The organism is Candidatus Rokuibacteriota bacterium (assembly GCA_030647435.1).
Lineage (GTDB): Bacteria > Methylomirabilota > Methylomirabilia > Rokubacteriales > CSP1-6 > AR37.
The window spans coordinates 1-42,184 of sequence record JAUSJX010000013.1 but is presented as its reverse complement, the minus strand read 5'-3'; the positions used below and the strand labels follow the sequence as shown (position 1 = coordinate 42,184).

Annotated in this window: 42 protein-coding genes; 30 read left to right on the top strand and 12 right to left on the bottom strand. The window is 68.3% G+C overall.

Annotated features, from left to right (window positions below; all coding sequences use genetic code 11):
- Positions 1-349: 349 nt before the first annotated feature.
- The 11 genes from Q7W02_03460 to Q7W02_03410 form a co-directional block, all read right to left on the bottom strand.
- Entirely contained in the window at positions 350-1,429 is a 1,080-nt protein-coding gene (locus Q7W02_03460; GenBank protein MDO8475250.1) for an Ldh family oxidoreductase, read from the bottom strand.
- Between the two features lie 12 nt (positions 1,430-1,441).
- Positions 1,442-2,092: an NADPH-dependent F420 reductase gene (gene npdG, locus Q7W02_03455; protein ID MDO8475249.1), complete on the bottom strand. Its 651-nt coding sequence runs from the start codon at positions 2,090-2,092 to the stop codon at positions 1,442-1,444.
- Positions 2,093-2,102: 10 nt separating this feature from the next.
- On the bottom strand, positions 2,103-2,855 hold the full coding sequence (gene cofE / locus Q7W02_03450; protein MDO8475248.1) for a coenzyme F420-0:L-glutamate ligase: 753 nt from the start codon (positions 2,853-2,855) through the stop codon (positions 2,103-2,105).
- 2 nt (positions 2,856-2,857) lie between these two features.
- Positions 2,858-3,526 carry a 2-phospho-L-lactate guanylyltransferase gene (cofC, locus tag Q7W02_03445; protein MDO8475247.1) on the bottom strand — a complete coding sequence of 223 codons (669 nt, stop codon included), beginning with the start codon at positions 3,524-3,526 and terminating at the stop codon, positions 2,858-2,860.
- Positions 3,523-4,449: a 2-phospho-L-lactate transferase gene (gene cofD, locus Q7W02_03440; GenBank protein MDO8475246.1), complete on the bottom strand. Its 927-nt coding sequence runs from the start codon at positions 4,447-4,449 to the stop codon at positions 3,523-3,525. The genes cofC and cofD overlap by 4 nt, the downstream gene beginning before the upstream one ends.
- A gap of 11 nt (positions 4,450-4,460) precedes the next feature.
- Positions 4,461-4,964, bottom strand: coding sequence for a hypothetical protein (locus Q7W02_03435; GenBank protein MDO8475245.1), 504 nt, complete (start codon positions 4,962-4,964; stop codon positions 4,461-4,463).
- Positions 4,951-5,238, bottom strand: a complete 288-nt coding sequence (locus tag Q7W02_03430) for an HU family DNA-binding protein (protein ID MDO8475244.1) — start codon at positions 5,236-5,238, stop codon at positions 4,951-4,953. The genes Q7W02_03435 and Q7W02_03430 overlap by 14 nt, the downstream gene beginning before the upstream one ends.
- A 139-nt stretch (positions 5,239-5,377) precedes the next feature.
- Positions 5,378-6,628, bottom strand: a complete 1,251-nt coding sequence (gene cofH, locus Q7W02_03425) for a 5-amino-6-(D-ribitylamino)uracil--L-tyrosine 4-hydroxyphenyl transferase CofH (GenBank protein MDO8475243.1) — start codon at positions 6,626-6,628, stop codon at positions 5,378-5,380.
- Positions 6,629-6,666: 38 nt separating this feature from the next.
- The gene (cofG, locus tag Q7W02_03420) at positions 6,667-7,860 is read right to left on the bottom strand and encodes a 7,8-didemethyl-8-hydroxy-5-deazariboflavin synthase CofG (GenBank protein MDO8475242.1); all 1,194 of its coding nucleotides are present in this window, start codon (positions 7,858-7,860) and stop codon (positions 6,667-6,669) included.
- The gene (locus Q7W02_03415) at positions 7,842-8,270 is read right to left on the bottom strand and encodes a TIGR03668 family PPOX class F420-dependent oxidoreductase (GenBank protein MDO8475241.1); all 429 of its coding nucleotides are present in this window, start codon (positions 8,268-8,270) and stop codon (positions 7,842-7,844) included. The genes cofG and Q7W02_03415 overlap by 19 nt, the downstream gene beginning before the upstream one ends.
- A complete protein-coding gene (locus tag Q7W02_03410; GenBank protein ID MDO8475240.1) occupies positions 8,267-9,250 on the bottom strand; it encodes an LLM class F420-dependent oxidoreductase in 984 nt (327 codons plus the stop codon). Before Q7W02_03410 ends, Q7W02_03415 begins: the two co-directional genes overlap by 4 nt.
- A gap of 262 nt (positions 9,251-9,512) precedes the next feature.
- Here Q7W02_03410 and Q7W02_03405 point away from each other — a divergent pair, with 262 nt between their 5' ends.
- The 23 genes from Q7W02_03405 (at position 9,513) to Q7W02_03295 (ending at position 32,850) form a co-directional block, all read left to right on the top strand.
- Entirely contained in the window at positions 9,513-10,949 is a 1,437-nt protein-coding gene (locus Q7W02_03405; protein ID MDO8475239.1) for a HAMP domain-containing sensor histidine kinase, read from the top strand.
- On the top strand, positions 10,946-12,418 hold the full coding sequence (locus Q7W02_03400; GenBank protein ID MDO8475238.1) for a response regulator: 1,473 nt from the start codon (positions 10,946-10,948) through the stop codon (positions 12,416-12,418). The genes Q7W02_03405 and Q7W02_03400 overlap by 4 nt, the downstream gene beginning before the upstream one ends.
- Positions 12,419-12,440: 22 nt before the next feature.
- Entirely contained in the window at positions 12,441-13,796 is a 1,356-nt protein-coding gene (locus tag Q7W02_03395; GenBank protein ID MDO8475237.1) for a sigma-54 dependent transcriptional regulator, read from the top strand.
- A gap of 145 nt (positions 13,797-13,941) precedes the next feature.
- Complete coding sequence (locus Q7W02_03390; GenBank protein MDO8475236.1) at positions 13,942-14,352, top strand: response regulator; 411 nt, start codon at positions 13,942-13,944, stop codon at positions 14,350-14,352.
- A 189-nt stretch (positions 14,353-14,541) separates the two neighbouring features.
- A complete protein-coding gene (locus Q7W02_03385) occupies positions 14,542-14,880 on the top strand; it encodes a P-II family nitrogen regulator (protein MDO8475235.1) in 339 nt (112 codons plus the stop codon).
- A 28-nt stretch (positions 14,881-14,908) separates the two neighbouring features.
- On the top strand, positions 14,909-16,393 hold the full coding sequence (locus Q7W02_03380; protein MDO8475234.1) for an ammonium transporter: 1,485 nt from the start codon (positions 14,909-14,911) through the stop codon (positions 16,391-16,393).
- Between the two features lie 101 nt (positions 16,394-16,494).
- A complete protein-coding gene (gene glnA, locus Q7W02_03375) occupies positions 16,495-17,919 on the top strand; it encodes a type I glutamate--ammonia ligase (GenBank protein ID MDO8475233.1) in 1,425 nt (474 codons plus the stop codon).
- A 211-nt stretch (positions 17,920-18,130) separates the two neighbouring features.
- Positions 18,131-18,733: an ANTAR domain-containing protein gene (locus Q7W02_03370; protein MDO8475232.1), complete on the top strand. Its 603-nt coding sequence runs from the start codon at positions 18,131-18,133 to the stop codon at positions 18,731-18,733.
- Between the two features lie 245 nt (positions 18,734-18,978).
- Positions 18,979-20,277, top strand: a complete 1,299-nt coding sequence (urtA, locus tag Q7W02_03365) for an urea ABC transporter substrate-binding protein (GenBank protein MDO8475231.1) — start codon at positions 18,979-18,981, stop codon at positions 20,275-20,277.
- 8 nt (positions 20,278-20,285) lie between these two features.
- A complete protein-coding gene (gene urtB / locus Q7W02_03360) occupies positions 20,286-21,974 on the top strand; it encodes an urea ABC transporter permease subunit UrtB (protein ID MDO8475230.1) in 1,689 nt (562 codons plus the stop codon).
- A complete protein-coding gene (urtC, locus tag Q7W02_03355; GenBank protein MDO8475229.1) occupies positions 21,961-23,094 on the top strand; it encodes an urea ABC transporter permease subunit UrtC in 1,134 nt (377 codons plus the stop codon). The genes urtB and urtC overlap by 14 nt, the downstream gene beginning before the upstream one ends.
- Positions 23,095-23,152: 58 nt before the next feature.
- Entirely contained in the window at positions 23,153-23,926 is a 774-nt protein-coding gene (urtD, locus tag Q7W02_03350; protein ID MDO8475228.1) for an urea ABC transporter ATP-binding protein UrtD, read from the top strand.
- An 8-nt stretch (positions 23,927-23,934) separates the two neighbouring features.
- On the top strand, positions 23,935-24,645 hold the full coding sequence (gene urtE, locus Q7W02_03345; protein MDO8475227.1) for an urea ABC transporter ATP-binding subunit UrtE: 711 nt from the start codon (positions 23,935-23,937) through the stop codon (positions 24,643-24,645).
- Between the two features lie 17 nt (positions 24,646-24,662).
- A complete protein-coding gene (locus Q7W02_03340) occupies positions 24,663-24,965 on the top strand; it encodes an urease subunit gamma (protein MDO8475226.1) in 303 nt (100 codons plus the stop codon).
- Positions 24,966-24,975: 10 nt separating this feature from the next.
- On the top strand, positions 24,976-25,341 hold the full coding sequence (locus Q7W02_03335) for an urease subunit beta (GenBank protein ID MDO8475225.1): 366 nt from the start codon (positions 24,976-24,978) through the stop codon (positions 25,339-25,341).
- Between the two features lie 4 nt (positions 25,342-25,345).
- Positions 25,346-27,061, top strand: coding sequence for an urease subunit alpha (gene ureC, locus Q7W02_03330; protein MDO8475224.1), 1,716 nt, complete (start codon positions 25,346-25,348; stop codon positions 27,059-27,061).
- Positions 27,062-27,063: 2 nt separating this feature from the next.
- A complete protein-coding gene (locus Q7W02_03325) occupies positions 27,064-27,729 on the top strand; it encodes an urease accessory protein UreE (GenBank protein MDO8475223.1) in 666 nt (221 codons plus the stop codon).
- Positions 27,730-27,841: 112 nt separating this feature from the next.
- Positions 27,842-28,423: an urease accessory UreF family protein gene (locus Q7W02_03320; protein ID MDO8475222.1), complete on the top strand. Its 582-nt coding sequence runs from the start codon at positions 27,842-27,844 to the stop codon at positions 28,421-28,423.
- The gene (gene ureG / locus Q7W02_03315) at positions 28,420-29,046 is read left to right on the top strand and encodes an urease accessory protein UreG (GenBank protein ID MDO8475221.1); all 627 of its coding nucleotides are present in this window, start codon (positions 28,420-28,422) and stop codon (positions 29,044-29,046) included. Before Q7W02_03320 ends, ureG begins: the two co-directional genes overlap by 4 nt.
- Complete coding sequence (locus Q7W02_03310; GenBank protein ID MDO8475220.1) at positions 28,964-29,890, top strand: urease accessory protein UreD; 927 nt, start codon at positions 28,964-28,966, stop codon at positions 29,888-29,890. Before ureG ends, Q7W02_03310 begins: the two co-directional genes overlap by 83 nt.
- A gap of 131 nt (positions 29,891-30,021) precedes the next feature.
- Positions 30,022-30,306: a helix-turn-helix domain-containing protein gene (locus tag Q7W02_03305; protein ID MDO8475219.1), complete on the top strand. Its 285-nt coding sequence runs from the start codon at positions 30,022-30,024 to the stop codon at positions 30,304-30,306.
- A 46-nt stretch (positions 30,307-30,352) separates the two neighbouring features.
- Positions 30,353-31,042, top strand: coding sequence for a response regulator (locus Q7W02_03300; GenBank protein ID MDO8475218.1), 690 nt, complete (start codon positions 30,353-30,355; stop codon positions 31,040-31,042).
- Positions 31,042-32,850: an ATP-binding protein gene (locus Q7W02_03295; GenBank protein ID MDO8475217.1), complete on the top strand. Its 1,809-nt coding sequence runs from the start codon at positions 31,042-31,044 to the stop codon at positions 32,848-32,850. Before Q7W02_03300 ends, Q7W02_03295 begins: the two co-directional genes overlap by 1 nt.
- Before the next feature lie 50 nt (positions 32,851-32,900).
- Here Q7W02_03295 and Q7W02_03290 read toward each other — a convergent pair whose 3' ends face one another.
- Complete coding sequence (locus Q7W02_03290; GenBank protein MDO8475216.1) at positions 32,901-33,995, bottom strand: transglutaminase domain-containing protein; 1,095 nt, start codon at positions 33,993-33,995, stop codon at positions 32,901-32,903.
- 166 nt (positions 33,996-34,161) lie between these two features.
- Between Q7W02_03290 and Q7W02_03285 the strand changes: the two genes are divergently transcribed.
- From Q7W02_03285 to Q7W02_03255, 7 genes are all read left to right on the top strand, one after another.
- Positions 34,162-34,290 (top strand): hypothetical protein, encoded by a 129-nt coding sequence (locus Q7W02_03285; protein ID MDO8475215.1) that lies wholly within the window; start codon positions 34,162-34,164, stop codon positions 34,288-34,290.
- An 80-nt stretch (positions 34,291-34,370) separates the two neighbouring features.
- Positions 34,371-35,348, top strand: a complete 978-nt coding sequence (locus Q7W02_03280; GenBank protein MDO8475214.1) for a phosphate ABC transporter substrate-binding protein PstS family protein — start codon at positions 34,371-34,373, stop codon at positions 35,346-35,348.
- Positions 35,348-37,639: an ABC transporter permease subunit gene (locus tag Q7W02_03275; protein ID MDO8475213.1), complete on the top strand. Its 2,292-nt coding sequence runs from the start codon at positions 35,348-35,350 to the stop codon at positions 37,637-37,639. The genes Q7W02_03280 and Q7W02_03275 overlap by 1 nt, the downstream gene beginning before the upstream one ends.
- Positions 37,640-37,641: 2 nt before the next feature.
- Positions 37,642-39,249: a phosphate ABC transporter permease PstA gene (gene pstA, locus Q7W02_03270; GenBank protein ID MDO8475212.1), complete on the top strand. Its 1,608-nt coding sequence runs from the start codon at positions 37,642-37,644 to the stop codon at positions 39,247-39,249.
- Between the two features lie 82 nt (positions 39,250-39,331).
- Positions 39,332-40,090, top strand: coding sequence for a phosphate ABC transporter ATP-binding protein PstB (gene pstB, locus Q7W02_03265; GenBank protein MDO8475211.1), 759 nt, complete (start codon positions 39,332-39,334; stop codon positions 40,088-40,090).
- Between the two features lie 15 nt (positions 40,091-40,105).
- Positions 40,106-40,762: a phosphate signaling complex protein PhoU gene (gene phoU / locus Q7W02_03260; protein ID MDO8475210.1), complete on the top strand. Its 657-nt coding sequence runs from the start codon at positions 40,106-40,108 to the stop codon at positions 40,760-40,762.
- A gap of 23 nt (positions 40,763-40,785) precedes the next feature.
- Entirely contained in the window at positions 40,786-41,823 is a 1,038-nt protein-coding gene (locus Q7W02_03255) for a TIGR00730 family Rossman fold protein (protein MDO8475209.1), read from the top strand.
- Positions 41,824-42,184 lie beyond the last annotated feature (361 nt).

Below are 42,184 nucleotides of genomic sequence, written 5' to 3'. Positions count from 1 at the left end.
CGTCCTCGTCCAGCAGTGCAACGACATCGCGTCCTCGCTCGGAGTAAAGCCCCTCACGTAAGATTCGCGCGCGGCGGGTCGGGGACGCGGGGCCGGGCGGGGACGCGGCGCGGGGTGCCCTCGTCCGCTCAAACCTCCTCGCCTCGCGCGCCTCCTCGCTCGGGCGCCTCCGCCTGCCCCCCATCCCCCGAGACGGGGGTGCGCTCGCCGCCCCGCTTCGCGGGACGGCTCGCGCGGCGGAGGCGCCCTGCGCTTCGGGGCGCGCTACGGCTCGTCGGATTCGCTCCCGAGGGCACCCCGCGCCGCGTCCCCGCCCGGCCCCGCGTCCCCGACCCGCCGCGCGCGAATCTTACGTGAGGGGCTTTACTCCGAGCGAGGACGCGATGTCGTTGCACTGCTGGACGAGGACGGGCGCGACGGGGATGCCCGTGACGCGGCGGTGGCGCTCCGTCTCCGCCTCGGGCTGGCCCGCCGTGTACACGCGCTCGTGCCCGTCGGCCGTCGGCATGTCTTGAAGCGCGCCCAGCATGTCGTCCATGTCCGCGGTGAACTCCTCGAGCGGTCGGAACCGCTTGATGTCGATGGCCGCGAAGCAGTGGCCCGTGTTGGTCAACTTCTGTGCGCGCAGTCCCTTCCTGTCGAGGACGTCACCGTAGACGGCGCCGCCGAGGACGCCTGAGAGAATGTCCACGAGAACGCCCAGGCCATAGCCCTTGTGGCTGCCCAGCTCCCGGCTGCCCCCGAGCGGGGAGAGCAGGCGAGAGGCCAGGACCCGGCTAGGGTCCGTGGTGGCCTGCGCCCGTTCGTCGAGCCCCCATCCCTCGGGGATAGGCTTGTTCCAGCGCAGGGCGATGTTCAACTTGCCCACCGCGACGGTGGTCGTCGCCATGTCGAGCACGTACGGCTCGCGGGCGGCGGCCGGCGCGGCGACGCTGATCGGGTTGGTGCCCATCATGGGCTTGCGCCCGAAGGTGGGAGCCATGGCCACGAATGGGGGATTGGTGAAGGCGAGCCCGATCATCCCGCGCGTGAGCGCCATCATCGAGTAGTTGGCGCAGGCGCCGAAGTGGTTCGAGTTCCGCACGGCGACGATGCCCATGCCGTAGGTCGCCGCCTTGGCGATGGCCAGCTCCATGGCCATGACGCTCGCCGGGTGGCCGAGCCCCTTCTGACCGTCCACGAGCCCTGTCGCGAGATCGTCCCGGGCGACGGTCGGCTCGGCCCACGGGTGGATGAATCCCAGGCGCGTCCACTCCACGTATTTCGGCAGCATGCCGATCCCGTGCGAGTCCACGCCGCGGAGGTCCGTGCGCGCCATCAGATCGGCGGTCAGGCGCGCGTTCTTGGGCGACATCTTGACGCCCTCGAGCACCGACACGATGAACTCGATCAGGCGCTCGTGGGGAACGACGACGGGCTCTTCGGCCATCTCGATTCCTTTCTAGGTGGGCAGTCCGGTGATCTTGATGCCGGAGTTCTTGAGCTTGTAGCGGCGATTGATCGTGGCGAGCACGGCGGTGATGCCTTCGAGCGGGCCCGCATTGGTGAGCGCGCCCACGTCGACGGCGCGGAGACCCATGCCGCTGCCGAGCTCGGCCACGGCTTTCTTCGCGTCCGCGTCCGCTCCGCAGAGCAGGAGGTCGCAGTCGATGTCGTGGCCCGCCGCGGAGAGCTCGTGGGCGGCGATGTGGTGGAAGGCGGCGACGACTCTCGCCTCGGGGCCGAGCAGCGCCTGCACCTCCTCCGCGGAGGAGCCCTGGGCGGGCGGGATGAAGAGGCGCCCGCCCCCGAAGGACAGCGGCACCACGGTGCTGATCACGACCTTGCCGCGGCAGGCGTCCTTGAGCTCGCCGAGCGTGGCGGCGAGGCCCGACGCGGGCAGCGCCAGGACGACGACTTCGGCAGCGGTCGCGGCCTCGCGATTGGACATGCCGCCCACGGCGCGGCCCGCCTGGCCGGAGATCTCCGCGGCCTTGGCGCGGGCGCGCTCGGCGTCGCGCGAGCCGATGATGACTTCGTGGCCCGCCTGAGCCCATCGGAGCGCGAGTCCCGCCCCTTCTTTGCCCGTGCCTCCAAGGATGCCTATGCGCATGCGGTCCTTTCTATCGGAAGAGGTCGCGGGCGGGGTCGCGCAGGAGCGGGCGGCTTCCGCTCTCCCCGCGGGGCCAGTTGAGCCCGCGGATGATCACGACGGGGATGCGGTCGAGCTTGCCCATGATGGGCTCGGCCGCGGAGGCGAGCTCGTCGGCCAGCGCCAGGATCGTCGCCTGCAGCACGTGGCCGGCCGGATCCTTCTCTCCCAGGTAGCTCTTGAGAGGCTCGAGCCCCGCCACGCCGATCGCGACGTTGGTCAGCCCCTCGCGCCACGGTCTGCCGAACGTGTCGGCGATGATGATGCCCAGGTCGTGGCCCGTCAGGGCCCGCAGCCCATCCCGCAACGCGCGCGCGGAGCGGTCGGAGTCCTCGGGCAAGAGGCAGGCAGTGTCGGCGTCGACGTTGGACTGGTCCACGCCCGCGTTGGCGCAGATCCAGCCCTGGTGCGTCTCGACGATCAGCACGCCCTTGTCGCGCCGCACGACGCGGCGGCTCTCGTGGAGTATGACCTCGATCAGCCGCGCGTCGCGACCGAGCTCCTCGGCCATGGCGACCGTCTCCGGCGACGGGGTGATCTCCGCGAGCCTCACGATGCGGCCCTCGGCCTTGGAGACGATCTTCTGGCTGATCACAAGGAGATCGGCGGCCGCGAGCGGCGTCCCTTGCGCGGCAGCGGCGCGAGCGATGAGGCTCGAGAGGGCCTCCCCCGCGCCGATCTCGGGCAGACCCTCGACGCCGATCACCTCGTAGCGAGGCGGCACGCTCACGCCTCCGGGCTGCGGCGCGCCAGGCGAGCCGGGACGTTGAGCGATGCGAGCAATCCGGCGCTCCGCGTGGAGGGGCCGCGGTCGAGGAGCAGCGCGAGGTCTTCCGGGGCGTCGATGTCGAGGCCGAGGCCGGGGAGCCTCCGCACCAGCGGCCGGAGGCCTGCGGCCCGCGCCGCGACCAGGTGGTTGTCGAAGGAGGGCTCGCCGAATTTGAGCGTCATTGAGTCGGGAGGCGCAAGGAGGACCGCATTGGTCCCGAAGCCAGACAGCGAGGGCACGAAGACCGCACCCGGCGCCTCCAGGGGCGCATCGGCCAATGCGGCCAGCTCGGCCGGGGTGACGCACGGCACGTCGCCTGGGATGGTGAGGAAGCGCCGCGCCCCGCGGGCGAGGGCTGTCCGCTGGGCGAGGGCGACGGCTTCCGTGTGGCCGCGGTTGGCCTCCTCGCCGAGTGTCCCCGCCCCGTGGCGCCTCGCCAGCGCCTCGACAGCCGGGTCACGCGTGACGACCAGCACCAGGCCGACCTGCGCGCGGGCCAGCGCGTCGAGGACGTCTTCGAGCATGGCGCGCGCCAGATCGCAGCGCTCGGATGGCGAGAGAAACGGGATGAGCCGCTGCTTGGCGTTGACGAGGTCCTTGACGGGGACCGCGACGACGGCGCTCACGCGAGCGCCTCGAGCGCCCGGCGGGCCAGGGCCATTTCCCCCTCCCGGCCGCGCATGACGGTCTCCGTCACGATGGTGCGTATCCCGGCGGCTTCGATGCGCGGCGTGAGCGCTGCGTCCTGGTTGTCCACGAGCAGGATGTCGAGCCACGGCGCGTAGGCGGAGGCGACGCCGAGCGCCGACACCTCGAGCCCGCACGCGGCCATGAGACGTCCGGCGGGCCCGGAGACGGCCTGCCCTCCGACGATGGGGCTGACCGCGAGGACGACCGCGTCCGTTGCCTCCAGCGCGCGCGCGACGCCCGGGACGGCGAGGATGGGGCCGATGGAGGTGATGGGATTGGACGGACAGACGATGACGGCGTGGGCCGAGGCGATGGCCTCGACGACTCCGGGGGCGGGGAGCGCTACGTGCGCGCCCGCGTAGTCCACTTCCACCACCTCGACCTGGGTCTTCTCGCGCACGAAATACTCCTGGAAGCCGAGCCAGCCGTCCGGCCCGCGGACGCACGTCCTCACGGACTGGTCCGACATGGGCAGGACCGCGTGGGTCACGCCGAGGTCCTGCGCGATCTTCGCCGTGACCTCCGTCAGCGTCTGCCCCTCGCGCAGCAGGCGGGTGCGGTGCAGGTGCGTGGCGAGATCACGGTCGCCCAGGTTGAACCAGGTCGGTTCGCCGAAGCGGACCATCTCTCCGAGCGTCCTGAAGCTCTCGCCGCTGAGCCCCCAGCCGCGGTCGTCGTCGATCCAGCCGCCCAGCGTGTAGCAGACGGTGTCGAGGTCGGGGGAGACGTGGAGCCCCCAGATCAGCGCATCGTCACCGGTGTTGCCCACGATGGTCAGCGTCCGCGGCGGGACGAGTGCGTCCAGGCCCCGCAGGAGCTTGGCGGCGCCGGTCCCACCGGCGAGGGTGACGATGCGCATGGGCCTGCGGGCTAGTGGAGGGCGGGGGAAGCGCGGCGGTCGCGACCGCGGCCCGCTGCGCTCCAGAGGGCGCTGCCGCCGCGCCAGCCGAAGAGCCCGATGCCGGGACGGCCGCGGAGGGCCTCCGGCAGCTCGGCCTCCGGCACGGGAATGAAGCCGAGGCGCACCCACACGCGGTCGAGGCCTTGCGGGCGCGCAAAAAGCGTCTCGACCTTCGCCGCCTCCACCGAGGCGAGTGCCAGGGCGACCAGACCGGCTGCCGCATCCAGCGCCGGCTCGGGGTCCGCACCTGGCGAAGCCGCGATGGCCGGCCCGTGGAGCATGGCGGCCACTCCGGCGCGCTCGAGCAGCGCGGCCCCGACGAGCGTCTCACCTTCCCACGCGCCCCAGCCCGCCGCGACGTCGGCGGGCGGCGGCGCCCAGGCTCCGACGAAGCCGAAGAGCTCTCGCGCCTCGCTCCCCGGGTCCGCGAGGGGCCGGAAGGCGAGGCCGTCCCAGCCCTTACTTCTTGCCAAGCACCGCGTCCTTGATGCTCTTGGCCAACCGGAACTTCACGACGCGCTTGGCCGGGATCTTGATCGGCTCGCCGGTCTGCGGGTTGCGGCCCATCCGCGCCTTGCGGTTGGCCAGCACCAGCCGCCCGAAGTGAGGCAGCACGAAGATGTTCTTGGCTTCCTTGACCGCGAGCCCTTCGAGCTGCTCGAAGAGATCGACCACCTGCTTCTTCGCCAGGCCGGTCTTCTGGGCGAGGTGAGCGATGGTGGCGGACTTGCTCATGGGTTTTGCCATTCGGCGATCCTCCGTCTCAGGGTTGAGGGTGAACGATACGGCCACTGCGGATGACCGCGGTCGTCTCGGACAGGGCCGGATTGTAACCCAGCCGGCCGCGCTCGTAAACATCGACATTGCGCGACGCTAGGAGCGGGCCCTAGGAGCGAGTCGGGGCCTCGGTTTTTTCCGGGTGCACGAAGCGGAATTGGCTCGACGCGGACAGCGCGCGGTAGGAGCCGAAGCGCGCCGCGGCGTCGGTGACGTGGTCGAGCGGCGAGTCCTCCTCGTCCGCGGCGGTCGCGTAGACTTTAAGTAGGTTGTACACCGTATCGCGACGGGCGGGCACGCGCCCCGCCTCGCGGATCAGACGGCGAAGCTCGGCCGGCGGCACGAGCTGGCCGTAGCCCGCGCCAGCCGACGTGGAGATGGATTCGTTGATGAGCGTGCCGCCGACGTCGTTGGCGCCCGCCGCGAGGAGGTACTGCGCCATCTTCGGTCCTTCCTTCACCCACGAGGACTGGATGTTGCGGAAGGTGGGGCCGAGAATCAGGCGGGCGAGGGCGTGCATCTTGATCACCTCGACCCCCGTGGCACCTTGGCGCACGCCCGGCACGAGCCCCCGCCGGTACATGGGCGCTTCGTGATGGATGAGCGACAGCGGGACGAACTCGGTGAAGCCGCCCGTCTGCCGCTGGATGCTCCGGAGGAGGTCCATGTGGCGGATCCAGTGCGCGGGGGTCTCGACGTGGCCGTACATGATGGTCGAGGTGGTCCGGATGCCGAGGGCGTGGGCCGAGGTGATCACCTCGATCCACTGGTCCACGGTGATGCGGCCGCGGGCGATGCGGTCGCGGATCTCCTGGTCGAGGATCTCCGCAGAGGTGCCGGGGAGCGTCCCGAGCCCGGCCTCCCGCAGCGCCTTCAGGAAGTCGGGGATCGACAGCCCCGAGCGAGTCGACCCGTAGAGGATCTCCTCCGGCGAGAAGGCGTGGAGGTGCATCTCGGGCACGGCCGCCTTGATGGCGCGGCAGAGATCCACATAGTAGGAGCCGTCGAGCTTGGGCGGCAGCCCCGCCTGGATGCAGACCTCGCTGGCGCCCATCTCCCACGCCTCGACGGCGCGCCGCACCACCTCGTCCAGCGGGAGGAAGTATCCCTCCTCTTCACGGTGGTCGCGGCTAAAGGCGCAGAAGGTGCAGTGCTTGATGCAGACGTTGGTGAAGTTGATGTTTCGGTTGACGACATAGGTGACGACGTCGCCGGCCTGCCTGCGGCGCATCTCGTCGGCGACGAGGGTCAGCGCGTGGAGCTCGCGGCCGCTCACCTCGGTGAGGCGGATGCCCTCGTCCACCGTCAGCTCACGGCCTTCGAGGGCGCCTCCGAGGATGCGGCGCACGTCGCCGCCGATCCAATCGAGCGCGATGCCGGAGGTCTCTGCCGTACCGTTCAGTTCCACGTTCGCCACCTTTCGAGGTCGCCTCTCACGAGGCCGTCGGCGTCCACGAGGCCGCGCACGCGCGGGCGCAGGGCTTCGTGGACGAACTCGGAGCGCGCCGCGTACTCGGGATAGACGGCCAGGCGCTCACGCAGCTCGAGGCCCGCCCGCTCGGTGGCGCGCCGGAGCGCCGCGAGCCCGGGCCACGGCCGCTCGGGGTTGATGTGGTCGGGGGTCAGAGGCGAGACGCCGCCCCAGTCGTTGATGCCCGCGTCGGGCAGCCGCGCAAAGTCCGCGTCGGAGAGGTTGGGCGGCACCTGGATGTTCATGTCGGGGCCGAGCAGGAGTCGCGCCACCGCGGCCGTCCGGAGGAGGTCGTCCATCACCGGCTCGGGATGGTCGCGCATCGGAATACCGGGCTTCCGGCGGAAGTTCTGGACGATGACTTCCTGGATGTGCCCGTAGCGCTCGTGCAGATCGCGGATCGCGAGCAGCGCCTCGACGCGCTCTGCGTGGGTCTCGCCGATGCCGATGAGAATGCCCGTGGTGAAGGGGATCGACAGCTTGCCGGCGAGCGCGATGGTCCGGAGGCGGCGAGCCGGCACTTTGTCGGGGGCGCGGTCGTGGGCGAGGCCCGGGCCGAGCAGCCGCTCCGAGGTCGTCTCGAGCATGATGCCCATGCTGACGTTGACTTCGCGGAGCGACGACAGGTCACGCTCGCCCATCACGCCCGGATTGGCGTGGGGCAGGAGGCTCGTCTCGCTGACGACCAGCGCCGACACCGCGCGCAGATAGTCGAGCGTCGTCCTGTGGCCCATGCGCCGCAGGAACTGGCGGTACTCGGGGAAGAGCGCCTCCGGCCGGTCGCCCAACGAGAAGAGCGCTTCTTTGGCGCCGAGGCGCTCGCCCGCACGGGCGAGCGCTACGACCTGCTCCGGCGTCATGGTCAGTGCGCCCGGGTCGCCTGGATCGCGGCGGAAGGTGCAGTACCCGCAGTAGTCGCGGCAGAGATTGGTCAGCGGTACGAAGATCTTGGCCGAGAAGGTCATGCGGCGGCCGCGACCCCGGTCCCTCGCCGCCGCCGCTGCGGCGAGCAGGTCGGGCATCAGCGACGCGGGCGTCCTTAGCAGGGCGACCGCCTCCTCCGCGGTGGGTACGCGGCCCCCCGCGGCGCGCTCGACCGCGGCTAGCTCGCGTAGCGCCACTGGAGGACCTTCCCTGGCCTGACCTTGATCATGGTTCCCTGGTCTCGCGAAAGCCCCATGCCGCGATACTGAGGGTACTTCGACAGGAGAAGGTCGATGCCGGCGGCGAAATCGTGCCCGGCCGTGAGGATCTCGGCGAGCCCTTGGATGATGACCCAGCGGAGCCGGCGCCAGTCCTCGTCGTAGTGGTCGATCACGACGGAGACCTTGGGGTTCTCGCGGATGTTGCGCACGCGCTTGAGGTCACCAGCGCGCTTGGGCTTGGCGTCAATGGCCGAGACGAGCGCCTCGCCGTCCCATGCGTAACAAAACGGCACGACCAGCGGCTGGCCCGCCCCGTCCGCCGTGGCGAGCCGGCCCAGACGGGCGCTCGCGATGAACTCGGTCACGTCGACCGGCAGGGCGCTCATGCGGTGACCCGGCGAGGGCCCGAGCTGCCGCGCATCCGGGGGCGGACCTCTTCGGCGAAACGCTCCATGATGGCGAGCCAGCCCCGGAGGTCCTGCGCGACCGGGTCGAAGACGAAGTGGGTGACGCCGAGCGCCTCGTAGGCTTTGAGGTCCCCGATCACGTCGGCGGCCGTGCCCCGGAAGAGCTGCCGCTCGCCTCCCGCGGGCTTGGCGCGCTTCGGGAGCACTTCCAGCGGGCAGCGGAAGGACAGCGTGATCGCCCTCGGATCACGCCTGGCCTTCCGCGCCCAGTCACGGATGATGGCGACCTTGTCGCGGTACTCTTCCGGGAGCAGCATGGCGGGAGGCCTGAGGCCGATGGGATGCCATCCGTCAGAGAGCTCGCCTGCCCGGCGCAGCGCGGCGTCCGTGTGCCCGCCGACCCAGATCGGGATGCCGCCCTTCTGCCGCGGCTTGGGCATGGCGCTGACCGGTCCCATACCGTAGAAGGCGCCCTGCCAGTCCACCGGCTCGCGGGTCCAGCACGCGCGCATGAGATGCAGATACTCGTCGGTGACCGCTCCGCGCCGCTCGAACGGCTCGGCGTGGAGCGCCTCGAACTCCTCCTTGAACCAGCCGACGCCCGCCCCGAGGATGATGCGGCCTCCGGAGAGCACATCCAGCGTCGCCAGCATCTTGGCCGTGACCACGGGATTGCGGTAGGGGATGACCAGCACGCTCGTCCCGAGCCTCACGCGCGACGTCTCGCCGGCAAGGTAGCTCAGCAGCGTCAGCGGCTCGAGGTACCCGTTCCGCCAGTCGCCGGCGAACTTGCCCGTCGGAGAGTAGGGATAGGGCGCGCTCTGGCTCGCCGGGATCACGACGTGGTCCGTGACGAAGATCGACGAGTAGCGGAGCTCGTCCGCCTTGCGCGCAAGCTTGATCACGATTTCGGGGGTGGCAAGCGATCCGCGGCCGGGAAGGGCGAAGCCGAAGTCCATGGGTGGCCATATTGCTCGCCACCCGGTGGCCTGTCAAGGCAAGGCCGACCGCCGTCAGGAGACCAGCATGTCAACCGGAAGGACAAGGTCCGGGCGTCTTCTCGGTCTCAAAAGGCGATTGACCCACCTTGAGCGGTATAGCAAGTTGCAACTCCTAAGAACTTGATTATCTGGGGTAAAAGTTTGATCTCTAAGCAGGTGAACTGGGCGAGTGTCAGTCTGGTGACGCTTTGGGGAGGGCTGTGCTAGGTTGGGAGATACCATGCGGTTGCCCTACAAGGTGTTCATGACTTCGGCGCTCGTCATCGTGGCGCTGGTTGGGGTCGCCACCTGGAGCCTGCTGGCCATCAGCCGGTTGGTCGACGTCAATCGAGGCATGGCGACTCAGTCTCTGCCGGCCCTTCGGATGGGCACCTCGCTGCGCGAGCAGCTGGGCGGTCTCACGCGGACCGAGATGGACGCCAGGCCGGCCGCGGCGGAGCCTGCGCAAAGGGCCTGGAACGATCGCGCCGCACGGATAGCCAAGGACTTCGACCTCTCGCGCTCCTTCCTCAGCAGTGAGGAGGAGCGGTCGCAGCACCAGGAAGCGATGGTCGCCTTTGCCATCTACCGTCGGCTCGCGGCGATGGGGCCCGGCCTCGACGCCGAGCGGCGCTTCGCGGCCGACCGCACGGGGGCGTACCTCGACCGGATGCTGGGCGCCACGTACGGCGCGCTCGAGGAAGCCCAGCTCGAAGCGCGGCAGCTCGAGGGACACACGTGGAACACCGTGTTCTGGGCTCTCCTGGCGAGCCTGGCGGCAGCGCTCGCGACGACGGCCTTCCTGGCCGTGCACCTCAGGCGTTCGCTCCGCCGGCTCTCGATCGCCACGACCCAGGTGGCCGACGGCTCCTTCACGCATCCGCTTCCCGTGACGAGCCGCGACGAAATCGGGGAGCTGGCGCGCTCCTTCAACCGCATGGCTCTGCGCCTTCGCGAGGTGGACCACCTCAAGGAGGAGTTCTTCTCGCACATATCGCACGAGCTGCGAACGCCGCTCACCTCGGTCAAGGAGGCGACCCATCTGCTGCTCGATCGCGTGCAGGGGCCGCTCACGGCCAAGCAGGCGCGATTGGTGGACATCATCGCCGCGAGCTCGGATCGGCTCCTTCGGCTCGTGAACCAGGTGCTCGAGCACTCGCGCCTCCGCGCGCGCCTGCTCCCGCTCGAGCGCCGCGCGGTGGACATGGAGAAGGTCGTCGTGCGCGCGCTCGAGGAGCTGCGCCCGCAGGTCGAGGACAAGGGCCTGGTCCTCGGGCGCGCCACCAGCGGCTCGGATTTCGCGCTGCAGGGCGACGAGGACCGGTTGCTCCGCGTGGTCGTCAACCTGGTCGGCAATGCCATCAAGTTCACGCCACACGGGGCTGCGGTGACGGTCAGACTGACCGACTTGGGTCCCGAGCTCGAGATCGCGGTCGAGGACACGGGCATCGGCATTCCGGCGACGGACCTCCCGCGCATCTTCGACCCGTACAAGCAGGCCCACAGGGGACGCGGAGGCTCCGGACTGGGGCTCGCCATCGTGAAGGGGCTCGTCGAGGCGCACGGCGGGCGCATCCAGGTCGAGTCCGAGGAGGGGCGGGGGAGCCGCTTCCTCGTGCGCCTGCCTAAGGACGTCGCGCCCCCGGTCGGGGCCGCATCGGCAGGGGGCGAGCGGTGAAGGCCGCGCGCGCGCTGGTCGTAGACGATGATCCGGACATCCTCGAGGTCCTGGAGATGCGGCTGCAATCCATGGGGCTCGACGTGACGCTCGCGAGGAACTACGGGGAGGCCGTCACGCTCCTCGACGACCGCGGCTTCGACGTGGCGCTCTTCGACCTGCGCATGGAGCCCGTCAACGGCCTCAAGCTGATGGAGGCCGCGCACGAGCGCCAGCCACGCCTGCCCGTGCTCATCATGACCGCGCATGGCACCATCGACAACGCGGTCGAAGCCGTGCGGCAGGGCGCCTTCGACTATCTGACGAAGCCCTTCGTGCCCGAGGAGCTGCGCGGCAAGGTCGGCCGCGCGCTGTCCGCGCGCCGGTGGACCCGCGACCGGACGCTGTTGAAGTCCGTGGGCGAAGCGCTGGGATCCTCCGGCACCATGGAGCGCGTCCTCGACGCGATCGCGCACGCCACGGTCGAGGCGACCGAGGCCGAAAGGGCCGTGGTCTTCTTGCTCGAAGAGGGCCGCCTCGTGCCCATGGCCAGCGCCGGTGCCGCGCCCGGCTCCATCGACCAGCTCGCCAAGACGGCGGAGGCAGTGATCGAGCGGAAGATCCCCGCCGCGGTGGCCGACGCCGACGGGCGGGTGCTGCTGGGCGCTCCGCTGTTCGTTGGCGGCGGGGCCGCCGGCGCGCTCGTAGTTGAGACACGGGTGGAGCCGACGGCGGACGACCTCGACCTGCTCGCGATCTTCTCCTCGCAAGCCGCGGTGGCGCTCAAGAATACGCGGGAGCTGGAGCGCCTGAGAAGCGGCGCACTGGCGGCGCTCGGGCGCATGGCTGCCCAGGTGGCGCACGAGCTCCGGAATCCGCTGGGCGGCCTCAAGCTCTTCGCCGAGTATCTCGAGCACAGGCTCGGCAAGGCCGGGGACACCGAGGGCTCCGAGGTGGCCGGCAAGATCAGCCGCGAAGTGGACCACATGACCGACCTGGTTCGCGAGATCACCCAGTTCGGCCGGCCGGGGTCTTTGCGGCGCGTTCCCACCAATGTCAACGGCCTGCTGGAGTCCTGCCTCGCCCTTGCCCAGGCCCGCGTGGCGGGCAAGGAGATCCGCGTGGTGTTCGAGCTCGACCCGGCGCTTCCGCAGGCCGCGCTCGATCCCCGCGAGATCCGCAAGGTTTTCCTCAACCTCATCGTCAACGCGCTCGAGGCCATGGAGGCGGGGGGAACGCTGACGCTGCGCACGCGCCCAGCAGAGCGGGGACTCGTCGAGGCGGTGGTGGAGGACACGGGCTGCGGCATGTCCGAGGAGACGCGCGCGCGCGTCTTCGATCTCTTCTTCACCACCAAGGACAGCGGCACCGGTCTCGGCATGGCCATCGCGCGCACCGTCGTGGAGCAGCACGGGGGACGCATGGACATCCGGAGCCAGCTCGGGCGGGGCACGCAGGCGCGGGTGCTCCTGCCGCTGGGGGCGCCATGAAGCCGGTTGTGCTGGTGGTGCCATGAAGCCGGTTGTGCTGGTTGTTGACGACGAGCCCGCGATCGCGGAGGGCCTGCGGCTCATTCTCGAACGCGAAGGCTACGTCGTGGAAACAGCGGTGAGCACGGCTGAGGCGGCCGCGCGCCTGGACGGCCGCGACTTCTCCGTGGCGCTCGTGGACCTCGTTCTGCCCGACGGCGACGGCATCGGTCTCCTGAGGCTGCTCAAGAGTCGCGACCCCGACATCGAGGTCATCATCATGACGGGCCACGGCTCGATCTCGAAGGCCGTGGAGGCGACCAAGGAAGGCGCCTTCTACTTCGTGACCAAGCCCTTCGACTCGGCCGAGATGCTGACCCTGCTCGGCAAGGCGCTCGAGCGGCGGGGACTCCTGGCCGAGACCTCTGACCTGAAGCGGCAGCTCGCGGAGCAGATGGGGTACGGCGAGATGCTCGGAGGCTCGCCCACCATGCGGCGCGTGTTCGAGCTGCTCGACTCGGTCGCCGCGTCCGACGCCAACGTCTTTATCGTGGGAGAGAGCGGCACGGGCAAGGAGCTGGCCGCCAACGCCGTCCACGCCAAGAGCCCGCGCGCCCAGGGGCCCCTGATCAAGATCAACTGCGCCGCGCTGCCGAAGGATCTCATCGAGTCCGAACTCTTCGGGCACGTCAAGGGCGCCTTCACGGGCGCCACCTCGGACCGGCCGGGCCTCCTCGAGGAGGCCCACAAGGGCTCTCTCCTCCTCGACGAGATCACGGAGATGCCGCCGGACCTCCAGGCCAAGCTCCTGCGCGTGCTGGAAGACCGGAGCGTGCGGCGCCTGGGCGGCAGCCGCGCCGTGCCCGTCGATTTCCGGCTCATTTCCTCGACGAACCGCGACCCCGAGGCCGCGGTCCGCGACGGCTCTCTGAGACAGGACCTCTACTTCCGAATCAACACCGTGACGGTGGAATTGCCGCCGCTCCGGGAGAAGGCCCACGATATTCCCCTCCTCGTGAAGGGCTTCTTCGACCGCTTCCGGCTCAAGCACAACAGGCCGGTGGAGGGGATAGACCCCGAGGCGTTCAGGCGGCTTCTGTCCTACATGTGGCCCGGCAACGTGCGCGAGCTCGAGCACGTCATTGAGCGCGCCGTGCTGGTGGCCCGCGGGCGTCAGGTGACGGCGGCCGACCTGCCCGAAGCCCTCAACGCCGGCGCACCGCTCCTGACTGCCATCCCGCCCGCCGGGTCCCTCGAGGAGATCGAGCGTCTCTCGATAGTGCGCGCGCTCGAATCGACGGGGTGGAACAAGCAAGCGGCGGCGGCCATTCTGGGCCTTCGCCGGCCCACTCTGTATTCGAAGATGCGCCGCCACAACATCCCCCAGCGGCGCACCTAGGGCGAACGTTCGATCCTCGACGGTGTCAGGCTCTACCGTCACGCCGGTGACGTCTTCGCTGACACTGGGTCCCTAAGTGCCTGATAATCGACCCCTCCCCGCCGGGCCCCCAGATTGCATTTAGGGCGCACGGGAGGTGGCGCCGATGATGAAGATGCTGGTGGTCGACGACGATCCGGCTTGGCGGGCTCTGTATCGGATGGGCTTCGAGGGAGACTTCGAAGTCTTCGAGGCGGTGGACGGGCTCGACGCGTTGGCGGCCCTCGACCGGGTGCGGCCGGATATCATCGTACTCGACCTCCGAATGCCTCACCTCGACGGCATGGCTTTCCTTCGCCAGATGGAGCGGCGCGGATTGAAGGTCCCGGTAATAGTCTGTTCGGGCACGTTCACCATGGACAGCCCACCCGCCATCCCGGGCGTGTTTCCGGCTCAGAAGAGCCCCGACCTCCGCAATGTCTGGAGCGCTCTCGAGGCCGCGCTGCCTCGACCAGTCGAGACAGACGCGAATCTCAAGTCCCGCCGCGCAGTCGAAGAGACCCTCTGGCGCGACTGACGCCGTAATCGCTTCCGCCTCGGCCCCTGCCTAGTGCCGAGGCAGTTTTCAGCATCTGCCTACCAAATGGGCAGATGTCTGTCTCGAGGTCTCTCCCTTTCGCCCTTCAAGCATTTGATTTTTCTCGCGCTCGTGGAATACAGTCGCCCGGCACGACAGGTGCACACCAAGGCGCCCCGGGAGGACTCAATGAAAAAGATCGAAGCTATCATCAAGCCGTTCAAGCTCGACGACGTGAAGGAGGCCCTGACGGGCATCGGCGTCATCGGCATGACGGTCTCCGAGGTCCGCGGCTTCGGTAGGCAGAAGGGGCACACCGAGCTCTACCGCGGCGGCGAGTACACCGTGGATTTCCTCCCCAAGATCAAGATCGAGGTAGTTGTGCCCGACAGCCTCGTGGACAAGGTCGTCGGCGTCCTCGCTGCGGCAGCCAAGACCGGCAACATCGGTGACGGCAAGATCTTCGTCCATCCCGTGGACACGGCGATTCGTATTCGCACCGGTGAGCGCGACGAGAGCGCCCTGTGACGGCAAGGGTCAGGGAGGCGAGGCCGTAATGAGAACGTCCCGGGTATTCTTGCTCATCCTGCTGATGGCGGTCCTGGGTCTGTGCGCTGCCGGCCCGGTCTTCGCCCAGGCCCCGGCGGCCGCTCCGCCGGCTCCCGCCGCGGCCGCCGCCGCTCCTACCACGGCCGGCGCCCCTGGGGCGCCGGCTCCGAAGATCGACACCGGGGACACCGCATGGGTGTTGATGTCCTCGGCCCTCGTACTCCTCATGACGGCGCCCGGGCTCGCGCTCTTCTACGGCGGCATGGTCAGGCAGAAGAACGCGCTCGGGACCCTGATGCAAAGCTTCATCATTCTGGCGCTGATTTCGGTCCAGTGGGTGCTCTGGGGCTACAGCCTGGCGATCGGGCCCGACAAGGGCGGCAACATCGGGGGGCTCGAGTGGGTCGGTCTGCGCGGCGTCGGCGCCGAGCCCAACCCGGCGTACGCTGCCACCATCCCGCACCAGGCGTTCATGCTCTTCCAGATGATGTTCGCCGTCATCACGCCGGCTCTCATCACCGGTGCCTTCGCCGAGCGTAAGAAGTTCTCGACCTTCATCGTCTTCGTTCTGGCATGGGCGACCCTGGTCTATGACCCGCTGGCGCACTGGGTCTGGGGCGACGGCGGCTGGCTCCACAAGCTCGGGGCGCTGGATTTCGCGGGCGGCACCGTCGTCCATATTTCCTCGGGCGTCTCGGCGCTGGCGGCCGTCCTGGTCATCGGCAAGCGTAAGGGCTATGGCCAGCAGCCGATGCCGCCCCACAACCTGCCCTTGACGGTGATGGGCGCGAGCCTGCTCTGGTTCGGGTGGTTCGGCTTCAACGCGGGGAGCGCGCTCGGCGCTAATGGCCTCGCCGCCCACGCCTTCACCACCACCAACACGGCCGCCGCGGCGGCTGCGCTCGGCTGGATGCTGACCGAGTGGAGCTCGCGGGGCAAGCCGACGGTGCTGGGCGCCGCCTCGGGCGCCGTGGCGGGCCTGGTGGCGATCACGCCGGCCGCCGGGTTCGTCACGCCCATGGCCGCGCTGGTCATCGGGGGGCTCGCCGGGGTCCTCTGCTACACGGCCTGCAACCTCAAGACCAAGCTCGGCTACGACGACTCGCTCGACGTCGTCGGCGTGCACGGCGTCGGCGGCACCTGGGGGGCGCTCGCCACCGGGATCTTCGCGACCAAGACCGTCAACGACGCGGGGGCCAACGGGCTCCTCTATGGCGATCCGGGACAGCTCTGGAAGCAGGTCGTGGCGGTCGGCGCGACGCTCGTGCTGGGCTTCGTGATGACAGTGGTCATCCTCAAGGTGCTCGACGCCGTCATGGGCCTTCGCGTTAGCGAGGACGACGAGATGGCGGGGCTCGACCTCTCGCAGCACTCGGAGACGGCCTATGCCCTCGGCGGATCCTCGTATGGAGAGTACGGGATGAGCGGCCCCGGAAGCGGCGCGTTCGCGGAGGCCATGAAGGCGGCGCAGGCCAAGCGCCCGGCCCATTGACGCATCGAACCGGAGCGCTTAGTGTAGCGAGGCCGGTGGGGCAGCGACGCTCCACCGGCCCGGCATTTTAGTCCCACGTCATCTCAAAGGAGGCGGAACGCATGACCCCGAAGGACGCACTGAAGATGGCCAAGGAGAAGGGTGTCAAGATCGTTGATCTGCGCTTCATCGATCTCCCCGGCCTCTGGCAGCATTTCTCGATCCCGGTTTCCGAGCTGAACGAGGGCATCTTCCAGGACGGCCTGGGCTTCGACGGCTCGTCTATTAGAGGCTTCCAGACCATCGACGAGTCGGACATGCTGCTGATCCCCGACCCGTCGACGGCGCAGATGGACCCGTTCACCGCCGTGCCGACCCTCGTCCTCATCTGTAACGTCAAGGATCCGATCACCGGCAAGGCCTACAGCCGCGACCCCCGCTACGTGGCGCAGAAGGCCGAGGCCTACGTCAAGAAATCGGGCGCCGGGGACACCATTTTCATCGGGCCCGAGCTCGAGTTCTTCTTCTTCGATTCGATCCGCTTCGACCAGAGCTACAACTACGGCTTCTACTTCATCGACTCCGAGGCCGGCGCGTGGAACTCGGGCCGGGAGGGCACGCCGGACCGCCCGAACCTCGGCTACAAGCCGCGCTACAAGCAGGGCTACTTCCCGGTGCCGCCGATGGACCAGTTTCAGGACATCCGCTCTGACATGGTCCTCGCCCTGGAATCGGTCGGCGTCCGGGTGGAAGTGCATCACCATGAGGTGGCGACCGGCGGGCAGACCGAGATCGACATGCGCTTCGACACGCTGACGAAGATGGCGGACAAGGTCTGCTGGTACAAGTACTGCGCGAAGAACACCGCGAAGAAGTGGGGCAAGACGGCGACCTTCATGCCCAAGCCGCTCTTCCAGGACAACGGCTCCGGCATGCACACGCACCAGTCCATCTGGAAGAACGGCAAGAACCTCTTCTACGAGCGGGGCGGGTACGCCGACATCTCGAAGATGTGTCTCCACTATATCGGCGGCATCCTCAAGCACGCGCCCGCGCTCTTGGCGTTCATCGCGCCCAGCACCAACAGCTACAAGCGGCTGGTGCCCGGCTACGAGGCTCCGATCAACCTCGTTTACAGCCAGCGCAACCGCTCCGCCGCCATCCGCATCCCGATGTACAGCAAGTCCGAGGGGGCGAAGCGCATCGAGTTCCGCACGCCTGATAACACGTGCAACCCCTATCTCTCCTTCGCCGCGTGCGTGATGGCGGGGCTCGACGGCGTCGCGAACAAGATCGACCCGGGCAAGCCGGTGGACAAGGACCTCTACGAGCTGCCGCCGGCCGAGCAGAAGAAGATCAAGCAGCTGCCTGGCTCGCTCGACATCGTGCTGGACAACCTGGAGAAGGACCACGACTTCCTGCTCAAGGGGGACGTGTTCACGCCTGATCTGATCGAGACCTGGATCGACTACAAGCGGAAGAACGAGGTGGACCCCGTACGGCTGCGTCCGCACCCGTACGAGTTCGCCCTCTACTACGACATCTAGCCTGCCTTCAGTACAGGACACGGCCCTCGGCGCCAAGCGCGCCGGGGGCCGTCGTGCGTCGGCGGCTGGGCGGGAGGAGGCGGTTGCTCACTCAGTAGGCGATGCCCACTGCTTGCGCGACGGCTGGGCAGGCGGCGCGATCTATAGCGCGCCTAATCGTCCGATTCTTCAGGCAAGCGAGATGGCATCGTCCTTGCTGTTCCACGGATGCATGAAAGCCCAACGATGGAGGGTCCTGATCATCGATGATCACGCTCCGTCCCGGGCGGCCGTGGCCGAAGCCGTCGGCTCCCAGGGGGGCACCGTCGTGGGCAATGGCAGCCGGGTGGAGGACGCCCTACGCCTCGTGGACAAGCATCGTCCCGACGTGCTCCTGCTGGCGGTGGGCCTGCCCGACGGCGACGGAGTGGAAGCGGCGCGGCGCGTGATGGCGAGCTTGCCGTGCCCGATCGTGCTGTTGACGAGCCACGCCGATCCCGACGTGGCGGCGCGGGCTGTCGACGCCGGCGTGCTCGGTTTCCTCCTCAAGCCGTTGCGCAGCGCGGAGCTCGGCCCCGCCCTTGACGTCGCCGTCACGCGCTTCAGCGAGCTCGAGGTCGTCCGGAAGGAGAACGAAGCGCTTAGGCGGAAGCTTGAATCGCGCAAGCTCGTGGACCGCGCGAAGGGGCTCCTCATGACCCGGCTCGGGATGAGCGAGCCGGAAGCCTTCCGGCGCATCCAGAAGACGGCCATGGATACGAGGATGACCATGGCCGAGGTTGCCCAAGCTCTCCTCCTTACCGACGGGATGGGTCCGCTCCGCCCTGCACGCTAGCGTTGCCGTTTTCTGAGGCAGAACCTGGCCGCTGCCTACCAAGTAGGCAGCGGCCTCGTCATATCCAGTGTGTGTTTACCCGTAATTGTTGACAAATACTGATGGTCTTCCCGGGCATGGCGCTTGCTCCTCCAGAAGCGCGGCGCGCCGAGACAGCGGGGTCTGAGGCCGAGCGCCGGTTCTGGCAACGGACAGGGCCCGATGAAGGGCCCCAGTACTCACCCCGAAGTCAGAAGGAGACGGACATGCAAGGGTTCTCACGCAGGGACTTTCTCAGAGGGACGGCGGCCGTCGGCTTCGGCGCCGCGGCGGGGATCGGCTTTCCGTCCGTGCTCCGCGCCCAGAGCGCCGGCACGGTCAAGGTGGGCGTTCTCCACTCACTCTCCGGCACCATGGCGATCAGCGAGGTGTCGCTGCGCGACGTCTGCATGATGGCGTTCGAGGAGATCAACGCCACGGGTGGGGTCCTGGGCAAGAAGATCGAGTCCGTGGTCGTTGACCCGGCCTCGAACTGGGATCTCTTCGCCGAAAAGGCGAAGCAACTGCTCCTCCAGGACAAGGTGGCGGTCACGTTCGGCTGTTGGACCTCGGTCAGCCGGAAGTCGGTGCTGCCCGTGTTCGAGAACAACGACGGCCTGCTCTTCTACCCCGTGCAGTACGAGGGCGAGGAGTGCTCGAAGGCCGTCTTCTACACGGGCGCCACGCCGAACCAGCAGCTGATCCCGGCGGCCGAGTACCTGATGTCGAAGGAGGGCGGTGGGTACAAGAAGTTCTACCTGCTCGGCACCGACTACGTGTTCCCGCGCACGGCCAACAAGATCCTGCGCGCGTTCCTGCTCGCGAAGGGCGTGCCGGCGGACAACATCGCCGAGGAGTACACGCCGTTCAATCACCAGGACTACCAGACCATCGTCGGCAAGATCAAGCGCTTCGCTTCCGGCGGCGGAGCCACGGTGCTCTCGACCATCAACGGCGACAGCAACGTGCCCTTCTACAAGGAGTTCACCAACCAGGGTCTGCGCTCCGAGACCGCGCCGATCATGGCCTTCAGCGTGGCCGAGGACGAGTTGCGCGGTATGGACACCTCCGCGCTGGTCGGCCATCTCGCGGCCTGGAACTATTACCAGTCGGTCAACACACCGCAGAACAAGAAGTTCATCCAGGCCTTCAAGAACTACTGCGAGAAGAACAAGCTGCCCGGCGGGTCGAAGCGCGTCACGGACGACCCGATGGAGGCGGCCTACTTCGGCGTCTACATCTGGAAGCAGGCCGTCGAGAAGGCGAAGTCGTTTGACGTGGCCGCTGTCCGCAAGGCCGTCTACGGCCAGAAGTTCCTGGCGCCGGGCGGCGAGATCAAGATGGACGAGGTCAACCACCACACCTACAAGCCGGTGCTGATCGGCGAGATCCTCAAGGACGGCCAGTTCAAGGTCGTCTCGCGCTCGAAGGGCCTGGTCAGGGCCGAGCCGTGGAGCAAGTACACGAGCCCCGACAAGGGGTGCGACTGGGTCAACCAGAAGGGTACGTACCAGAAGAAGGCCTAGCGACTCACGTGATCACGCGTCTGCTGTTGGCGCTCGCGCTGCTGCCGGGGCTCACTGCCCCGGCAGCAGCGCAGGATGCGGCTCCGTCACCGGCGCCGGAGATCGTCAAAGCCATCGCCGCGGTCGCCTCGAGCGACGCCACCGTGCAAGAGGCGGCGGCGGTCGCTCTCGGCAAGACCGGCGACCGCAAGCTGCTGCCGCTGCTGGAAGCCCTTCGCGAGGGCAGCGTCTACGTCCGTTCGCTGCCGGGAGGCAAGAAGGAGACCGTCATCGTCGGGGACAAGGTCAACGAAGGCGACAAGACCCTGGTCCCGATCTTTACCGCCTACGGCCGAGAGCCTCTCCAGAGCTCCGACGGCAAGCCGCTTCACGCCGACCTCTCCAAGCTCGCGGAGGTCGCGACGGGGCGCAGCCTGCGTCTCGTCCTCAGGCCGCTGATCGATGCGTTCTCGGGAACGACGCAGCTGGCCGACCCGGACTGGACGGTTCGGCAGGCCGCCGCCGTGAAGATGGGCAACGGCGGTGACGCCGGCGCGCTGCCGGCCCTCACCGAAGCCCTCGCGAAAGAGAAGGACAGGTGGGTGCGCTACGCGATCGAGGAAGCGGTTGCCCTCATCCACCTGAAGTCGGGCTCGCCCGCCGAGCGGGTCAACGCCGCCACCAGGCTAGGCGCTCTCGGGAGCGGCGACGCGCTCGATCGGCTTCGCGAGATAGCGGATGCCGCCGACACGCCGCCCGCGCTCAAGCAGGCCGCGGCGGAAGCCGTCAAGCGGGTCGAGCGCTGGACGCTGCTGACCCAGGCGATCCAGGTCATGTTCCAAGGAGTCTCACTGTCCTCCATCCTGCTCCTGATGGCGCTCGGCCTCGCCATCATCTTCGGCCTGATGGGCGTCATCAATATGGCGCATGGCGAGCTGATGGCGCTCGGCGCCTACGCCACCTACGTGACGCAGGGGTGGTTCCAGGGGCACGCTCCGGGATTCTTTGGGTACTACTTCCTCGTGGCGCTCCCGCTGTCCTTCCTCGTGGCGGGCGCGGCTGGTTTTGCCCTCGAGCGCGGCGTGATCCGGTTCCTCTACGGCCGGCCGCTCGAGACCCTGCTGCTGACCTGGGGCATCAGCCTCATGATCCAGCAGGGGCTGCGTCTCTGGTTCGGCGCGGCGAACGTGGACGTGATCGCGCCCACGTGGCTTTCAGGCGGCGTGCCGGTGATGGTCGGGATCCAGCTGCCCTATAACAGGCTCTTCATCATCGGGCTCGCGACCGTCGCTGTGGCGGGGATGTATCTCCTGCTCTTCAAGACCGACGCGGGCCTGCGGGTCCGCGCGGTGACGCAGAATCGCGGCATGGCGGCCTGCCTCGGCGTCCGCTCCCGCCGCGTGGACGCCCTCACGTTCGCCCTGGGCGCAGGGCTGGCCGGCATCGCCGGCTGCGCGCTGACCCAGATCGGCAACGTGGGGCCGGAGCTCGGCCAGAACTACATCGTCGACTCCTTCATGGTGGTCGTGACGGGGGGCGTCGGCAAGCTCCTCGGGACCATCCTGGCTGCGCTCGGCATTGGCGGACTCAACAAGATCATCGAGCCGGGCCTCGGCGCCGTGTTCGGAAAGGTCGCGATCCTCGTGGTCGTGATCCTGTTCATCCAGCGGCGTCCGTCCGGGCTGTTCGCGGCGAAGGGACGCTATGCGGACTCGTGAGCGCTGGACGTTCCTCGCCGCGGCCGTCCTGCTCGTCGTGGTGCTGCCCGCCCTGAACGCGCTGCCACAGGGCTCGCCGTTCTGGGTCTCCAACTTTACGCTGAACCTCTTCGGCAAGTTCCTGACGTACGCCATCTTGGCGCTGGGGATCGATTTAATCTGGGGCTATACGGGCGTGCTCTCGCTCGGCCACGGCGTCTTCTTCGGTCTCGGCGCCTACGCCATGGGCATGCACCTCATGCTCGAGATCGGGGCCAAGGGCGTGTACCAGAACGTGCTGCCGGACTTCATGGTCTGGAACCGCGTGACCGAGCTGCCGCTGTTCTGGAGGCCCTTCTACAGCGCCCTGTTCACGCTGATCGCGGTGGTGGTCGTGCCCGGCATCGTTGCAGCGGTTTTCGGTTTTCTCACCTTCAGGAGCCGGATCCGGGGCGTCTACTTCTCGATCATCACCCAGGCGCTGGCGCTCTGCGCCTGGCTCACGTTCAACCGCAACGCGATGAACCTCGGCGGCACCAACGGCCTCTCCGGCTTCAAGACCATGTTCGGGTTTCCGCTCAATGAGGCGAGCACCCAGCGCGGGCTCTACGTCGTCACCGCCCTGTGCCTCTGCGTGGCGTACCTGCTCTGCCGGTGGATCGTGCGCTCCCCGGCGGGCAGGGTCCTGGTCGCCATCCGCGACAGCGAGACGCGCGTGCTCTTCTGCGGGTATTCTCCGGCGGCGTTCAAGCTCTTCGTCTTCACGGTGTCGGCGGCACTCGCGGGGGTGGCGGGCGCGCTGTACGTCGGGCAGGTCGGCATCATCACCCCCGCCCGGATCGGGGTGCTGCCGTCCATCGAGATGATCATCTGGGTCGCGGTGGGCGGGCGGGGCACGCTCATCGGGCCGGTCGTCGGGGCCTTCGGCGTCAACTGGCTCCAGAGCCTGCTGACGACGCACTACCCGGATCTCTGGATCCTCGTGCTGGGCGGGATGTTTGTGGCCGTCGTCCTCTTTGTCCCCGACGGCATCGTGGGCACGGCGCAGAAGCTCATGGCGCGCTTCGGCGCGGCCAAGACGCCTGAGCCCGCGGCGGCCCGGAGTGAAGAGGCCAAGGCCGTAGAGGTGACGCCCCGATGACCGCTTGCGCGAAGAGGCCCTGCTGCAGCGCGATATCTTCCACATCAAGGCAATCAGAATGACCGCCTCGCCGGGGGGCTCGATCATCTACCTCGAGGACGTCACCGTCGACTTCGACGGCTTCAAGGCGCTCAACGGGCTCAACTTCTACATGGACTACAAGGAGCTGCGGGTCGTCATCGGGCCCAACGGGGCCGGCAAGACGACGCTCCTCGACGTCATCTCGGGCAAGGTCCGGCCGAGCGCGGGGCGCGTGATCTTCGGCCGCAACATCGACCTCGTCGGACGGCGGGAAAACGAGATCGCGGGGCTCGGCATCGGGCGAAAGTTCCAGACGCCGTCCGTCTTCGCCAACCTCACGGTGAGGGAGAACCTCGAGCTGGCGCTCGCGCGCTCGAGCAAGGGCGTGTTCCCCACGCTCAAGGCTCGGCTCAGCGGGGAGCAGCGGGAACGGATCGACGCCACCCTCGACAGCATCGGCCTCCTCGGTCAGGCGGGGGACCGGGCCGGTGGGCTTTCCCACGGGGAGAAGCAGTGGCTCGAGATCGGTATGGTCATGGTCCAGGACGCGGAGCTCCTCCTCGTGGACGAGCCCGTCGCCGGCATGACCGACGAGGAGACCGAGAAGACCGGGCGGCTGCTGGAGGGAGTCGCAGAGGAGCGGGCGGTCCTCGTCATCGAGCACGACATGGAGTTCGTTCGCCGGATCGCGCGCACGGTCACGGTGCTTCACGAGGGCGGGGTGCTGTGCGAGGGGCCGGTGGACAAGATCCAGAGTGACGAGCGTGTGATGGAGGTCTACTTGGGCCGGAGCCGCGCCGACGATGCTTGAGGTCTCCCATGCTTGAGATTGGGGGTCTCGACGTCGCCTACGGCGAGAGCCAGGTGCTCTGGGACGTCTCGCTCCACGTGCCCGCGGGCGGGGTCATGTGCCTGATGGGCCGGAACGGCGTCGGCAAGACGACCCTGCTCAAGAGCATCATGGGGCTCCTGCCGGCGCGCTCGGGGCGCATCGTCTTCGACGGCACAGACCTCGCCCGCCTCCGGCCGGAGGAGCGGGCGGCCTGCGGCATCGGCTACGTGCCGCAGGGGCGCGAGATCTTCCCGAACCTCACCGTGGCCGAGAACCTGCGGGTCGGCTTCCTCGGGCGGCCCAAGTCGGCGGGCAACGGCCGGGTCGCGCAGGCCGATATCGAGCAGGTGTTCGACCTGTTCCCGAAGCTCAAGCAGCTACTCTCCCGCAAGGGCGGCGTGCTGTCGGGCGGGGAGCAGCAGCAGCTGGCGATCGCGCGCGTCCTCCTGGCGAGGCCGAAGCTCCTCCTCATGGACGAGCCGACCGAGGGCATCCAGCCGAACGTGATACTCCAGATCGAAGACGCCATCCAGCGCATCAAGGAGCGCGGCATCGCCGTCCTCCTGGTCGAGCAGTACCTCGAGTTCGCCTGGCGTCTGGCCGGCTCCTACGCCATCATGCGCAAGGGCGCCATCGTCGCGAGCGGTTCGACCTCCGAGCTGCGCCACGATGTGGTGAGACAACACCTGACGGTTTGACGTAAGATCATCCGGCCATGCACCTGACACCCCGAGAGCAGGACAAGCTGCTGATCTTCACGGCCGCCGAGGTGGCGCGCAGGCGGCGGGGGCGCGGCCTCAAGCTGAACTACCCCGAGGCGCTGGCCCTCATCACCGCCGAGGTGCTCGAAGGTGTCCGCGACGGAAGGAGCGTGTCCGAGCTCATGGCCTTCGGCATTACCGTCCTCAAGCGGGACGACGTCATGGACGGCGTGCCGGAGATGCTCGAGGAGGTGCAGGTCGAGGGTACCTTCCCCGACGGCACGAAGCTGGTCACGATCCACCATCCCATCCGATAGCGGGGCAGAGATGATCCCAGGCGAGTACATCCTCGGCGACGGCGACATCGAGGCGAATGCGGGCCGGCGCACCGTCCTACTGACGGTGGCGAACACGGGAGACCGGCCCATCCAGGTCGGCTCGCACTTTCACTTCTTCGAGGCCAACCGCGCGCTCCGCTTCGAGCGGGCGAAGGCCTGGGGCATGAGGCTCAACGTGCCCGCTGGCACCGCCGTCAGGTTCGAGCCGGGTGATGAGAAAGCGGTGACGCTCGTGGAGCTGGCCGGCGCGCGGGAGGTCCACGGTCTCAACGCGCTCGCCGACGGCAGGGTGGACGCGGCGCGCCGAGACGCCGCGGTGAAGAAGGCCGCCCAGGCCGGCTTCCAGGGGGCGTGAGGCCATGAGTCTCCGGCTGCCCCGGCGCCAGTACGCGGACCTCTACGGTCCGACCGTGGGTGACCGCGTCAGGCTCGCGGACACGGACATCCTCATCGAGGTCGAAAAGGACTTCACGGTCTACGGCGACGAGATCAAGTTCGGCGGCGGCAAGGTCATCCGCGACGGCATGGGCCAGTCGGCGCGCGCCACCGCCGCGGATGGAGTCCTCGACCTCGTCATCACCAACGCCCTCGTCCTCGACCACTGGGGCATCGTCAAGTGCGACATCGGCGTCCGCGGCGGCCGCATCGTCGGCGTGGGCAAGGCCGGCAACCCCGACATCCAGGCCGGCGTTACGCCCGGCATGATCGTCGGCGCCTCGACGGAGGTCATCGCGGGCGAAGGACGCATCGTCACCGCGGGCGGCATCGACAGCCACATCCACTTCATCTGCCCTCAGCTCGTCGACGAGGCGCTCTCGGCCGGGCTGACGACTCTCATCGGCGGCGGCACGGGCCCCGCGACCGGCACCAACGCCACGACCTGCTCCGCGGGAGCGTGGAACATCCACCGGATGCTCGAAGCCTCGGACGGCCTGCCGATCAACCTGGGCTTCCTCGGGAAGGGGAACGCCTCGAGGCTCGACCCGCTGCGCGAGCAGGTGTCCGCGGGCGCCATCGGGCTCAAGCTCCACGAGGACTGGGGCACGACGCCCGCCGCCATCGACGCCTGCCTCTCCGTGGCCGAGGAGATGGACGTGCAGGTCGCGATACACACGGACACGCTGAACGAGGCAGGCTTCGTCGAGGACTCGATCAAGGCCTTCAAGGGCCGGACCATCCACACGTATCACACGGAAGGCGCAGGAGGCGGGCACGCGCCCGACATCATCAAGGTCTGCGGCGAGCCCAACTGTCTCCCGTCCTCGACCAACCCGACCATGCCGTTCACGGTCAACACCATGGACGAGCATCTCGACATGCTCATGGTATGCCACCACCTCAATCCCAAGATCCCGGAGGACCTGGCCTTCGCGGAGTCCCGGATCCGCGCGGAGACGATCGCCGCGGAGGACGTGCTCCACGACCTGGGCGCGATCAGCATGCTCTCCTCGGACTCGCAGGCCATGGGCCGCATCGCGGAAGTGATCACGCGCACCTGGCAGACGGCGGACAAGATGAAGAAACAGCGCGGGACCCTGCCGGGCGACGGCAGGAACGACAATTTCCGCGCCAAGCGCTACGTCGCCAAGTACACGATCAACCCGGCGATCTCGCACGGCATCGCGCACGAGGTCGGGTCCATCGAGGCGGGCAAGCTGGCCGACCTCGTCATCTGGAAGCCGGCCTTCTTCGGCGTCAAGCCCGAGCTCGTCCTGAAGAGCGGCTTCATCGTGACGGCGGCCATGGGCGATCCCAGCGCCTCGATCCCGACACCCCAGCCGGTGCGCTACCGGCCCATGTTCGCCTCCTACGGCGGCGCGGTGTTCTCGACGTCCATGACCTTCGTGTCCAAGGCAGCGCTCGAGGCCGGCGTGCCGTCGCGGCTCGGCCTGCGGAAGATGGTCTCCGCGGTGAGCCGCTGCCGCGGACTCAAGAAGGCCGACATGGTTAACAACGGCTACTGCCCGAGGATCGAAGTGGACGCGGAGACCTACGAGGTGCGCGCCGACGGCCAGCTCCTGACCTGCGAGCCCGCGCGCGTCCTGCCGATGGCTCAGCGGTACTACCTGTTTTAGTCATGCTGGTGATCACCGAGCCGCACCTGCACGTGGACCCTTCCGCTCTCGAGGGCAAGGAGCGCGACACGCTCTGCCTGACCTGGGAGGAGCGGCGTTGGACGCGGAAGCGTATCGTGACGACCCAGGGCAGGGAGGTGGCGCTGGCGCTGCCGACGGGCTCCCTGCTCCGGCCCGGTGACGTGGTGGCGGTCGAGGCCGACTGGTACCTCGAGGTGGAAGGCAAGCGCGAGCCCATACTGGCCATCACGCCCAAGGACAGAAACGAGGCGATCCGTGTCGCGTTCGACGTCGGCAACCGCCACTTCCCGGTGGCGATATCGGATGACGATCTTCTCGTGCCGGACGACACGGCCATGGAGCAGCTCTTGACCCGGCTCGGCATCGTCTGGAAGCGTCGCGCGGCGGTCTTTGCCCCGCTCGGCGGCGGCCATTCTCACGAGCACGGGACGAGCGCGCTGGACGGCCACACGCACGGACGTGCGTATCATCCGGAACTGGGGGGGAGCGGCGCCGCTCCTCCCCCAGGCCCCCCCACCGCATTGATCATCCGCGACGCGTCCAGCGCTCCTCCCCCAGGCCCCCCCACCGCATTGATCATCCGCGACGCGTCCAGCGCTCCTCCCCCAGGCCCCCCCCCACCGCGCGAGTTGATCCGCCATGACTGAGCGCCGGACCAGGTTGGGGTTGCTGTCATTCCTTCACTTCGCCGACAGCGCCTTTCCGACTGGCGGTTACGCCCATTCCTTCGGCCTCGAGACGTATTGCCAGGCGGGTCTGGTGCGAGGGCGAGAGGACCTCGAGCGCTTTCTCGTCGCCCAGATCGAGGGCTCGGCCGGGCCTTGCGACGCCACCGCGGCCGTGGGAGCGCTGAGGGCCGCGGCGCGGGAAGACCTCCAGGCCTGCCGGGACATCGACGCGACGCTCGAAGCGATGAAGCCGGTGAAGGAGTTCCGGGAGGGCAGCCGGCAAATGGGACGCCAGACGCTCAGGGTGGCGGCGGCGCTGACGGGTGAAGCGCAACTCGTTCGCTACGCCGCCGACGTGGACAAGGGACTCGCCCCGGGGCACCACGCCGTTGCCTATGGTCTCGCCGCTTCGGCGCTGTGCTGGGCGCCCGAGGAGGCGGCGACAGCGTATCTCTACTCGACCACGGCGCTGCTGGTCGGCGCGGCGCTCCGGCTCCTCTCCATGGGCCAGATGGAGGGGCAGCGCGTGCTGTGGGGCCTCCACCCGGTCATTGAGCGCGTGGCGCGCGAGGCCGCGGCGCGCGACGCGGGCGATCTCTGGAGCTTCGCGCCCGGAATCGAGATCGCGGGTATCCGGCACGCCTCGCTCGAGATGAGGCTCTTCCGGTCATGAGTGGGGGCCCCAGGATCCCGCGCCCCTTGCGGATCGGCGTCGGCGGGCCTGTCGGGTCCGGCAAGACGGCCCTCGTCGAATCACTCTGCGTGAGGCTGCGCGACAGCCACGACCTCGCGGTGATCACCAACGACATCTACACACAGGAGGATGCCCAGTTCCTGATCCGGCGCGGCGTCCTGCCGCAGGAGCGGGTGCTGGGTGTCGAGACGGGCGGCTGCCCGCACACGGCGATCCGCGAGGACGCCTCGGTCAACCTCGAGGCGGTCCACCAGCTGCTGGGGCGCTTCCCGGAGCTCGAGATCCTCTTCGTCGAGAGCGGCGGCGACAACTTGGCGGCGACGTTCAGCCCCGAGCTGGTGGACGCAGCGATCTACGTCATCGACGTCGCGGCGGGGGACAAGATCCCGCGGAAAGGCGGCCCCGGCATCACCCGCTCGGACCTGCTCGTCATCAACAAAATCGACCTGGCGCCCTACGTCGGCGCCGATCTCTCCGTGATGGAGCGGGACTCCAAGCGGATGAGGGGAGACCGGCCCTTTGTCTTCACCAATCTCCGGGACGGCACCGGCGCCGGCCGAGTGGTGGACTGGATCCGGCGCGAGCTCCTCTTCGAGTCCTGAGGCGCCGCCGTCCGGCCGCACCGGCCGCGATGGCTTCCTCGGCCTCGCCTTCGAGCTTCATTCAGGGCGCACGGTCCTCACCGGCCGCCGCTTCACGCTGCCGCTCCAGGCGCTCGAGCCCGTGGACCTGGATGGCACGGGCGCCGCGACGCTCTTCCTCCTGAATCCAACCGGCGGCGTGCTGGGCGGCGACCGCCTCGAGACGCGCGTCGAGCTGGGCGCGGGCAGCCGCGTTTGTCTCTCGACGCCGAGCGCCACGCGCGTCTACCGGAGCGCCGGGCTGCCCGCAGTCCAGCGCACGGTCTTTCGGGTAGAAGAGGGGGCCGCGTTGGAGTACGTGCCCGACCACGTGATTCCCTCTCCGGGCGCGCGCCTCATCCAGAGCGTCGAGCTGGCCCTGGCGCCCGGGGCTTCCGCGATCCTCTGCGACGCATGGGCGGCGGGGCGCGCGGCCCGCGGCGAAGCGTGGCGCTTCGACCTGCTCGACAGCGGCACCGTGGCGCGCGACCGGGAGGGGTTGCTCTTCAAAGACCGCGTGGTGCTCAGCGGCGCTCGAGGCTGGGGAGGACTCGGCGCCGCCGAGGGCATGGCGTACACGGCGACGGTCGCGTGCCTCGCGCCCTCGCATGCCGGGCTCGACGAGCTCGCCGCCGACTTGGCCTCTGCTCTCGCCGCCGGCGCGCCCGACGCGAACGCGGGCGTGACGACGCTGGCCCGAGGCGGAGTCGTCGCACGGATCCTCGCGCCGTCGGCCCCTGTCCTCCAGCGCGCCGTCGAGACGTCGTGGGCGACATGCCGCTCGCGACTCTGGCGGTTAGCGCCTCTGGCCCTGCGCAAGATGTAGGCGCTCCTGCTCACGGGTTCGGCACCGATGGGCGAGGGGATGGCCCGCGCCCAATCCAAGTGGCTGATTTCCATGCGTTGCGTCGTTGGCCTCGACCTTGCTCTCTCCTCGAGGCGATGAAAGGATCGGGCATGGAAGGGCAAGCCGCGACGGAAGAGCTCGACCGGCTGCTGGATGCCGTCCTGCCGGCCGTCGTGCGTGATTCGGCGACGTCGGAGGGCGGCCGTCTGTACCGGACCGTCATGGGGCGCGTGGAGATGCCGCTGCTGCGCCTCGCGCTGGAGCTCTCGGCGGGCAACCAGCTCAAGGCAGCGCGCCTGCTTGGGATCAACCGCAATACGCTCCGCAAGCGACTGCGCCTCCTGGGGCTCCTGCCCGGGAGCCACGCGAGCACGCACGGAGCCAAGACCCAGTAGAGCGCGTGCGGCGGCGCCGGGGCGGGGCTGGTAAGATGGCGCCGCCATGTCGAGCCGCGTGCTCATCGTGGAGGACGAGCCGGACATACGCGAGCTCGTCGTCCATCACCTTAAGCGGGAAGGCTATTTGGTGTCCGCCGCCTCCAGCGGGGAGGAGGCGCTCAGGCAGGTTCAGGCTGCGCCACCGGACCTCGTTCTGCTCGACCTCATGATGCCCGCGATGGATGGCCTCGAGGTGTGCCGGCGCCTCCGCCAGGACCCCGCGACCGTTTCGCTGCCCATTGTGATGCTGACGGCCAAGGGCGACGAGATCGACCGGGTGCTCGGGCTCGAGATCGGCGCCGACGACTACATCGTCAAGCCCTTCTCGCCCAAGGAGCTGCTGGCGAGGGTCAGGGCCGTGCTGCGCCGGAGCCGGCCCGCTTCCGGTGCGGCACCCTTGAGGCTTGGAGCGCTGGTAGTAGATCTCGGAACCCACACGGCGTCCGTGGGGGGCGAGGCGCTGGCGCTCACGCCCAAGGAGTTCGATCTCCTCCGCGCGCTGCTCGAGGCGCGCGGGCGAGTCCTCTCCCGCGAGTTTCTGCTCGACCGCGTCTGGGGCTACTCGCGCGCGAGCGAGATCGAGTCGCGGACGGTGGACGTCCACGTCCGCCGCCTGCGCGTCAAGCTCGGTCCCGAGGGGCGGCGGATCCTCACGGTCAAGAGCGTCGGCTACCGCCTGGACCCCGCCGCCTGATGCTTCGCCGCGCCGTCCACCTGCTCCGCAGCCGCATCGCGCTCAAGCTCACGCTGACGCTCGTCGCCTTCGTGGCGGTCAGCACGCTGGTAGCGGGGCTGTACCTCTCCCGCGGCCTCGAGCACGTGGCCGTCGAGTCTGTGGAGGCGCGGCTCGGCACGGCGGTGCGGGTGCTCCACGACGAGGCGCGTGCGGCGCTTGGAGTGAACGCCCAGGCCTTCGCCGAGCGGGTGGCACGGCCGGCGCTCGCGCGCGTCACGCTGATCGCCCCCGACGGGCGCGTCCTCGCCGACTCCGAGCGGACCCCGGAAGGCGTGGCCTCCATGGAGAATCACGCGGGCCGGCCCGAGGTCCGCGCGGCGCTCGCGGGCGATCTTGGCCGCGATGTCCGGCGCTCGACCACGCTCGGGGCGCCGCTGATCTATGTCGCCGCCCCGGTGACCAGCGCCGGGCGGATCGTCGCCGTGCTCCGGCTCGCCGCGCCGGTCGAAGCCGCGACACCCGCCTACGAATCCCTGCGCGCCGTGATGCTGACGGGCGGTGGGATCGCGCTCGTGATGGCGCTCGGCATCGGGCTGTTCGTGGCAGGCCGCGTGACGCGGCCCGTCGTCGAGATGCAGGACGTGGCGCGCCAGATGAGCGAGGGCAACTTCGAGGTGCGCGCGTCCATCCGCTCGCCTGACGAGATCGGGACGCTCGGCCGCTCGCTCAACGTCATGGCCGGGCGCCTCAGGGAGAAGATCGGCGATCTCGAGCGCGAGCAGGCAAAGGCGACCGCGGTTCTCGACGCCATGGTCGAAGGCGTCATCGCCACCGACGGCCACGACCACATCATCCTCATCAACGAGCGGGCACGCGTTCTTTTCGACTTGGGCCGGGCCCGCGCCGAGCGGCTGCCGCTCCTCGAAGTGATCCGGAACGTGGACCTCCACGACGTGCTGGGCGAGGGCCGCTTGGCCGCGGACGGCACGGTCGTGAGCCGGGAGATCAAGCTCTCGGAACCCTCGGAGCGCGTGCTCCAGGTCCACGCGGTGCCGCTCCGCTTCACGGGTGAGGCGCGGGGCGTCGTGATGGTCCTGCACGACATCACCGAGCTGCGTCGCCTCGAGCAGGTCCGCACCGAATTCGTCGCCAACGTCTCCCACGAGATCCGCACTCCACTCACCGCCATCCACGGCTACCTGGAGACCCTGCTCGACGGCGCCCTCGAGGAGCCGGAGAACGCGCGGAAATTCCTCGAGATCGTCTTCCGGCACACCGAGCGGCTCGGACGACTGACGGACGACTTGACGGACCTGTCGAACATCGAGCTCGGCCGGATCTCCCTTCGCCTCGCGCCCACAGCGGTGGCCGAGGTCGCCGACTCGGTCCTGGCGATCATCGCGCTGCGCGCGGCGGCGGGACAGGTAACTGTGGAGGCAAAGCTGCCGGCTGACCTGCCGGACGTGGTGGCGGACCGCGATCGGCTGGCGCAGATTCTCATCAACCTCGTGGACAACGCCGTCAAGTACACGCCCAAGGGCGGGCGCGTGTGGCTGGAAGGGTGCGTGCGGGAGCCGGGTGTCGTCGAGGTGGCGGTGTGCGACAGCGGCGCCGGCATTCCGAAGGCGGACCTGCCGAGGCTGACGGAGCGCTTTTACCGCGTTGACAAGGCCCGCTCCCGCGAGCTCGGCGGGACGGGGCTGGGTCTGGCCATCGTCAAGCACCTTGTGCTGGCCCACGGGGGCGAGCTCACCATCGAGAGCGAGCTCTGGAAGGGCACGACGGTCCGCTTCACCCTCCCGGCCGCTCTCCCCCCGACAACTTGAACAAGACTGCCCCCGGGAGGCCGGGGGCAGCGTCGTGAAGGGACCGCCGGCTAGCCGGTCATCTCGCGGGACGTCAGCCGGTAGCGGACGGAATCGGCGTCGAGGCTGTCCCGGCGCTCATTGGCCGTCTCGGCCTGCGGGTACATGAAGAAGGGGAGAGCGTCGCCGGTCGAGTTCGGCAGCTTGAGGTCGGCCGCGTAGTTGTACGCAAGCCAGTTCATCTCGAAGCCGCCGAACAGCTTGACGCGCGCCTTCTGCACCTTCGGGTCCGTCAGCGGGGTCCCGCCGTTCTCTTCGAGCACGAGCTTGCGCACGTCGGCGGGGTCTACCGGCACCCAGCCGTAGCTCGCGGCGTAGAACTCCGCCCGGCAGTGCTGCGCCTTGGTGATGTCGCCGCTCTTGCCGAGACTCTTGTACTCGACCGAGTCCGCCACGCGGACTCCGTAGATGTCGCGCGCGGGGACGCCGACCGAGCGGGCCATGCCGACGAAGAGCGCGTTGAGGTCGGCGCACTTCCCGCCGAGGTTGCCCGTCTCGAGGAGCACCTTGATGTCGCCGAGACCGCAGCCGCGCACCTTGGGGTCGCGGAAGGTATTGTCGACGATCCACTCATAGAGCGCCTTGGCCTTCTCGACATCGGTGCCGGAGTTCTTGGAGATCTCACGCGCCGTCTTCCGCACGATGCCGTCGGTCGTGATGAATTTCGTGCCCGAGAGGTACTTCTGGAGCGTCGCCTTGTCTTCGGGAGCGGGATTGCCCGGCGCGCTCCAATCCACGGCGCGGTCGCGCGTGGCGAAGCGTGTCACGACCTCGGCCACCGGCGCGGCCTCTCCCGCGGGCCACTCAGCAAAGAAGATTCCCGCGCCGTACTTCTCGTCGCGATACACGCGCATGGTGGCCGCGTTGCCGATCCAGCTCTGCCCCAGGCTCTTCTGGTAGTCGGTGTCCGGCATAAGGGGCATGGGCACCCACGCGCGCGTGACGCCGGACGGCTTGATGACCTCGACCTTGCTCGTGACCTCGAAGGTGCGCCACTTGGCTTGGCCCGAAGGCTCGGCGGCGATGGCGCTGAGCGGCAGTCTCAGCCCCGCGGCCGCCGCGGTCGACACGCCGATCCCGGTTCTCAGGAATGTCCGTCTGTCCATGAAGTCCTCCCTGTGTCGGCCCGCCGAGGATCGGAGGGCACGATCGAATCGTAAAGGTGAACCGCGAGGAGTCAAATCGGATGTTCCGATGATCCCCTAGGCTGGCTATTGCCTGAATCGATGCGAGATAGGGTCGGGTTCGGCCGGAACGATCGAGGAGCTCGTCGTGCGGCCGGAGGTGCGGGATCGGGGGTTCGGGGAACGGATGCTCCAGTACGCCAAGGCGGCCGATCTCGAGATCGCCCGCCACCGCTCCAGGGAGCCCAAGGCGGGCCGCGTCTTCGGCGGGAATTAACACAAACGTAACATGCCGGCTATGCGGCTGAAACATCGACGCTGGAAGATGAGACCGAACCTACTGACAAAGGAGACGTGATGACAAAGCAGATGGTGGTGGCGGTGGCCGTGGCGGCCGCCGTGCTCGGCTCGGGCATCGTGGCTGCCCGGGGGCAAGTCCAGCTGGATCCGGGACTTCAGCCGTACAAGACCGTCAGCGGCGTCTCCGGCAATCTCTCGAGCGTCGGCTCTGACACCCTCAACAATCTCATGACCCACTGGGCGGAAACCTTCAGTCGCTTCTATCCGAACGCCAAGGTCCAGATCGAGGGCAAGGGCTCTTCGACGGCGCCGCCCGCGCTCATCGCCGGCACCGCCCAGCTCGGGCCCATGTCGCGGGAGATGAAAGGCACCGAGATCGACCAATTCGAGAAGAAGTTCGGCTACAAGCCGATCCCGATCCGCACGTCTGTAGACGCCCTCGCCGTGTTCGTCAACAAGGACAACCCGATCAAGTGCCTGAGCATGAGCCAGGTAGACGCGCTCTTCTCGAAGTCGCGCCGCGTTGGCGCCAAGGAAGACGTCACCACGTGGGGGCAGCTCGGGCTCGCGGGTGAGTGGGCGAACAAGCCGATCAGCCTCTACGGCCGCAACTCGGCCTCGGGCACCTACGGCTTCTTCAAAGAGCACGTGATGAAGAACGGAGACTACAAGGACACCGTGAAGGAGCAGCCGGGCTCGGCCGCCGTCGTGCAGGGTGTGACCGTCGACCGCTACGCCGCCGGCTACAGCGGCATCGGCTACGCCACGGCGGGGGTGCGCGCCGTGCCGCTGTCGGAGAAGGACGGCGGCAAGTGCGTCGAGGCCGCGGCGGAGAATGCCTATTCCGGCGCCTACCCGATGGCGCGCTTCCTCTTCGTCTACATCAACAAGGCGCCGGGGAAAGCCCTCGATCCGCTCACCCGTGAGTTCGTGAAGGTGATCGTGTCAAGAGAAGGCCAGGAGGGCGTCATCAAGGACGGCTACTTCCCGATCCCGGCCTCCGTCGCCAAGGAAGAGCTGTCGAAGATCCAGTAGTGGCCATCAACACCGAGAGCCTTAGCGCGGGCGGGCCGGAGACGCCGGCCCGCCCGCTCGTCGTCAGCCGCGCGCGGACCGGGCGGCGTATCCTGACGGATCGCTGGGCTTCGCGGCTCGTGGTCGTGGGCGGCATCATCATCATCGCCTGCATCCTCGCCATCCTCTTCGTCATCGCCGTGGAGGTGTATCCGCTCTTCAAGCCGCCGACCACGACCTTCGTCGGGAGCTACGGAACAGCGGCTGCGGGACGCGGGCCGGCACCGGGCGACGCGATCGGGGTCGACGAGTACCGGGAAATCGCGTACACCCTCACATCCCGCGGCAGCCTCGAGTTCGCCCCACTCAAGGGGGGCCGGGACATCCCCGCCATCGCCGTGCCCGGCTTGGGCAGCGCGACGGTCACCTCCGTGGCCTCGCTCGGCAAGACGCGGCTCGTCCTCGGCACCTCCGACGGCCGGGCCATCCCGCTCGACGTGAGGTTCGACGTCACGTTCAGGGACGGCAAGCGCACCGTGGCGGCCGCGCCCGCCTTCGGGGAGCCGGCGGTGCTCGATCCGCAGAAGCGCCATGCAGTGCGCCGGCTCGCCGCGGCCGGCACGGATGCCGGCGGCGTGACGGTGGCGCAGGTTGGCCCTGCCGACCTCGTCATCCAGAGCGTCGTCGAGAAGAAGGCGTTGATCGGCGGCACGCGCCGTGAAGAGTCGCTGGCATCGTTCGCCCCGGAGCTGTCGGGCGAGATCACGGCGCTCAAGCTCGACAGCCGCGCCGAGGAGCTCTTCATCGGCACATCGCAGGGCCAAGTGCTGCGCTACGGCTTGAAGGATCCTGCATCGCCCAAGCTGGTTGAGGTCGTGGCCGTGGCGAGCAAGCCCGGCGTTCCCGTCACGGTCCTGGGATTCCTGCTCGGTGATCGGACGCTGGTCGTCGGCGACCAGGCCGGTGGTGTCAGCAGCTGGCAGGTCGTGCCGCCGCCCGGCGGCGGCGAGAAGCGGCTGACGCGGACCCACGAGTTCACCGCCCACGCCGCGCCGGTCGTAGCCATGACCGCCTCGAAGCGGGACAAGGGCTTTGCCACGGCCGACGGCTCGGGCAGCGTCCATGTCAGCTACGGCACCTCGGGCCAGACTCTGCTGTCTTTCAAGGCCGAGCGCCCGGGTCTGGAGGCGCTCGTCTTCGCGCCGAAGACCGACGCCCTGCTGGCCGAGGACGGGCAGGGCGTCATCGCCCTGTGGCAGGTGGACAACCCGCACCCTGAGACCACGCTCAAGACGCTCTTTGGCAAGGTCTGGTACGAGGGCTACTCCCAACCGACTTGGGTTTGGCAATCCACGGGGGGCACCGACGACTTCGAGTCGAAGATGAGCCTGACCCCGCTGATCTTCGGCACGATCAAGGGGACGCTCTACGCGCTGCTCTTCGCCGTGCCCATGGCCCTCCTGGCCGCTCTCTACGTGAGCGAGTTCATGCACCCGTCGGTGAAGGCCTACGTCAAGCCCGTGGTCGAGATCATGGCGGCGCTCCCGAGCGTGGTGCTGGGATTCCTGGCGGGGCTCTGGCTCGCCCCCGTTTTGGAGCCTATCGTACCCGGGCTCTTCCTCGTCCCACTCGTCCTGCCGGTCGTGATTCTGGCCGCCTACGCTCTCTGGCGCCTGGTGCCGCTCAGCATCCGGGGCGGATTCAAGACGGGGACGGAGGCCTTCCTTCTCGTCCCCGTGGTGCTGGCCGGCATCTGGATCGCCCTCGGGCTGGGCGGCCTCGTCGAGAGCACGCTGATGCAGGGCAACTACCGGGGATGGGTCCTGACGGCGCTGGGTCTCACCTATGACCAGCGGAACTCGCTCGTCGTCGGGATCGCGATGGGCTTCGCCGTGATCCCGATCATCTTCACGATCGCCGAGGACTCGCTCGCCAATGTGCCCGGGCATCTCCGGGCGGGGTCGCTGGCCCTCGGCGCCACCCGATGGCAGACGGCGCTCAGGATCGTGCTGCCGACCGGCAGCCCGGGCATCTTCTCGGCAATCATGATCGGCCTAGGGCGGGCGGTCGGCGAGACCATGATCGTCCTGATGGCGACCGGGAATACCCCCATCATGGATTGGAACATGTTCAGCGGCTTCCGGGCGATGTCGGCAAACATCGCCGTGGAGCTGCCCGAGGCGCCAGACGGCGGGACCCTCTACCGCGTGCTGTTCCTCTCGGCTTTGGTGCTCTTCTTCATGACCTTCGTGCTCAACACGGCGGCGGAGCTGATCCGGCTGAAGCTTCGCAGGAAGTACCGGTACCTATGAGCGTGCGCCAAAAGAGCTTTTGGAGCACGGGCGAGCCCTTCATCTGGCTGACCGGAGGTGCTCTTACTCTAGCCCTGCTGCTCGTCGTTGGGCTGATCACCCTGATCGTGTGGAATGGCATGGGCTTCTTTTGGCCCAAGGATGTCACGCGACTGACCCTCTCCGACGGCTCGGTTATGACGGGTCAGATCGTGGAGCGCGAGCCCGTGCCCGGGAAGCGGAACGAGTACCGCATCAAGGTGAAGGTGGCCAACCGCGATCTCTACGGCGCCGACTTTCAGTGGGTGGACGAGTCCCGCATCGCCAGGCGCGACCGCCCCGCGGACGTGGCCGTGATCGAGAGGACGGAGTGGGGGCTCCTGATCGGCAGCCTCAAGGAAGTGCGGGATGGGGGCAAGGCGATCGCCGTGGGCGGGGCGGGCTCCTGGGCCGAGGTCCAGAAGCGCATGGACGAGACGGAGCGGGTGCGGCGACAGATCCGGGCCATCGAGAAGGTCGAGATCGGCGCGATCAACGCCAGGCAGGAAGCACTGCGCCTCAAACTCAAGGGGCTCGAGCTCAAGGGCATCACGTTCGGCCCGCAGGTCGAGACGCTCCAGAAGCAGCTGGCGCCGCTTCAGGAAAGGTACCAGGCGCACACGGCGCGTCTGGCGGAGCTGCGGAAGGGCCAGACGCTCACTCTTGTCGTTGCGGCCGACGGCAGCAAAGAGAAGGACATCCCTCTCGCGCAGGTGCTCGACGTCCGGTTCCCGAACGCGATGGGGCTCTTCGCCAAGTGCGCCTTCTACGCAGCCCACGTCTGGGAGTTCGTGTCGGGTGAGCCTCGCGAGGCGAACACGGAGGGCGGGGTGTTCCCTGCGATCTTCGGCACCATCCTGATGGTGATCCTGATGAGCATCGTGGTGACGCCGCTCGGCGTGCTGGCGGCCTTCTACCTGCGCGAGTACGCCCGGCAGGGGCCCTTCGTGTCCGCCGTGCGCATCGCCGTCAACAACCTGGCCGGCGTGCCGTCCATCGTCTTCGGCGTCTTCGGCCTGGGCTTCTTCATCTACGGTGTCGGCGGCACCATCGACCGGCTCTTCTTCGCCGAAGCGCTGCCGACGCCGACGTTCGGGACCGGCGGCATCCTCTGGGCCTCGCTCACGCTGGCGCTGCTGACGGTGCCGGTCGTGATCGTCGCCACGGAGGAGGGGCTGGCCGCGATCCCGGGCGGGATGCGCGAGGCGTCGCTGGCGCTCTCCGCGACCAAGCTCGAGACCACGCTGCGGGTCGTGCTGCCCGCCGTCATGCCGTCGATCCTGACGGGGCTGATCCTGGCCATGGCCCGGGCTGCCGGGGAGGTCGCCCCACTCATGATCACCGGCGTGGTCAAGCTCGCGCCGTCGCTGCCCATCGACGGGCAGTGGCCGTTCTTCCACTTCGAGCGGAAGTTCATGCACCTGGGCTTCCAGATCTACGACACGGGCTTCCAGTCCCCGAACGTCGACGCGGCGCGCCCGATGGTGTTCGCGACGACGCTGCTGCTCCTGCTTATCGTCGTGTTCCTGAACCTGTTCGCGATCGCGACCCGCAACCGGCTCCGCCGCAAGTACGCGACGTCCGCAGTCTAGAATGGGACCACAAGGAGGAGTCATGGCCGGACCTGTCAGCGTCACCGGAGGGCTTCACGCGCCGACCTCGGAAGGGGCCATCATGGAGACCCCGATGGTCGAGATCGAGCAGCTCAACCTCTGGTATGGACTGAAGCAGGCGCTCACGGACGTCACGATGTCCATGCCGAAGCACCGGATCACGGCCTACATCGGACCGTCCGGCTGCGGCAAGTCCACGCTGCTCCGGTGCCTCAACCGGATGAACGACCTCGTGGACGGGGTCAGGATCACCGGCAGCATCCGGATCGGCGGCACGGACATCCACGACCCCGGCCAGGACGTGACGGAGCTGCGCAAGCGCGTGGGCATGGTCTTCCAGAAGTCGAACCCGTTCCCGAAGTCCATCTTCGAGAACGTTGCCTACGGGCCCCGGATCCTCGGGGTGACGAACCGGTCCGATCTCGAAGGGATCGTGGAGCGGAGCCTGCGGGCGGCCGCGCTGTGGGACGAGGTGGACGACCGGCTCCAGGAGTCTGCGCTCGGACTGTCCGGCGGCCAGCAGCAGCGGCTCTGCATCGCGCGGGCCATCGCCGTGGAGCCGGACGTGCTCCTGATGGACGAGCCCTGCTCGGCCCTCGACCCCATCGCCACGGCCAGGATCGAGGAGCTCATGCTCGAGCTCAAAAACAGCTACACCATCGTGATCGTGACGCACAACATGCAGCAGGCGGCCCGCGTGAGCGACTACACGGGTTTCATGCTGTTGGGGGAGCTGGTGGAGTTCGGTGCCACGCGGGAGCTGTTCACCAACCCCCGCGACAAGAAGACGGAGGACTACATCACCGGCCGGTTCGGATAGGCCCGGGAGACTGCCATGCAACGGCATTTCCACGAAGAGCTCGAGGCCCTCAAGCAGACGCTGCTGGTCATGGGCGGCCTGGTCGAGGACCAGATCCGCCGCGTGATGCGGGCGCTCATCGAGAGGAACGACGCGCTGGCCCAGGAGGTCATCGAGCGCGACCAGCAGGTCAACGCCTACGATGTCGAGGTGGACGAGACCTGCGTCGGTCTGCTGGCCCTGCACCAGCCGGCGGCGGGGGACCTGCGCTTCATCACGACGGCGATGAAGATCGTCACCGACCTCGAGCGGATGGGCGACCAGGCCGTGAACATCGCCCAGCGGGTGCTGGAGCTGAACCGCGAGCCGCAGCTCAAGCCGTACATCGACCTGCCGCGGATGGCTTCGATCGCCCAGCGGATGGTCAAGGAGAGCCTCGACGCCTTCGTCGCGCGGGACACCGAGCTGGCCCGCAAGGTCTGTGCCGAGGACGCGGAGGTGGATGCCCTCAAGGAGCAGATCTTCCGCGAGCTCTTGACCTTCATGATGGAGGACGCGCGGACGATCCCGAGGGCGATCCGGTTGATCCTGATCTCGCGCTTCATCGAGCGGGTGGCGGACCACGCGACCAACGTCGCCGAGATGGTGATCTACCTCGTGGACGCGAAGATGGTCCGCCACACGCTCGGCTGATGCCCTGGGTGTATGCTGGCCACATGAGCGCAGAACGGCGCTACCAGCTCCAGGACGAGGATGCCAACCGCCAGATCGACGCGCTCCTCGAGCGCCTGCGCGTGCCGGGCGGGACGTGGCGCTATCAGGCGGAGATGCTCACCACCGCGCTCAAGATGTTCGAGGACGGAGCGCAGGTCGCCGACCTCAAGATCGCCAACTCCGCGCTGAAGGAGCTTCGCTACGGTTTCAAGGTCTTCGCGCCGTATCGGAGCGTCCCCAAGGTCACGGTCTTCGGCTCGGCCCGCACCCCCGCCGACCACCCCGTGTCCCAGCAGGCTCGGGGCTTCGGGAAGCGGATGACAGAATCGGGATGGATGGTCATCACCGGAGCCGGGAGCGGGGTCATGGGCGCCGCCCAGGAGGGCGCGGGGCGCGAGCGGTCGTTTGGCATGAATATCCGCCTGCCATTCGAGCAGGATGCCAACCCCTGGATAGCGGACGACCCCAAGCTCATATCCTTTAAGTACTTTTTCACCCGCAAGCTCTTCCTGGTCCGGGAGGCTTGGGCCATGGCCTTCTTCCCCGGCGGCTTCGGCACCGGCGACGAGATGTTCGAGACGCTGACCCTGATTCAGACGGGCAAGGCCGGGATCGTCCCCGTGGTCCTGGTGGACGCTCCCGGTGGGTGCTTCTGGCGCCGCTGGGTGGAGTTCGTGCGGGAGCAGATGGTGGAGACGGGAATGATCTCGGCCGAAGATATGGGCCTCTTTCGCGTCGTCGACAGCGTGGAAGAGGCGGCGGGGGAGATCGAGGGGTTCTACAGGGTCTTTCACTCCCACCGCTACGTGGGCGAGAACCTCGTCATCCGCCTGCGCCACGCGCTGCCGCCGGCGGTCGTGGCGGAGATCTCGCTGCGCTTCTCGGACATCCTGAAGGGGCCCGCGGACCAGGTTCCGCAAGCCCTGGAAAGCGAGCGAGGCGAGTTCCAGGATCTGCCGCGTCTCGTTCTGCCGTTCAACCGCAGCGGCTTCTCCCGCCTTCGCCAGCTGATCGATTTCATCAACGCAGACGGCCGATAAGGGCCCATCTGCTTCGTTGGTGCCCTCGGCCGCGCGCTCAACGTAGAGAGACTACGCCTCGCGTGCGGCGGTCGGGCACCGCCTCGCATCTGGACCCTTCTCGGCCGTCTGCGCCGTTTCTAGCCTGAAGTTCCCCCCTTGCACTGAATCGTCGTAGTTACGCATTCCCCTGTTTTTGCGAGGAGTTTCCGTCGGTTGGGGATTGTTTTTGGTGCTGGAGTGTAGTCACTAATAATGTTGACACTAACGCCGTTTGTTGGTATAGTACGTCCTATGCCAACTAGGAATGGCCCTGCCCATGTAGTTACCACACGACGCGCCTACAAGGGCAAGCTGTACGAGACCCATCTGCTGCGCCGCA

What these genes read in the sequence shown, in the direction of transcription:
- npdG (MDO8475249.1), bottom strand. Translation starts at nt 2,092, where the DNA reads ATGCGCATAGGCATCCTTGGAGGCACGGGCAAAGAAGGGGCGGGACTC.
- urtC (MDO8475229.1), top strand. Translation starts at nt 21,961, where the DNA reads ATGCGGACTCGTGAGCGCTGGACGTTCCTCGCCGCGGCCGTCCTGCTC.
- glnA (MDO8475233.1), top strand. Translation starts at nt 16,495, where the DNA reads ATGACCCCGAAGGACGCACTGAAGATGGCCAAGGAGAAGGGTGTCAAG.
- urtE (MDO8475227.1), top strand. Translation starts at nt 23,935, where the DNA reads ATGCTTGAGATTGGGGGTCTCGACGTCGCCTACGGCGAGAGCCAGGTG.
- Q7W02_03395 (MDO8475237.1), top strand. Translation starts at nt 12,441, where the DNA reads ATGAAGCCGGTTGTGCTGGTTGTTGACGACGAGCCCGCGATCGCGGAG.
- cofD (MDO8475246.1), bottom strand. Translation starts at nt 4,449, where the DNA reads ATGCGCATCGTCACCCTCGCCGGTGGGACCGGCGCCGCCAAGCTCCTG.
- Q7W02_03255 (MDO8475209.1), top strand. Translation starts at nt 40,786, where the DNA reads ATGAGCGCAGAACGGCGCTACCAGCTCCAGGACGAGGATGCCAACCGC.
- Q7W02_03290 (MDO8475216.1), bottom strand. Translation starts at nt 33,995, where the DNA reads ATGGACAGACGGACATTCCTGAGAACCGGGATCGGCGTGTCGACCGCG.
- Q7W02_03405 (MDO8475239.1), top strand. Translation starts at nt 9,513, where the DNA reads ATGCGGTTGCCCTACAAGGTGTTCATGACTTCGGCGCTCGTCATCGTG.
- Q7W02_03410 (MDO8475240.1), bottom strand. Translation starts at nt 9,250, where the DNA reads ATGGACTTCGGCTTCGCCCTTCCCGGCCGCGGATCGCTTGCCACCCCC.
- urtD (MDO8475228.1), top strand. Translation starts at nt 23,153, where the DNA reads ATGACCGCCTCGCCGGGGGGCTCGATCATCTACCTCGAGGACGTCACC.
- Q7W02_03390 (MDO8475236.1), top strand. Translation starts at nt 13,942, where the DNA reads ATGATGAAGATGCTGGTGGTCGACGACGATCCGGCTTGGCGGGCTCTG.
- ureC (MDO8475224.1), top strand. Translation starts at nt 25,346, where the DNA reads ATGAGTCTCCGGCTGCCCCGGCGCCAGTACGCGGACCTCTACGGTCCG.
- Q7W02_03380 (MDO8475234.1), top strand. Translation starts at nt 14,909, where the DNA reads ATGAGAACGTCCCGGGTATTCTTGCTCATCCTGCTGATGGCGGTCCTG.
- Q7W02_03335 (MDO8475225.1), top strand. Translation starts at nt 24,976, where the DNA reads ATGATCCCAGGCGAGTACATCCTCGGCGACGGCGACATCGAGGCGAAT.
- Q7W02_03280 (MDO8475214.1), top strand. Translation starts at nt 34,371, where the DNA reads ATGACAAAGCAGATGGTGGTGGCGGTGGCCGTGGCGGCCGCCGTGCTC.
- Q7W02_03340 (MDO8475226.1), top strand. Translation starts at nt 24,663, where the DNA reads ATGCACCTGACACCCCGAGAGCAGGACAAGCTGCTGATCTTCACGGCC.
- Q7W02_03385 (MDO8475235.1), top strand. Translation starts at nt 14,542, where the DNA reads ATGAAAAAGATCGAAGCTATCATCAAGCCGTTCAAGCTCGACGACGTG.
- Q7W02_03305 (MDO8475219.1), top strand. Translation starts at nt 30,022, where the DNA reads ATGGAAGGGCAAGCCGCGACGGAAGAGCTCGACCGGCTGCTGGATGCC.
- phoU (MDO8475210.1), top strand. Translation starts at nt 40,106, where the DNA reads ATGCAACGGCATTTCCACGAAGAGCTCGAGGCCCTCAAGCAGACGCTG.
- Q7W02_03415 (MDO8475241.1), bottom strand. Translation starts at nt 8,270, where the DNA reads ATGAGCGCCCTGCCGGTCGACGTGACCGAGTTCATCGCGAGCGCCCGT.
- Q7W02_03460 (MDO8475250.1), bottom strand. Translation starts at nt 1,429, where the DNA reads ATGGCCGAAGAGCCCGTCGTCGTTCCCCACGAGCGCCTGATCGAGTTC.
- Q7W02_03295 (MDO8475217.1), top strand. Translation starts at nt 31,042, where the DNA reads ATGCTTCGCCGCGCCGTCCACCTGCTCCGCAGCCGCATCGCGCTCAAG.
- ureG (MDO8475221.1), top strand. Translation starts at nt 28,420, where the DNA reads ATGAGTGGGGGCCCCAGGATCCCGCGCCCCTTGCGGATCGGCGTCGGC.
- pstB (MDO8475211.1), top strand. Translation starts at nt 39,332, where the DNA reads ATGGAGACCCCGATGGTCGAGATCGAGCAGCTCAACCTCTGGTATGGA.
- Q7W02_03300 (MDO8475218.1), top strand. Translation starts at nt 30,353, where the DNA reads ATGTCGAGCCGCGTGCTCATCGTGGAGGACGAGCCGGACATACGCGAG.
- Q7W02_03370 (MDO8475232.1), top strand. Translation starts at nt 18,131, where the DNA reads ATGAAAGCCCAACGATGGAGGGTCCTGATCATCGATGATCACGCTCCG.
- Q7W02_03325 (MDO8475223.1), top strand. Translation starts at nt 27,064, where the DNA reads ATGCTGGTGATCACCGAGCCGCACCTGCACGTGGACCCTTCCGCTCTC.
- Q7W02_03430 (MDO8475244.1), bottom strand. Translation starts at nt 5,238, where the DNA reads ATGGCAAAACCCATGAGCAAGTCCGCCACCATCGCTCACCTCGCCCAG.
- urtA (MDO8475231.1), top strand. Translation starts at nt 18,979, where the DNA reads ATGCAAGGGTTCTCACGCAGGGACTTTCTCAGAGGGACGGCGGCCGTC.